42 protein-coding genes, 1 tRNA gene and 3 pseudogenes are annotated in these 57,671 nt (G+C 50.8%); 27 read left to right on the top strand and 19 right to left on the bottom strand.

Annotated elements, in window-relative coordinates; genetic code table 11:
- Positions 1-25 precede the first annotated feature (25 nt).
- From H6G21_RS17130 to H6G21_RS17110, 5 genes are all read right to left on the bottom strand, one after another.
- Positions 26-145: a photosystem II reaction center protein L gene (locus H6G21_RS17130; protein ID WP_190574702.1), complete on the bottom strand. Its 120-nt coding sequence runs from the start codon at positions 143-145 to the stop codon at positions 26-28.
- Positions 146-174: 29 nt separating this feature from the next.
- Complete coding sequence (psbF, locus tag H6G21_RS17125; protein ID WP_190574651.1) at positions 175-297, bottom strand: cytochrome b559 subunit beta; 123 nt, start codon at positions 295-297, stop codon at positions 175-177.
- A gap of 33 nt (positions 298-330) precedes the next feature.
- A complete protein-coding gene (psbE, locus tag H6G21_RS17120; RefSeq protein ID WP_190574650.1) occupies positions 331-600 on the bottom strand; it encodes a cytochrome b559 subunit alpha in 270 nt (89 codons plus the stop codon).
- A gap of 407 nt (positions 601-1,007) precedes the next feature.
- Positions 1,008-2,048 (bottom strand): photosynthesis system II assembly factor Ycf48, encoded by a 1,041-nt coding sequence (locus H6G21_RS17115; protein WP_190574649.1) that lies wholly within the window; start codon positions 2,046-2,048, stop codon positions 1,008-1,010.
- A 29-nt stretch (positions 2,049-2,077) separates the two neighbouring features.
- Positions 2,078-2,500, bottom strand: coding sequence for a rubredoxin (locus H6G21_RS17110; RefSeq protein WP_190574648.1), 423 nt, complete (start codon positions 2,498-2,500; stop codon positions 2,078-2,080).
- A gap of 336 nt (positions 2,501-2,836) precedes the next feature.
- Here H6G21_RS17110 and ndhC point away from each other — a divergent pair, with 336 nt between their 5' ends.
- From ndhC to H6G21_RS17090, 4 genes are all read left to right on the top strand, one after another.
- Positions 2,837-3,199: a photosynthetic/respiratory NAD(P)H-quinone oxidoreductase subunit C gene (gene ndhC / locus H6G21_RS17105; protein WP_190574647.1), complete on the top strand. Its 363-nt coding sequence runs from the start codon at positions 2,837-2,839 to the stop codon at positions 3,197-3,199.
- Positions 3,200-3,231: 32 nt separating this feature from the next.
- Entirely contained in the window at positions 3,232-3,909 is a 678-nt protein-coding gene (ndhK, locus tag H6G21_RS17100; protein WP_242041905.1) for a photosynthetic/respiratory NAD(P)H-quinone oxidoreductase subunit K, read from the top strand.
- A 1-nt stretch (position 3,910) separates the two neighbouring features.
- Positions 3,911-4,432 carry an NAD(P)H-quinone oxidoreductase subunit J gene (locus H6G21_RS17095; RefSeq protein ID WP_190574645.1) on the top strand — a complete coding sequence of 174 codons (522 nt, stop codon included), beginning with the start codon at positions 3,911-3,913 and terminating at the stop codon, positions 4,430-4,432.
- A gap of 437 nt (positions 4,433-4,869) precedes the next feature.
- On the top strand, positions 4,870-7,017 hold the full coding sequence (locus H6G21_RS17090) for a polyribonucleotide nucleotidyltransferase (RefSeq protein WP_190574644.1): 2,148 nt from the start codon (positions 4,870-4,872) through the stop codon (positions 7,015-7,017).
- 189 nt (positions 7,018-7,206) lie between these two features.
- On the opposite strand, the gene H6G21_RS17085 is transcribed toward H6G21_RS17090, so the two are convergent.
- The 3 genes from H6G21_RS17085 to H6G21_RS17075 form a co-directional block, all read right to left on the bottom strand.
- The gene (locus H6G21_RS17085) at positions 7,207-8,688 is read right to left on the bottom strand and encodes a GTP-binding protein (RefSeq protein WP_190574643.1); all 1,482 of its coding nucleotides are present in this window, start codon (positions 8,686-8,688) and stop codon (positions 7,207-7,209) included.
- A gap of 390 nt (positions 8,689-9,078) precedes the next feature.
- Positions 9,079-10,401 (bottom strand): hypothetical protein, encoded by a 1,323-nt coding sequence (locus tag H6G21_RS17080; RefSeq protein ID WP_199307285.1) that lies wholly within the window; start codon positions 10,399-10,401, stop codon positions 9,079-9,081.
- 703 nt (positions 10,402-11,104) lie between these two features.
- Positions 11,105-13,369 carry a bifunctional (p)ppGpp synthetase/guanosine-3',5'-bis(diphosphate) 3'-pyrophosphohydrolase gene (locus H6G21_RS17075; protein WP_190574642.1) on the bottom strand — a complete coding sequence of 755 codons (2,265 nt, stop codon included), beginning with the start codon at positions 13,367-13,369 and terminating at the stop codon, positions 11,105-11,107.
- A 571-nt stretch (positions 13,370-13,940) separates the two neighbouring features.
- On the opposite strand from H6G21_RS17075, the gene patD reads away from it, so the two are divergent.
- The 3 genes and pseudogenes from patD to H6G21_RS26285 form a co-directional block, all read left to right on the top strand.
- Positions 13,941-14,411 (top strand): heterocyst frequency control protein PatD, encoded by a 471-nt coding sequence (gene patD / locus H6G21_RS17070; RefSeq protein ID WP_190574641.1) that lies wholly within the window; start codon positions 13,941-13,943, stop codon positions 14,409-14,411.
- Positions 14,412-14,625: 214 nt separating this feature from the next.
- On the top strand, positions 14,626-16,275 hold the full coding sequence (locus H6G21_RS17065; protein ID WP_190574640.1) for an ABC transporter ATP-binding protein: 1,650 nt from the start codon (positions 14,626-14,628) through the stop codon (positions 16,273-16,275).
- Positions 16,276-16,903: 628 nt separating this feature from the next.
- Positions 16,904-17,449: pseudogene (locus H6G21_RS26285) on the top strand (glycoside hydrolase family protein); the annotation flags it as partial.
- Between the two features lie 275 nt (positions 17,450-17,724).
- Here H6G21_RS26285 and H6G21_RS17055 read toward each other — a convergent pair.
- On the bottom strand, positions 17,725-18,207 hold the full coding sequence (locus H6G21_RS17055) for a hypothetical protein (protein WP_190574639.1): 483 nt from the start codon (positions 18,205-18,207) through the stop codon (positions 17,725-17,727).
- A 310-nt stretch (positions 18,208-18,517) separates the two neighbouring features.
- Between H6G21_RS17055 and aroA the strand changes: the two genes are divergently transcribed.
- Positions 18,518-19,867, top strand: coding sequence for a 3-phosphoshikimate 1-carboxyvinyltransferase (gene aroA / locus H6G21_RS17050; protein ID WP_190574638.1), 1,350 nt, complete (start codon positions 18,518-18,520; stop codon positions 19,865-19,867).
- 156 nt (positions 19,868-20,023) lie between these two features.
- Here the strand turns inward: aroA and H6G21_RS17045 are convergent, their stop codons facing one another.
- The gene (locus H6G21_RS17045) at positions 20,024-24,298 is read right to left on the bottom strand and encodes a response regulator (protein ID WP_190574637.1); all 4,275 of its coding nucleotides are present in this window, start codon (positions 24,296-24,298) and stop codon (positions 20,024-20,026) included.
- Between the two features lie 1,107 nt (positions 24,299-25,405).
- Between H6G21_RS17045 and H6G21_RS17040 the strand changes: the two genes are divergently transcribed.
- Positions 25,406-25,804 (top strand): hypothetical protein, encoded by a 399-nt coding sequence (locus tag H6G21_RS17040; protein WP_190574636.1) that lies wholly within the window; start codon positions 25,406-25,408, stop codon positions 25,802-25,804.
- A 108-nt stretch (positions 25,805-25,912) separates the two neighbouring features.
- Here H6G21_RS17040 and glgA read toward each other — a convergent pair whose 3' ends face one another.
- Positions 25,913-27,388 (bottom strand): glycogen synthase GlgA, encoded by a 1,476-nt coding sequence (gene glgA, locus H6G21_RS17035; protein WP_190574635.1) that lies wholly within the window; start codon positions 27,386-27,388, stop codon positions 25,913-25,915.
- 339 nt (positions 27,389-27,727) lie between these two features.
- Between glgA and H6G21_RS17030 the strand changes: the two genes are divergently transcribed.
- The 6 genes from H6G21_RS17030 to hpsP all read left to right on the top strand — a co-directional run bounded on the left by H6G21_RS17030 (position 27,728) and on the right by hpsP (position 37,215).
- Positions 27,728-29,206 carry a glycosyl hydrolase family 57 gene (locus H6G21_RS17030; RefSeq protein ID WP_190574634.1) on the top strand — a complete coding sequence of 493 codons (1,479 nt, stop codon included), beginning with the start codon at positions 27,728-27,730 and terminating at the stop codon, positions 29,204-29,206.
- Positions 29,207-29,772: 566 nt separating this feature from the next.
- Complete coding sequence (locus H6G21_RS17025; protein WP_190574633.1) at positions 29,773-31,587, top strand: TolC family protein; 1,815 nt, start codon at positions 29,773-29,775, stop codon at positions 31,585-31,587.
- 92 nt (positions 31,588-31,679) lie between these two features.
- Positions 31,680-32,807 carry a M23 family metallopeptidase gene (locus H6G21_RS17020; RefSeq protein WP_190574632.1) on the top strand — a complete coding sequence of 376 codons (1,128 nt, stop codon included), beginning with the start codon at positions 31,680-31,682 and terminating at the stop codon, positions 32,805-32,807.
- Positions 32,808-32,897: 90 nt separating this feature from the next.
- The gene (locus H6G21_RS17015) at positions 32,898-34,901 is read left to right on the top strand and encodes an adenylate/guanylate cyclase domain-containing protein (protein WP_190574631.1); all 2,004 of its coding nucleotides are present in this window, start codon (positions 32,898-32,900) and stop codon (positions 34,899-34,901) included.
- Positions 34,902-35,126: 225 nt separating this feature from the next.
- Positions 35,127-35,987: a DUF928 domain-containing protein gene (locus tag H6G21_RS17010; RefSeq protein WP_190574630.1), complete on the top strand. Its 861-nt coding sequence runs from the start codon at positions 35,127-35,129 to the stop codon at positions 35,985-35,987.
- Positions 35,988-36,045: 58 nt separating this feature from the next.
- Entirely contained in the window at positions 36,046-37,215 is a 1,170-nt protein-coding gene (gene hpsP / locus H6G21_RS17005) for a hormogonium polysaccharide biosynthesis glycosyltransferase HpsP (protein ID WP_190574629.1), read from the top strand.
- Here the strand turns inward: hpsP and rdgB are convergent.
- Together rdgB and H6G21_RS16995 are read right to left on the bottom strand one after the other, a co-directional pair.
- A complete protein-coding gene (rdgB, locus tag H6G21_RS17000; RefSeq protein ID WP_190574699.1) occupies positions 37,212-37,802 on the bottom strand; it encodes an RdgB/HAM1 family non-canonical purine NTP pyrophosphatase in 591 nt (196 codons plus the stop codon). The genes hpsP and rdgB overlap by 4 nt on opposite strands.
- 82 nt (positions 37,803-37,884) lie before the next feature.
- On the bottom strand, positions 37,885-38,562 hold the full coding sequence (locus tag H6G21_RS16995; protein ID WP_347278038.1) for a GDSL-type esterase/lipase family protein: 678 nt from the start codon (positions 38,560-38,562) through the stop codon (positions 37,885-37,887).
- A gap of 482 nt (positions 38,563-39,044) precedes the next feature.
- Here H6G21_RS16995 and H6G21_RS16990 point away from each other — a divergent pair, with 482 nt between their 5' ends.
- From H6G21_RS16990 to H6G21_RS16960, 7 genes are all read left to right on the top strand, one after another.
- Positions 39,045-39,308: a DNA-directed RNA polymerase subunit omega gene (locus H6G21_RS16990; RefSeq protein ID WP_277875304.1), complete on the top strand. Its 264-nt coding sequence runs from the start codon at positions 39,045-39,047 to the stop codon at positions 39,306-39,308.
- 223 nt (positions 39,309-39,531) lie between these two features.
- Positions 39,532-40,086 carry a hypothetical protein gene (locus H6G21_RS16985; RefSeq protein ID WP_190574627.1) on the top strand — a complete coding sequence of 185 codons (555 nt, stop codon included), beginning with the start codon at positions 39,532-39,534 and terminating at the stop codon, positions 40,084-40,086.
- 220 nt (positions 40,087-40,306) lie between these two features.
- Positions 40,307-41,497, top strand: coding sequence for an RNA-guided endonuclease TnpB family protein (locus H6G21_RS16980; protein ID WP_190574626.1), 1,191 nt, complete (start codon positions 40,307-40,309; stop codon positions 41,495-41,497).
- Positions 41,498-41,571: 74 nt separating this feature from the next.
- On the top strand, positions 41,572-41,937 hold the full coding sequence (locus H6G21_RS16975) for a DUF1818 family protein (protein ID WP_190574625.1): 366 nt from the start codon (positions 41,572-41,574) through the stop codon (positions 41,935-41,937).
- Between the two features lie 129 nt (positions 41,938-42,066).
- Positions 42,067-42,140, top strand: a tRNA-Pro gene (locus tag H6G21_RS16970).
- Between the two features lie 223 nt (positions 42,141-42,363).
- Positions 42,364-45,342 (top strand): DUF3352 domain-containing protein, encoded by a 2,979-nt coding sequence (locus tag H6G21_RS16965; RefSeq protein ID WP_190574624.1) that lies wholly within the window; start codon positions 42,364-42,366, stop codon positions 45,340-45,342.
- Positions 45,343-46,187: 845 nt separating this feature from the next.
- Positions 46,188-46,871 carry a PTPA-CTERM sorting domain-containing protein gene (locus H6G21_RS16960; RefSeq protein WP_190574623.1) on the top strand — a complete coding sequence of 228 codons (684 nt, stop codon included), beginning with the start codon at positions 46,188-46,190 and terminating at the stop codon, positions 46,869-46,871.
- Between the two features lie 199 nt (positions 46,872-47,070).
- Here the strand turns inward: H6G21_RS16960 and H6G21_RS16955 are convergent, their stop codons facing one another.
- From H6G21_RS16955 to rpsD, 3 genes and pseudogenes are all read right to left on the bottom strand, one after another.
- Positions 47,071-48,687 carry a VWA domain-containing protein gene (locus H6G21_RS16955; protein ID WP_347278037.1) on the bottom strand — a complete coding sequence of 539 codons (1,617 nt, stop codon included), beginning with the start codon at positions 48,685-48,687 and terminating at the stop codon, positions 47,071-47,073.
- 1,490 nt (positions 48,688-50,177) lie between these two features.
- Positions 50,178-50,516: pseudogene (locus H6G21_RS26280) on the bottom strand (RNA-guided endonuclease TnpB family protein); the annotation flags it as partial.
- A 578-nt stretch (positions 50,517-51,094) separates the two neighbouring features.
- Positions 51,095-51,703 carry a 30S ribosomal protein S4 gene (gene rpsD, locus H6G21_RS16945; protein WP_190574622.1) on the bottom strand — a complete coding sequence of 203 codons (609 nt, stop codon included), beginning with the start codon at positions 51,701-51,703 and terminating at the stop codon, positions 51,095-51,097.
- 272 nt (positions 51,704-51,975) lie between these two features.
- Here rpsD and H6G21_RS16940 point away from each other — a divergent pair, with 272 nt between their 5' ends.
- Complete coding sequence (locus H6G21_RS16940) at positions 51,976-52,233, top strand: chlororespiratory reduction protein 7 (protein ID WP_190574621.1); 258 nt, start codon at positions 51,976-51,978, stop codon at positions 52,231-52,233.
- 70 nt (positions 52,234-52,303) lie between these two features.
- Here the strand turns inward: H6G21_RS16940 and H6G21_RS16935 are convergent, their stop codons facing one another.
- Positions 52,304-52,852 carry a DUF2854 domain-containing protein gene (locus H6G21_RS16935; protein ID WP_190574620.1) on the bottom strand — a complete coding sequence of 183 codons (549 nt, stop codon included), beginning with the start codon at positions 52,850-52,852 and terminating at the stop codon, positions 52,304-52,306.
- Between the two features lie 532 nt (positions 52,853-53,384).
- On the opposite strand from H6G21_RS16935, the gene H6G21_RS16930 reads away from it, so the two are divergent.
- Complete coding sequence (locus H6G21_RS16930; RefSeq protein WP_190574619.1) at positions 53,385-53,645, top strand: hypothetical protein; 261 nt, start codon at positions 53,385-53,387, stop codon at positions 53,643-53,645.
- A gap of 136 nt (positions 53,646-53,781) precedes the next feature.
- Entirely contained in the window at positions 53,782-54,129 is a 348-nt protein-coding gene (locus tag H6G21_RS16925; protein WP_190574618.1) for a thioredoxin family protein, read from the top strand.
- A 117-nt stretch (positions 54,130-54,246) separates the two neighbouring features.
- On the opposite strand, the gene H6G21_RS16920 is transcribed toward H6G21_RS16925, so the two are convergent.
- Entirely contained in the window at positions 54,247-56,445 is a 2,199-nt protein-coding gene (locus H6G21_RS16920) for a S8 family serine peptidase (RefSeq protein WP_190574617.1), read from the bottom strand.
- A 114-nt stretch (positions 56,446-56,559) separates the two neighbouring features.
- Here H6G21_RS16920 and H6G21_RS16915 point away from each other — a divergent pair, with 114 nt between their 5' ends.
- Both H6G21_RS16915 and H6G21_RS16910 read left to right on the top strand, forming a co-directional pair.
- Entirely contained in the window at positions 56,560-56,724 is a 165-nt protein-coding gene (locus tag H6G21_RS16915; RefSeq protein ID WP_190574616.1) for a hypothetical protein, read from the top strand.
- The gene (locus tag H6G21_RS16910) at positions 56,690-57,508 is read left to right on the top strand and encodes a hypothetical protein (RefSeq protein ID WP_190574615.1); all 819 of its coding nucleotides are present in this window, start codon (positions 56,690-56,692) and stop codon (positions 57,506-57,508) included. Before H6G21_RS16915 ends, H6G21_RS16910 begins: the two co-directional genes overlap by 35 nt.
- A 53-nt stretch (positions 57,509-57,561) precedes the next feature.
- Here H6G21_RS16910 and H6G21_RS25755 read toward each other — a convergent pair.
- Positions 57,562-57,671, bottom strand: a pseudogene (locus H6G21_RS25755) (transposase); the annotation flags it as partial.

The following is a 57,671-nucleotide window of genomic DNA, read 5'->3' as shown; positions in this document are numbered from 1 at the left end:
ACCCTAAACTAGCTGAGACAATCACCTAGTTGAAGAAATAGCTGGAGAACAAAATGCCCAGCGTAAAAATTAGGAGCAAACCTAGGTAGAGGGATGTCCGGTTTAGTTCCACCGGTTGCTTGTTGGGGTTAGAACTTCTCTCCATTGCCATATCACTATCCTCGCTTTAATTATCTAGCGTTGAATGAACTGCATTGCAGCGATCGCACCCAGGAAAAAGACGGAGGGTACAGCTAGACCGTGAATGGCCAGCCAACGGAACGTAAAAATCGGATAAACAGTGGGTTGATTAGCCATAGCAACTCTAACCTTGGATAAAAAAGTGGACGACTATTTCTTCTTCGACTTTTGGATGTCTTTCACAAATTGATCCATCTGCTGACGCGCATCTTGGCGATCGCTCAGGATGGGCAATTCTTGACGTGCTGCGGGGAAATACTCGTTAGGACGGGGCGTACCAAACACGTCGTAAGCCAAGCCCGTTGCCACAAACAACCAACCTGCAATAAACAGCATTGGAATGGTAATGCTGTGAATCACCCAGTAACGAATACTTGTCACGATGTCGCCAAATGGGCGCTCACCAGTAGTACCAGCCATCGAAGCCCCTCCACAAACAACAAGTTAATTTTCGATACAAATCATCATAGGACACGACTGAAACGGCCACAAGGGACACCAACAGGGATTTACAACGGAAGCTGGGATCTCCAATGAGAGATACAGGATGAAATGAGATGATGCAAGGATGATAGGAAATATTAAGTTCTATTAACCTGTCTCATCCAAGCGATCGGGCCGGTTGCTCCAACTCCAGCTAAATCTTGGGTTGACGGTGGCTAACGCAGGTTCACAATGACCGCCCGTCCCCCACCGATGGCCGCCATTCAGCAGTTTTCCTGCGTCCAGAGAATCTCCCAGGCTCAGGTTGCTCCCCTTGCAGTCGTGTGCCTCAGCAGGTTCGAGAATGTCTAGGCAGACAAGAATGTCGAGCCCGACAAGAATATCTAGGCTGTAGCACCGCGATAGCGCAGGAAGGTACCCCGCTGCCCCAAGATGTAACCGTCATTCTCGTTGAGGAACTCAATCTTATAGAGGTTGGCCGGTACATCCTGATCCATCTTGGCATCGTGGTACCAGGTTTGACCGTTATCAAAGCTGACTAAGAGAGAACCACTGCCCCCAACAATCCACACTTCATCATTTGTGCGGTAGGCCATATCCAAAAAGCCCCAACTGTTAAAGGATTCGGGGGCCTGAGCCTTTTGCCAATCTTCCGGGTCGGGGGAATTGGTGAATTGAATACTGCCACCCCGCGCAATAATCCACAGGCGATCGTCGGGGGTAAAGCCCATATTTTGCAGACGGCGGGAACTGTTGCGGTTAAACGGCTCCCACTGACGCGAACCGGGCTTCCAAATGGAGAAGAAATTCCCGCGCGAAGAAACAGCAATATACTGGCCATCCGCCGATCGATGCAAACTCCGCACCACCCCGAAGGCATCATCCACCATGGCTTTCCAATTCAGTGCACCATCAGTAGTGTGGTAGATGGCACCCACATCAGTCACCATTTCCAGGTCACCCTGGCCCAAGGCTTCCAAAAATTCCGGTGAACCGGGTAATTTTTCGCTCAAGGGCATCCGTTCCCAGGACTGGCCACCATCGGGGGTATGCAGGAGAATCGCGGGCTGCCCCGCCACCCAACCTTCATCCCCCGCAAAGCTCACCGCACTGAAGCGATATTTCTGCGTGCCTAAATCCAGTTGGCGTTCCTTCCAGGTTTGGCCGCCATCAAAGGTTTCCAACAAGGTCGAATTGGTTCCCACCATCCAGCCATGGTTTGGATTACTGGTAAACGCCAGATCCAACATGCTTTCTTGGGTCGGTAAAGCCACCACTTCCCAAGGCTCATTGGGAAGATCCTGAAGACGGGCTGCGTTAGCTGGTGCCATCAGGGAAACCGTGCTCAGGAGGACGATCGCGCCCACCACAAACAGGCGTTTCCAGCCTAGCAGGCGTTTCCAGCCATTCAAAATCCAATGCATGACTCGTAGCCTCTTGTCTAAACGTCAAACTATTGCAGCCCGTATAGGCTCAGAAAGAAGATGAAAAACAGCAACAAGCTGCCAAAAATGAGCAGGTTTTTCTGGCCCGGTGTCAGGGTATTCACCCCCAATCCATAGCGCAGATTTTCCTTAAACCCTGAGGCTTTGCCCGCTCGACCAATATTTTGAAAACGGCTTTTGGGTGCGCCACAGACAGGACAGCGCCACTTGGGAGACAAATCCTTAAACTCTGTTCCCGGTGGAATTTCACTGCGGCTATCACCTTTGAGAGGCTCATAGGCATAACCACAGGCAGCACATTCGTAACAATCAAAATCTTCAGGAGCAGCAGTGGAGTCTGCTGCCTCTGGGCTGACGAGCTGAATGACTTGTTCCTCAGGCGGCGTCTCCGCAGATTGCGCATTTGGGGTGTCCGGTGTTTCGGTACTCATGGCTGAATCGGGGTAGACGAATAGTCGAGCAAATCTGAAACCTTTGTTACAGAACTTATTATTACATGGCGATTGCAGGGCGACCGATTTCCATCCAGCTTCAGCGAACCGTGTCTCGCAGGGGCACAGGCACTGGCAAGGCCAGAAAGTATAGACTCTAGCCTAGTCATTCCGCTGCGATGGATAGGCTAGAGTGAATTCTTCCGATTAAAACTTTGTCTGGCTAAGCGGTGAAATCAGCAAAATGCAAAGACCTTGGCTGACTATAATGAAAGTTAACTAAGTTATTTTGCTTACTCCACGAAGAGGCAGCGCGGTCAATAGAGAGGCAGAATCGTGTTCGTACTAAGCGGCTATGAGTATCTCCTCGGGTTCTTGCTGGTTTGCAGCCTAGTACCCGTTCTAGCGTTACTGGCGGCAAAGCTAGTGCGCCCAAGTCGGCGTGGCCCTGAACGTCGCACAACCTATGAATCGGGGATGGAACCTGTGGGTGGTGCTTGGATCCAATTCAACATTCGCTACTACATGTTTGCCTTGGTGTTCGTCATTTTTGATGTGGAAACAGTCTTCCTGTATCCCTGGGCGGTGGCGTTCCATAAGTTAGGCTTACTTGCCTTCGTGGAGGCATTGATTTTCATCGCAATTCTGGTAGTCGGTCTGGTATACGCTTGGCGGAAAGGAGCGTTGGAATGGTCATGAATCCCGATCTGAAAGCAGGTCAGCAAAGTCTGATGATGAACCCCGTTGAGCGTCCTACAGTCACAGAAGAACTGTCCGAGAACGTGATTCTGACGACGGTGGATGACCTGTACAACTGGGCTAGGTTATCCAGTCTCTGGCCGTTACTCTATGGAACTGCCTGCTGTTTTATTGAGTTTGCAGCATTGATTGGTTCTCGGTTTGATTTCGATCGCTTTGGCCTAGTGCCCCGATCAACCCCCCGACAAGCGGATCTGATTATTACTGCGGGTACCGTGACCATGAAGATGGCTCCGGCCCTGGTGCGCCTGTACGAACAGATGCCCGAGCCGAAGTACGTCATTGCCATGGGTGCTTGCACGATTACCGGGGGGATGTTCAGCGTGGATTCGCCCACGGCGGTGCGTGGGGTAGACAAGCTGATTCCCGTGGATGTGTATTTGCCCGGTTGCCCACCGCGCCCAGAGGCCATCATTGACGCGATCGTCAAACTGCGGAAAAAAGTGGCCAACGAATCCATCCAAGAGCGGGGCATGCTGCGGCAAACCCACCGCTACTACAGCACCACCCACAACCTGAAGCCCGTGGAGCCGATCGTGGATGGCAAGTACCTGATGGCCGAAACCCGCCAAGCTCCACCGAAGGAGCTGATGGAAGCCTTTGGCATCCCCGTCGCAGGCGAGTTAGAAGCGGCAAAGGAGAAAGCATAGTATGCCAGAAGACAAGAAAGCAGCCGGTGCAGCGGGCGCGATCGCAGAAGCGGGAACGGTTTCCAAGTGGTTGACAGCCCAAGGGTTTGACCATGAATTCCTAGGCGTTGATGCTTCCGGGGTCGAAATGATCCAGGTGGAGGCAGATTTCCTGATTCCCTTTGCCAGTGCCCTCTATGCCTACGGGTTTAATTGTTTGCAGTGCCAAGGAGCCTATGATGCAGGCCCCGGTGCTGCTCTGGTGAGTTTCTATCACTTAATTAAAGTGGTCGATAATGCCACCCAAGCCGAAGAAGTACGCTTAAAGGTGTCGCTGCCTCGGGACAATCCCAAAGTTCCGTCGGTCTACTGGATCTGGAAAGGGGCTGACTGGCAGGAGCGCGAGTCCTACGATATGTACGGCATTGTCTACGAAGGACACCCACAGTTAAAGCGTATTCTCATGCCGGAAGATTGGGTGGGTTGGCCTCTGCGTAAGGACTACGTCTCCCCCGACTTCTACGAACTCCAGGATGCTTATTAGATAGGCTGCTTACTAGACAGGATGCCTCCTAGATAAAGGTCATAGATTCAGCCTGAAAATTCGGCTTAATATTAGGTAAAAGGTGGGAATTCCCACCTTTTTTGATGGAATTTTTTAATGGAAATTTTGCTGAATAGTGCGTTGACTGAAAAGCGTAGTTGCAGTGTTACTCAAAGTGTTACTTAAATTGCCGATCGGCCAGTGTGATCTCACCCGAAGGAATCGTTTAGAATGCCTTATAAAGTGAGCGGCTAAAGAAGAGCAATAACTCCACAGTAACTGTTTTGAGCGAATCAAGAGACCGATCGATGGGCATCATGTATGACTCTGATCCCCTGATCCATGGGGCGATCGAAGTCACCTCTTGACTCAGTTAAATCAGTGTTAGGATTGCGTCAGAATAGATAAAAGAGAAAAAGCAAAGGACAAAGGAATACATGGAAGAAGTGACCAAGTCGATATCTTTCGATGGACGAGAGATTCGACTGAAGATGGGACTGCTGGCTCCCCAGGCTGGTGGTTCTGTACTGATTGAATCAGGGGACACCGCCGTGCTGGTGGCGGTGACACGCTCCACAGCCAGAGAAGGCATTGATTTTCTTCCCCTGACAGTAGATTACGAAGAGCGGATGTATGCTGCAGGCCGGTTCCCAGGGGGATTTCTGCGCCGGGAAGGGCGGCCACCGGAAAAGGCAATTTTGATTGGACGGCTCATCGATCGCCCCATGCGTCCCCTGTTTCCAGGCTGGTTGCGGGATGATATCCAAATTGTGGCCACGACGGTTTCCCTAGATGAAAAAGTGCCGCCGGATGTCCTCGCCGTAACCGGGGCCTCCATGGCGACCTTGCTGGCCGGAATTCCCTTCAATGGTCCGATGGCAGCCGTGCGCGTCGGCTTAGTGGGCGATGACTTTATCCTCAATCCTACCTACGAAGAAATTGAGCAGGGGGATTTAGACCTCGTGGTTGCGGGGTCTCCCGATGGCGTCATCATGGTGGAAGCGGGGGCAAACCAGTTGCCCGAAGCAGACATGATCGAAGCGATCGACTTTGGCTATGAGGCCGTCCGAGAATTGATCGGCACCCAGTTGGAAATTTGTAAGCAACTGGGCATTGAACTGGTGAAAGAAGAAGCACCGGAAGTGGATCAAACCCTGGAAAACTTCATCGCCGATCGGGCGACTGCCCCAGTGAAGGCAATCCTAGGTCGCTTTGAAAAGGATAAAAACATTCGGGATGCGGCGCTAGATGAAGTCAAAGACGCCATCAAAGCAGAAATTGAATTGCTGCCGGACGAGGATCCCGTCAAAGTCGCCGCAACCGCGAACGCCAAAGCATTGCCGGAAACCTTTAAGTCCATCACCAAAAAGCTGATGCGCAAACAGGTGGTGGAAGATGGCGTGCGGGTGGATGGTCGGAAACTGGATGAAGTCCGTCCCATTTCCTGCCGCGTGGGGATTCTGCCCAAGCGGGTACATGGCTCTGGCTTGTTCAATCGCGGCTTGACGCAAGTCATGTCCGTGGCAACCCTGGGCTCTCCTGGGGATGCCCAGGAATTGGACGACCTCCACCCGGATAGCGAAAAGCGCTACATCCACCACTACAACATGCCGCCCTACTCCGTTGGGGAAACCAAGCCGATGCGATCGCCGGGGCGGCGGGAAATTGGTCACGGGGCCTTGGCCGAGCGGGCTTTGATTCCGGTGTTACCGAAGAAGTCCGATTTCCCCTACGTAATTCGGGTTGTTTCAGAAGTCTTATCTTCTAACGGATCCACCTCCATGGGTTCCGTCTCAGGATCCACCTTGGCATTGATGGATGCGGGTGTCCCCATTATCAAGCCCGTGAGCGGAGCTGCCATGGGGCTGATCAAAGAGGGGAGCGAAATCCGAATTTTGACCGATATCCAGGGCATTGAAGACTTCCTGGGTGATATGGACTTTAAGGTCGCCGGTACTGACAGTGGGATTACGGCTCTCCAGCTCGATATGAAAATTGCTGGGCTACCGATGGACGTGATTCGTAAAGCGGTGTTACAGGCCCAACCGGCTCGATTGCACATCTTAAGCAAGATGCTAGAGGCGATCGACACTCCCCGCGCTGAACTGTCGCCCTATGCCCCCCGCTTGATGACGATCAAGATCGATCCAGAACAAATTGGCATGGTGATTGGGCCTGGTGGGAAGACCATCAAGGGCATCACCGAAGAAACGGGAACGAAGATCGACATTGCCGATGATGGAACCGTTACCATTTCTGGTTTGGATGGGGCGAAAGCCACCCGTGCCAAGTCCATTATCGAAGGCATGACCAAACGGGTCAAAGAAGGGGATGTCTATGCCGGTCGGGTGACCCGCACAATCCCGATCGGGGCTTTTGTGGAATTCCTGCCGGGTAAGGAAGGCATGATTCACATTTCCCAACTCGCCGATCACCGCGTCAAGACCGTGGAAGATGAAGTCTCCGTGGGGGATGAAGTGATTGTCAAGATTCGGGAAATCGACAACCGAGGCCGCATTAACCTGACCCGCTTGGGCATTCATCCCGATGAAGCAGCTTCTGCAAAAGCAGGGGCAAAGCGTTAGGGAAACTGCGAAACGTTAGCTGAAACGATGGCTTCTGCAAGGAGTGAGTAATACCTCTACTGCCAGAAGCCTTCTCAACAAAATTAACGAGTGGGCAATTTCGGTTCACTCGTTTTTTTGTGCGTGCTACACAAGGAGGTTTTTTGATTGTGCGACCCAAGGAGGGGCGGGATAATTGCCCCTCTCCCTTTACTGCTGCCGACCGAGTTTCGCTCGCAATTCTTCGCGAATGCGGCTGAGGATCGATCGCTCATCCAGGGATGATAAGATTTGATCCACCACCGCCTTTGGCCCATCGGGTCCCCAGGTTGCGCCGTTGGCCAAATAAGTCCGGGCAATCTGGCCGATGCTATGGGTGGCCACGCCCGCAACGCCCGCTTGGGCGATCGCCACGGATAGATAGGGCAACGCCGATAGGCCCCCTGTTGCCGGCACTGCTAACCCCAGCAAGCCCTTGAGAGAACTCAAGCCCAAATCTGCCAGCAACTCACTCGCACTAATTCCCCCCATGGCGAGGCCGATATTTTTCAGTAACCCGATCGCGCCTTTTTCGGTCATGGGAATGCCATAGAGCTTAGACAGGCTGAGAATCATGGCTACATCGATCGCGGCACTGCTGAGGATATCGATGACGGTGATGGGATTGACCGCCACCGCCACTGCCTTCGCCATCACCCCATTCCAGATCACCCGATCGCCACTGGATTCCCGAATTTGTAGCTTGCGATCGACAATCCGTTCGTTAATCCCATCGGCAAACAGCATGGAGTTCAAGGCCAGCAAGGCTTTGCCTTCCCGATCGAGCACCTCCAAAATTTTCAGCTTGAGATCCTGTACCTGCGGTTCCCCCGCCACCATCTGCACAACAATCCGACCATCGGCCTGCCGAGTACCGATCGGGGTGAGAGGCGCAGCGGAAGCCATGACAATTTCGTCAGGGGACAGTAACGTTTTCACCCGTTCATCCCGAATCTTGGCGTAAATACTCTGGCGATCGACTTCAGGATATTGATCGATCTTGTTGAAGACCAGAATCATCGGCTTACCCACTTCCCGCAGTTGAGCCAGGGCCTGAAATTCCACTTGGGTAATATCCCCAGACACCACAAACAGAAGCAGGTCTGCCTGCTGAGCCACCGCTTTCGCCAGCAGTTCCCGATCCTCTCCCCCTACTTCATCAATCCCCGGGGTATCAATCAATTCAATCTGCGCGCCCATTTGGCTGGTGGCTTTGCGAATCCATTGTTGTGCTGAGGAGAGGGATTGGGCCGAGGGGAGGGGTTCTTGGTTCAGAATCCACGTTGCCTGATGGGTCGTTTGCGTGACTCCATGGATCGCCCCTGCTTGAAACACGGGTTGTCCAATCAAAGCATTCAGCAGTGACGATTTCCCCCGACCCACCATGCCAAAGGCTGCTATGTGCACCACCGATCGCTCCAGCTTCTCTAACATACTGGATAGACTGGCTAATTCCTGCTCCAAGCCCTGCCGTTCCTGGGGTTGTAGATCTAAGCGATCGACCATTTCCTGCAACGCGGACTGGGCATTGCGGTAATTGAGTTCAGCTTGGATTTCATCGAAACTGAGGAGGGTTTCCTCGATCGCGGGATCAAACTCAACAGGAAAAATGGGACGAGAATTTTCTTCGCTGGGGGGGAGAAAGGAGGTCATCGCACCTAGAGGCTACTGTGGCACAACCAGAACAGGCGGAAATCGCTTAACTCATCAATGCCTACCCGTTAAATGGCTATCAAGAGCGTTACCGGTCATGGTTGCGATCGTACCATTCGCTTTTTCGGATTGCAGTCCCGCATTGAAGAGAGCTACGGAATTCAGTTCACAGACTACATATCTCACAGACTACACGTCGATCTCACTCACACAATTGGGGCACAGTTGATGAGGGGGGCTGTTGAAGGAGATGAGTTGCGACAGTCGATGATTGGGAAATGATTGGGGGCATCGAGGGATGATTGGGGGCATTGAGGTGTTTCTGAGCCATTGACACCAGTTTCAACTCCACTCGATTTTGATTAAACCGACTTTTGATTAAACCAGTGATTAAACCAGTTGATTCACCAAGGCCACATTCATTTTGCCAAAATTTGTACTGAGGGCAATATTGAGATGCTCCAGGGATGCCACCAGCCATTGCACAGATTCCTGGGCATGGGTTTCATAGTGGTTGAAGAGAATCGAAAACCGCTTTTCTAGATAGGGTTTAACTTTCCGACAAATCAGTACGATCTTCAACAACAGGCTAGTTGTAAAAATTGGGCCAATATTGGACAACAAATCCACAAACACAAAATGCTTAGGTCGTTGCGGACTCTCAACAATCAGGAAATTCAGTAACTGACTACAAGTCCGCAGCAATAGAAACTCGTTAAAGGGTTGAGCATTATTTTCCGGCAAAACTTTATTTAGGCAGTCATAGAGTTGATTGTTAAACTGCCGACGACCGTACTCTGGATCCACAGTAAATAGTAGATATTCGTAGAGATCATCCTTAAAGGATTTAAACGATCGCACTTCATTGGTATGGGTGATAAACCGTTGTGCGAGGTCACGATGGGTACAATTACCCTGCACCTTCCCTGCAAATTGTCGTAGGGCTGAACAGACTTCCGGTTCTGTCAGCAAAGTCGGATTTTTGACCGGATAGAGGGTACGACCGACCGTCTCCGATCCAGTGCGGTTAAACAGGTGCGATCGCCGGATTTGATAGGTCACAAATTGGGATAGATCCAGTTCATACTGCCGTTGCATGGTGTCCTGCAAGTCCCGAATCGATTGTTGATCTTCTACGGAACTGGATTCGCTGACCAAGCAATGGGAATAGAGATAGGGATACCGACGAATCAGCTTACCTAGCGGAAGTCGGGTTTGGGCGGGATCGTTATTACTTTCCAGAACGTGCGCCAATCGACGCAAGGTTAAAAAGTGCTCGGTTTCCAGGAAATATCGCATGAATTCCCGCAGCCGTTTGATTGCCTTGGCTCGGCTAAATTCATTCACAGGCCGAGACGGAGAACTTTCAAACAGATGGATGAGGTCGGGAATGGCCAATTGGGTTTGGGGCCGACCTTGCCAACGATTGGTCAGGATATGAATGCAGCGATTCAGAATGAATTGAAATTCTTCAATTTCAATATCTGAGAGGAGGAGTCGATCTAAGTTTTTAAGAACATTGTGATCGGGATAGTTGGTGCCTTCGATAAAAAGCAGCCGCATCCGATCGATCAACTCTTGGGGAGTCTCTGACTGAACTGTCTGAAGTAAATGATTGTAGAGCTGTTGTTCTTCAGCACCGATCGATCGAAAATTATGGTTCACCCAATGATTCACGTCCACTGTGCCCCTGCTGTTATAACCTTCACTCATTGTTCTCCTGAGGTCAATCCCTGGGTCTTGAGCATCTTAAGCCGAGTCCTCAGCCCCAAGTGGTTAGACACATCACATCCCGGAAACTTGGAGATTTTTCTAATTTCGAAGAAAATCAACCAAATTCAGGAGATTATACGTCCTGGGTACTGAGTGTTTTTATACTACCTAAACCACCAAGGAACTCCGTGGAATTCCCCTTCCTTCATAGAATCTAAACACCAATTCGGCGATTTTTATGGCAGACACTTCAAGAAGTGTCATAGGGCGAGGTCGATTCAAAGGACAAACCGTTGGGGGATTAGGTGAGCCTACTGCCGTATATATACGACTCGCTTGAATGACTTTATGCAGGAATCAGACGATGATGCAGGGAAAAAGTTCCGCTACAGAGGAAAACTGAGTGCAACCGCCTGTGATCCAAAGAGCTTTAATTCCAGGAAGGGAATTTCCATCTCATTGCGTATTGTCCTAGAGTCCAAGGGATGCGTTTAGATTCATGCATCAAAACTGGAAACAGAGAACTGACCTTGTTCAATTTATACAACTGCTGACTGGAAATCCCGGAAGATTTTGCAATTCTTGAAATGAAATAGACGTATCAACCAAGACATCCCAGTCAGGCATCCCAGCAAGGCTCCCAAGGACAAGTAACACATCCCAATAACGCACCAATCCCTCATTCAACATTAGTTAAGATTAGTCAAGCGAGTAATGACTCATCTACCTGGGTGACACGGCGCAAATTCAAGACATCCGTCATTTTGCGAATTTGGGTAAAGGTATGTTCCAGTTGTCGATGGTCACATATATCGATGCCGAGATCGATCGTGGCTGTCTGATCCGGATAGGTTTTAACTTGGGCGTTGCGCACATTGATATTGTTGTCCGTCAAACGGGAAAGCAGATCTTTGAGCACTCCCACCCGATCGATCACTTCAATTTGAATTTCCACAGGATAGGTCTGCTGTCGGCCACGATCGTTATTCGTAGGATTCCAACTGACGGGGATCAACCGTTCCCCTTCCACTCGTTCTAAGTTGGGACACCCTTGGCGATGGATGGAAATGCCATGGCCTCGGGTCACTACCCCAATAATCGATTCCCCCGGTACTGGGTGACAGCACTTGGCAATGTGATAGAGCAAGCCCTCAACCCCCGCGATCGGTGATTTCGAGGGCATCGGTGTCGGAGCAGGAGGGGTTTTCGGACTGAAGTTGACCGTGGCCGCCGTCGTCTCCGAGGCTGGAGCGGGGGACTGGGCTTTCACGGCATCCCGAATCCGATTGAGCGCATGGTTCAGCGTCACTTCGCCGTATCCCACTGCTGCTAGGAGATCGTCTACGCTCTGGTAGTTACATCGTTCTGCGGCGGTCTGCATTGGCGGAGACTTGAGCAACGCCTCAAAGCCATTTTTGCCCAGGGATTTCTCCAGCATGTCGCGACCTCGGGCAATATTTTCATCCCGGTGCGATCGCTTGTACCACTGCCGAATCCGGTTACGGGCACTGGGCGTGACAACAAAATTCAACCAGTCCAAACTGGGCCGCGAATTCTTCTGATTGAGAATTTCAACAATATCGCCGTTCTCCAAGCGAGTATCTAAGGTCACCATCCGTCCATTCACCCGCGCCCCGGCACAGTGGTTACCCACTTCGCTGTGAATCCGGTAGGCAAAATCGACGGGTGTCGCCTTGGGACTGAGGGGAATGACTTCGCCTTGGGGCGTAAAGACGTAAATTTCACTGTCGAAAAGATTATCTTTGATCGTATCTAAGTATTCCTGCGCATCCTTGAGATCGCTCTGCCAGTCCAAAAGTTGACGTAACCAGGTGAACTTCTCATCGGTCGTATTCATCTGGGTGCTATTCGAGCCCCCGGATTCCTTGTACTTCCAGTGGGCAGCAATCCCATATTCCGCCACATGGTGCATTTCCATGGTGCGAATTTGCACTTCCAAGGGCCGACCACCTAGACCAATCACCCCCGTATGCAGGGATTGGTAACGATTCGGTTTCGGTAAGCCGATGTAGTCCTTAAATCGTCCGGGAATGGGACGAAACATGTCGTGCACCACCGCCAAGGCTCGGTAACATTCATCCTTGTTTTCCACAATGATGCGAATGGCGGCAATGTCATAAATTTGCTCATATTCTTTCTGTTGCCGTTGCATCTTTTGGTAGATGCCATACAAGTGCTTAGGCCGTCCACTGATGTCTAGCCAGTGAATCCCAAGTTCTTCTAAGCGAGGTTTGAGCGTTTCTTTCACTTGAAACAGTTGCTCTTCCCGAACAGTTCGTCGTTCTGCCACCCGTTGACTAATTTCGCGGTAGGCTTCCGGCTCGAGGTATTTAAACGCAAGATCTTCCAGTTCCCACTTGATGTTGCCAATCCCTAGACGGTTGGCCAAGGGTGCAAAAATATCTCGGGTTTCCTGGGAAATGCGCCGCCGCTTTTCGTCCGCCAGATGCTCCAGGGTTTGCATGTTATGCAGCCGATCGGCCAGTTTGACCACAATTACCCGGATATCCTTGGCCATGGCCAAGAACATGCGCCGAAAATTCTCGGCCTGCCGCTCCTTCTTACTAGAGAAATTGAATTTCGAGAGCTTCGTGACGCCCTCCACCAGCACCCGCACTTCCGGGCCAAACCGCTCTTCAATGTCCTCGCAGGACACCTCCGTATCTTCTACGATATCGTGGAGAAACCCAGCGGCAATCATGCTACTGCTGCCCCCGAGATCCCGCAAAATTCCCGCAACGGCCACCGGATGGGCAATATACGGTTCTCCCGAAACGCGCCGTTGCCCTTCATGGAGCTTGTAAGCGAAGTCAAAGGCTCGACAAATCAAGTCATTGCCCCTCCAGGGATCGGGGTCATTGGGCGTGGCTGCACCATCCAAGAGGCAGGCTCGCAACCAAGGAGGAAGGTTGAGATCGGTAGGAAGGGATCGGATGGGGAGATTCATGCTAGCCGCCCGAATGCACTAGATTTGGATAAAGACTTGGCTGGAATTTTGCTAGGACAGTCTATAGATGCTGGTTGCGGAAGGGTACAGGATGCAGACTACAGTGAAGTTCGACAGTGAAGTTCGACAGTGAAGTTCGAAGTTCTTGAAAGTATCGAATCATCCTAGGGTCAGCGTCAGGAGATTGAAACAAAATTCCGTCAAAAAGGGTGAAAAACGCTCCAGGTGCACCATGTGTTTATAACTATGGACTTATAACCATGGGTTTCTAGATTGTTAACTTAATCTTTACCAACCATTGCCCCATGGGATGCAAAATTGCATCTGGGTGGAGGAATTGGCACTCTTGTGAAATTTTCTTTAAAAAACAAAAGCTCTGTTGTTGAAAAATCCGGGGTTGAGGAAAGTTCTAACAACTTTCGCTGTTGCTAAGCACTTTTAGAAGATATCCCCCCATTCTATCAAGATTCTTGATACACTTCTTCATGTTGTTAGAAAAGCCTGAGGACGATCCCCGCAGCAACTATAAGGTTTTCCCCATTGCACCGCCAGCATTGCACCGCCAACCAGGATGAACCAGGATTCCCCCGTACAGCATCAGATTTATGAGGACTTTCGGGATCAACTAATGCAACTGTTGCAGTCTGTGAGAGAGGGGGCCGATCGGCGTCAGGCTGCTGTAACCCATCCTTCCCACGATCGCGATCGTGTTGCCTCTCCTGCCACCAATCTGACGGTTCCCACGATGACCGAAGGAGTCGCCAATCTCCAGCAAATGTTCCGGCAGCAGATCCTAACAATCCCCTTAGAGGATATCCACCCTGCCCATCGGATTAAGGTGCAATCCTATCAAGCTGAAATTAGTAAAGAACTGCGGCTCGTGGGTTTGGATTGCACGTTTTTGACGGCGGCACGGCAAGCACAGACGCAGGGGCAACGCACCCAGCAGGTCATCGATCGGCTAGAAACCCTGATTCGTTACTGCGATGGAATTTTGCATCAGCTAGGGCAAACCGTTGAGAATCCCCAAGAACGCCCCTAGCACGGTGGCCTTGCTCAAGACACGACACTAAAGACGTGACACTAAAGACGCGAGCACCATCAAACTCAGGGTAAGATTGCTGCAAGATTGTATTGATGACATTATCGTTAGCAGCATCCCTAGCAGCATTGTCCCTAGTGAAGGTGCTACCAGTAAAAGTGCTACCAGTAAAAGTGCACTCATTACCTTGCTCTCCCTTAATCTTCCCTTTCCTATGGTTGAAGCATTGCTCACGATCGATCACCTCAAGATTGCCTACAGTTCTCATGCACCTTGGGTTGTGGATGATGTTTCGCTCGTTCTACAACCGGGGGAACGGTTAGGCTTGGTGGGCGAGTCGGGGTGTGGCAAATCCACGATCGGGCGGGCTATTGTGCGGTTGCTCTCCGATGCGGCGATCGTGGAAGGTCAAATTCAATTTGCAGGTCAAAATCTATACCAACTCTCCGATCGTCAACTGCAACGGTTCCGGGGGGAGGAAATTGCGCTCATTTTCCAGGATCCAATGACGCGATTGAATCCATTGTTGACGATCGGCGAGCATTGCCTAGAAACCCTCCAAGCCCACCGTCCTGAGATTTCCACAAAAGAAGCCAAAGCCCGTGCCCTAGAAGTCTTGCAAGCGGTCAAAATTCCAGCCGAGCGCTGGTCGCAGTATCCCCATGAATTCAGTGGGGGAATGCGGCAACGGGTGGCGATCGCCCTAGCACTGCTGTTGAATCCCAAGTTAATCATCGCCGATGAACCGACAACCAGCTTGGATGTCACGGTTGCAGCCCAAATTTTGCAGGAACTCAAACGTCTCTGCGAAGACCGCAATATGGCGTTAATTCTGATTTCCCATGATTTGGCTCTGGTGGGTGAATATTGCGATCGCATTGCCGTCATGTACGACGGCCACTTGGTCGAGTGGGGAGCCACTCCCGAAGTATTTCAAAATCCGCAGCACGACTACACCAAATCCCTGTTGCAGTCAGCGCTCTACCTCCAAGGCAACCACAATCCTGCTGCTGAGCCTGCTGGATCGACTGAGTCTGCTATATCACCATCCCCCCTATTACGTCTACGGAGCTTAAAACAGTACTACACCCTGGAAGCTAATTTTCTGGCCAAGGTCTTTTCCAAAGCCAACGATCGCACGATTCGCGCAGTGGACGGCATCGATTTGGACCTCTATCCAGGGGAAACCTTGGGGCTAGTGGGTGAGTCGGGGTGCGGCAAATCCACGCTGTCCCGCACAATTTTGCAACTGCTCAAGCCTACTGCGGGACAAGTCGAATTTTTAGGCCAGGATTTGGCTCCCCTGAAGCGTCAGGCTATGCTGCGGCAACGGCGAGATATTCAAATGATTTTCCAAGATCCCCATGCTTGTTTAAATCCTCGGATGACGATCGGGGATAGCATTGCCGATCCCTTGTTGATCCATCAAATGGCTACTCCCCAAACCGCAAAACCCCAAGTAGAAGCCATGCTACAGCGGGTCGGCTTGCATCCTAAGGAATTTTACGATCGCTATCCAGGGGAACTCTCGGGAGGCCAACAGCAGCGGGTGGCGATCGCGCGGGCGTTGATTACCCGACCCAAGCTGGTCATTTGTGATGAACCCGTCAGTATGTTGGATGCCACGGTACGCACCCAAGTGCTGGAACTGATGCAGGAACTCAAGGACGAGTTTGAGTTAACTTACCTATTCATTACCCATGATCTTTGGGTCGCGCGGTTTTTCTGCGATCGGATTGCGGTTATGTATCAAGGAAAAATCGTTGAACTTGACCAAACTTCCGCTGTATTCGATAATCCGCAGCATTCTTACACCCAAACACTACTCGCCGCTGCTCCCATGCTGCAAATGAATTGTGCATAGCTGGAGTTTGCAACAGGTTGCTTGTACAGTTGCCCTGGTGTAGTTAATCTGTGGCGGATTACAGTGGATTACAGTTGTCACAGGTTAAAGTTGTCACAGATTGTATTAGTTTCAGGTTGGATTGGTTGCAAGTTGGATTGCTTTCAAGTTGCATTGCTTGCAAATTGCATTGCTTACAGATTGAATTGCCTTCAGGTCGCATCGAACCCATCGTTCCTTCTGGTTAAACTGGAGTACAATGCCCAAGCACCGTCCCCGAAGTTCCCGACGGCGATCGATGCCTCCGTCATGGATGGTGGCTCAGATCGAGGCTGGAATAACGGCGAAAAACAGGTTGTTGACCATCCTTCAAGGCAAGCTTAAGGGCCAGGTGCGATCGCACGTCCGAAGCCAACCAACTGCTCAAGCCAGCCCAGCTCTGCGGCCATCTCGGCTCAGGCTGGTGCCTACCCTAAATCTGCTGCCACTCCTGCCCGGTAGCCTCTTGCGACGTACTTTACTGTTCAAAGCTGATGTCAGTATGGCCGATGCAACTCCTTCCAAAGACTATACCCTTGGCAAATTTCTCGTCCACTGCACCATCATTCTGTGGTTGATCTTTATTGTGCTCAATCTCCGAGAACAACGGATGCCCTGGGGCGGAACCCTAGGGAAAGGAGCCGAAACACCATTGGTCATGCAAGGGGGCGATCCATATATTCGGGCACTAATGCGGACAATCTCGGCCAGTGAGTCCAATGTGCAGAATCCCTACGCCGTGATTTACGGGGGCGAATATACCCAAGACCTCAGCCGTCATCCCGATCGCTGTGTGCCGATCGCCGTAGGCCCTAACGTTGGGCAATGTACAACAGCGGCTGGACGCTATCAGTTCATCACCACTACTTGGCTGGAACAAGCTGAACGCTACCATCCCCACCCTGGCGGGTTTTGGCTATGGCATCGCTATAGTTTCGAGCCGTTATACCAAGATGCGGTTGTCTACCGTTGGTTAAGTGATGCCACCGCGTGGGGCACCGATTTGTCCAGTTTGTTGCGGCAGGGCAAAATTACCCAAGTCTTAGAAATCCTGTCTCCGACTTGGACGAGTCTCGGCTATGGTATTGAGACCAATTCCATGAGTGCCAGCTTGCCTCAAGTGTATCAACGGGTGCTGCGGGAGGAATTGAGCTTAGCCAGTATGCCCGCCACACCCACGATTCAGATTGGTCAGATTGGCACGATTCAGATTGGCACTCCACAGATGCCTACCAATGCTGATCGATCGACCAGTACTGTTAAAGCGACTGGGCGTTAATTCGCAGTACTGTTAACTCGGTCGATTAACTCGGTCGATCGAACCACTTATCCTTAGGACGAGATAGGCAGGGTGGAATTGGACGTTGAAATAAGACGAGGGAATTGGATGCTGGAATTAGAGATTTACAGCTGGATATTGCAACTCAGCGCTTAGTGCTGGATATCAAGTTGAAGCGTATACCGACCTAGACGGCTGTGGGCTGACCATAGTTCATATTCCAGTGCCAAGGCTGTGGGTAGGGGGTTGCCATCGAGGTGTAAACCCACCGTGAAGTTGCGCAGTTGGAGTTGGTGACTTTGCCCTACATCATCCCCTTGCAACCAGTAGCGACTCAATCCATAGGCGTTCCGTTCCCACAGATGGCGATAGCTCAGCTTGCCATTTCCCTGCATCGTCATGGTGACACGGAGGGGCGACATCTCAATCCAAATCAACCGTAGCTGATCCGCAGAGGGAACCCCAGGATGCTCAATAGGTGCGCAGGGTTCACAGACTTTAGGTTCGGTCAGCAGCAGATGGAAGCGTTGGGCATCCCGCTGGTACAAGGTGCCAACGGTTTCAACGTTAGAGCAAATGGCCAAGTCCGCAGACATGACGGACAGGCAAACAGGGCGACGGAAATGAGTCAACATAAGGGGAACCACACAATTGAGAAGTCACAGGATCAAACAGAGAAAAGTCAGATGCAGCCGTTGGATCGAAAATTCAGATTGTCTAGCTCTGCCTAACTGTGGGTCAGCGCTGAACTGAGATCGAGCTACCGCAATCGAGCTATAGCGATCGAACAACACTGATTGAACTCCACTCAACGAGCAACCGAGGGACTTAGACGTAGGCCCCATGGCTTGGGTCTCAAGAAATCCCTTGCGAATTTTCCATCTACGCTTTCAATTCCTTGATAGGATAGACGATCGCAACTTTCGCCAGTCTATCGAATTCCCTATGGCCACAACCACCGTCATAACAGTGAAACCCGTCAGCCATCATCAGGATCTCGTGATACAGGGTGGCTCAGCCTGCCATGGACTCCACGGGCGGATTAAGATTCCTGGCGATAAGTCCATTTCCCATCGATCGCTCATGTTGGGCGCGCTGGCCGAAGGTGAAACGATTATCCATGGGCTACTGCTGGGGGAAGATCCGCGCAGTACGGCTGAGTGCTTTCGGGCCATGGGAGCCGAGATTTCTGACCTGAATACCCAAGAAGTCCGGGTGAAAGGGATTGGGTTAGGTTGCCTACAGGAGCCCTTGGATGTGCTCAACGCAGGCAATTCAGGTACCACACTAAGACTGATGCTAGGTATTCTGGCATCCCATCCGGGAAAATACTTCACCGTGACGGGTGATTCTTCCCTGCGATCGCGCCCGATGTCTCGGGTCGTGAAGCCGTTGCAAATGATGGGAGCCCAGATCTGGGGTCGTCAAGCGGATTCCTTGGCACCGCTGTCCGTTAAGGGGCAAGTGCTTAAGCCCATCCACTATCAATCCCCGATCGCCTCAGCACAGGTCAAATCCTGCATCTTACTCGCCGGATTGATGGCCGACGGCAAAACGACGGTAACAGAACCGGCGCTCTCCCGCGATCACAGCGAGCGAATGCTGCGAGCCTTTGGGGCTGAAGTTGAAGTCGATCCGGAAACCATTAGCGCCACCGTGACAGGGCAAGCAAGGCTGCAAGGGCAAACCGTGGTGGTTCCAGGCGATATCAGTTCAGCGGCCTTTTGGCTGGTAGCGGGTGCGATTGTACCAGGATCCGATCTAACTGTGGAAAATGTGGGCATTAATCCTACCCGCACAGGAATTTTAGAAGCCCTTCAGTCGATGGGTGCGGACATCACCCTGGAAAACGAGCGGGAAGTGGCGGGTGAGCCGGTTGCTGACCTGCGGGTGCGCCACAGTGCCCTCAAAGCGACGCGCATTGCGGGGGACATCATTCCTCGGTTGATTGATGAAATTCCGGTGCTGGCGGTGGCCGCTGCCTTTGCGGAGGGGACAACGGTGATTCAGGATGCGGAAGAACTGCGGGTGAAGGAGAGCGATCGCATCACGGTGATGGCGAACCAATTGAACGCCATGGGAGCTCGGGTTACAGAATTACCCGATGGCATGGAAATCACAGGCGGGACTCCCCTCACAGGCACTGCTGTGGACAGCTATACCGACCACCGCATTGCCATGAGTTTAGCGATCGCAGCTTTGAATGCGGCTGGAACAACCACGATTCATCGGGCAGAGGCCGCTTCCATTTCCTACCCTGACTTTGTGGCAACCCTAGAACAGATTGTCGGCTAGCCGCAGAACAGTGGGCTAGCCCCAGCTTGGGGATCAGCGGACTGTTTAGGCTTGAGTGGACTGGATAATTTGAAGCAGACTGGATAGGTTGGAGCAGACGATCGGGCGCGGGTCAGCCCGCCTAAATTGGCATAGAGACCTAAACTGGCATGGCACCTAAACTGGTGTAGTAAAGGGACGAAGGCGAAGGTGTAACTCTGCCTCCACCCGATCGTACTCCTGCTGAGCTTGCTGAAGTAGGGGCATAATCGGCATCTGGGCTGGGTCAACATTGCCCTGCCGTCCAAACAGTTCCAGTTCCTTACAGATTTCACTCAAGGGCAAAGCTCCGATCGCGGCACTGATTCCTTTGAGGGTATGGGCTGCGGCTCTGAGCCCATTGGCATCCTGTTGGGCGATCGCCTGCTCCATCTGACGAAGACAGGTGGGTGCATCTTCAAAATAATTGTGAATAATTTCTACAAAGACGCTGGTTCCCTCTTCTCCCAACATGTCAATGAGTTCACTGATGGCTTCCTCATCGATCGCAGGCGGTTGCTGGTTTTGGGCGGGTGATGCTGGGGCTGTAGAGGACGATTCCGGAGAGACCGCCGGAGTAGCTGGGGTCTCAGACGTGAGGGTGAGCGCTGCAAGGCTACGATTATTCAGCATGGCGGAGTCCTCCAACGGGGTCGTGGTTAGTCGGGGTTGGGTATTTTTGAGGGCTTGGACTAGGTTTTTAATGCGCACGGGTTTACTGACATAGTCATCCATCCCAGCATTGAGGCATTTTTCGCGATCGCCCGCCATCGCATTGGCCGTCATCGCAACAATTCGAGGCCGTTGATGGGCGGCATAACGCTTGCAGAGTTCCTGCGTCGCTGTCAAACCATCCATTTCCGGCATTTGTACGTCCATGAAAATGAGATCGTAGGTTTGGCGCTGCACCGCATCCAAAGCTTCTAGGCCGTTGCTCGCAATATCGGCACGGTATCCCAAGCGCTTCAACAGTTGAATAGCTAGTTTTTGATTCACAGCATTATCTTCGACGAGCAAAATCCGTAGGGGATGCTGCTCGGCCAGTTGGCTGTCAATTTGATTGGAGGCGTCGCTACTCGACACGGCCCCAGGCTGAGGTTGACGATCGAAGATTTCCACCAAGGTATCAAACAGTTGCGATCGCTTCGGCGGCTTGGATAAAATGCCTGCAAAATGCTCGCTAGTTTGAGCGGATCCCAATTCACTCCGATCGAGGGAGCTCATCAGGACTAAGGGTAGCTTGGAGCATTGGGGCAACTGATGAATCGTCTGGGCGAGTTCCAAACCATTCATCTGCGGCATTCGCATATCAATAATGGCCAAATCGAAGGGCGTATTTTGCTGGAGACAAGCGAGGGCCGCTTTGCCAGAATCGACGATCTGGGAGACTATGCCCAAGTTATTCAATTGCTGGTGCAAAATTTTGCCGTGGACAGGGTTGTCATCTACCACTAGAACCCGTTTACCATCCATGACATGGGAGGACGGGGGTTGGGGCTGGGGAAACTCCTTGAGGGGCTGGGCAGCGATCGTGAAGTAAAAGGTAGTTCCGCGATCGACTTCACTTTCAACCCAAATATGGCCTCCCATAATCTCAATGAGCTGTTTGCAGATAACTAACCCCAACCCAGTACCGCCGTATTTACGGGTCGTTGACGAATCAACTTGACTAAAGGGTTTAAACAAGCGATCCATGCGTTCGGGGGGAATCCCAATCCCAGAATCCTGAACGGCAAAACAGATCTCTATCTGCTCAGGAGGGGAAACAGGATGCTCCAGGTCTTCTGCGGAACTGGGTGGAACATAGGGGGTCACGGACACCATAACTTCCCCCCGTTCTGTAAATTTAACCGCGTTACTTAACAAATTGACCAACACTTGGCGGAGCCGGGTCACATCCCCCAGGATGCAATGGGGTACCGTTGCTTCGATCTGATGGGCGATCTCCAGTCGTTTTTCCTGCGCCTGGGGCATCACTAAATCAACAGCTTCTTCTAGGCAAAGTTGCAAATCAAAGGGTTGCTCTTCGAGTTCCAACTTACCAGATTCAATTTTGGAAAAATCGAGAATGTCATTAATGACCGTCAGTAGGGTATCCCCTCCATTGCGAATCGTTTCAACAAAATCCGCCTGTTCCGGGGTGAGGGGGGTATCTAGGAGCAAGCCCGTCATCCCGATGACCGCATTCATGGGGGTGCGAATTTCATGGCTCATCGTGGCCAGAAATTCACTTTTGGCGCGGGTGGCTGCGAGGGCTTCATCGCGGGCTTGGGCTAATTCTTGGGCAGCTTTTTGGCGCTCGATTTCACTCCCGATCCATTGCGCCATGAGATGCAGAATTTCCTGTTCGATCGATCGAAAAGGCTGACTCCGATGGGAGAAGCCGTAAAAAGCCAAGGTTCCATAGAGTTGCCCATGCACCCAGATAGGGGTGCCTAGGTAAGACTGAATGTTGAGTTCGCGGTGGCAGGTGCGATGAGGCCACTCGGAACCCGTGACTGAGAGAATGCTGACAGTTTTCTGACGCTGTAAGACTTCCTGGCAGTAGGTTTCTTCTAAGGGGATCGTCACTTGCTTACAGACAGCCCCACTGGAACACCAGGAATATAAAACTTCCACCTGATCATCCACGACCTGAGATAGCATTCCCATGTTCATGCCTAGTTTGAGGCAGCCCATTTTTAGAAGTTCGCGGATCGCGTTCTCAAAGTCCCGATCGGACTGGGAAATAATTTGATACAGCTCGCGCATGGCCGCTTCACTTTCCCGAAGCTCCTGCTCCATCCGTTCCCGTTCCTGGAGTTCAGCTTGGGTTTGCTGATAGAGCTGAGACTGTTGCAGCGCAATCCCAATTTGGGTTGTTAACTGTTGCAGCAGGTCAATTTCCAAATCTTCCCAGTGGTGCGGAGCCTGACAATGGTGGGCAATGAGTAAGCCCCAAAGTTGATCACCTTGCAAAATGGGTACGCTGGCGATCGCCTGTACATTTAATGCGCTCAGCCAGTTCACATAATCCATTGAGAGATTGGATTGGTAAATATTGGCGTGGGTTTCGGTAACTTGATCTTGAAAGATAATCGTTTGCTGTAGTTGCAGTGAATGATCAGCAGTGAAATGTGCTTGAGGTAACAACCAATCGGGATCACTAGATTCAACCAGAATGCCGCCGCTCAAATGCTCGGCAAAGCAGTAGAAAAGAACCCGATCGACATTCAGAAACTTCCGTACTTCGGCAGCGGCGGTTGTGAGAATTTGCTGCACATCAAAGGAACGCGAAATTTCTAAGGTAATGCGCCGCAGAACCCGCTCCTTATCAATCTGCTGGCATAAATCAGCTTCTGCAAGCTTCCGTTGGGTGATGTTACTGACTGATCCTTCATAGTAAAGAATCTGACCATCCTCATTCCGTACCGCTCGCATATTCTCCGAAATCCAGAGAATGTTGCCAAAGCGATCGTAAACTTGGCACTCATGACCAATTACGGAGCCATTCGCATTGACTTGATTGAGTAATTCTTGGCGCAGACCGGGCTTGAGATAAATTTCTGTCTCAATATCGTTAACGTTAGTAATTAATTCCTCGGGAGATTCATACCGATACAGTTTTGCTAAAGCCGGATTAACGCTGAGATATCGTCCTTCGATCGTCGATTGATAAATTCCTTCCGATGCGTTTTCAAAAATGCTGCGATACTTTTCTTCGGCACTGCGCAACGCCAATTCTGCATCATAGCGGCGGCGTTCATTGCGATAGGCCGCGATGATACCACTACAAGTTGCCAAAAATGGTTTAAATTCTTCCAGAATCTCTGGTTGATAGCCATTGGGACGATTAGCAAGCCCAATCATCCCGACAAGAACCCCTTCGTTGTAGAGGGGAATGCCTAGAAATGCATTGAGGGGAGGATGTCCCTTGGGTAGGCCACCGCGCCGTGGATCGGTGCTGGGTTCGTTGGAAATGAGGGGCTTGCCCGTCACCAACACTGTCCCAAATAGGGTGTTGAGGTTCCGGAACTCCATCCCTTTGGGCTCATACTCGTCATAGAGTTGGCGGGTGGCCTCGTCCCAGGCAATATTCGTAATGGAATGGGTCTTCAAATAAGGACAGCCCCGAATTTTCATGTGGGCTTCGGGGAAATAGGGTTCCTGGGTAGAACTGTAAAGAACCTCTCCAATAAATCCATAGGCGCTATTGGTGAGGATCAGCAGGTTCTCCAGCAAACCGTTAAAGAGGGCTTTTGGCGCTTCCGCATTGATAAACTGGGATTGCGCCGCCATGATGGCCTGAAGTAAATCATTCGGATCATACCGTCGTGCCGTGTCCTGAGGATTTGCTACGGGGGGGATGGGAGGATGGGCAATGACATCTTGGGAGAAGAGTGAGTGGGGATGGGCGATCGGCAAGTCTTCCACGGGAACCTCGGGACAATTTACTCCAAGCTGAACAAAAAATAGTCTCCAATCCTATTGGCCATTGAGACGGGTGCTACCCACTGATAGACACCCCCTAGTTAAAGAATGCCCTCCCAATCGCAAAAGTCATGATGGTTATAGATAGTTTTTTTGTGCAATTCCGATGGTTGAACACTCAGAAAAACTAATTCTTTTTTATCCGGATCACACCGAAAATTAATGAAAAGTATAATTTTAATTGCGTATCTTTAGGCGTTTCAAGTACAGTATTTTTAAATACAAAAATCACAGGACAACCTTTAACACTCCCTAGCAAACTTTGTATTGAATACATGCCAAGCATTTCTTGGTTAAGTATTTCGCAGTTAAGCATTGCCTGATTAAGCGTTACCGGATAAGCGTTCTCAATGTGCTGAAGAGCAAGGACATTTCATCTTTTGTGGGTTGTGATGAACCCTTATTTTATTGTAACGCAATTCATTAAGGAATCAAAAGAATCCCCCGATACCAGAACCGACAAATATTCCGCCATTAGCAATGGGGAAGGGACTCGAAGAGAGGCAAAAGGAGATGTAAGTTGATTGTGATTTTGAATCGATCATGTTAAACCCCCAAGTATTCAACTGAGATAAGCATATGGGAAGATGTAGAATTCAGCTACTTTGCACGAGTCAAATTACTGAATCTTCCAGCTTGTCCAACCTTAGAGTAGACACATTAGCCCGACTGCACCGGCTGCAAATTGCAAAAATCTCAAAAAGCCTTCTAGTCAATAATTTCAACATCTTGTAAAACATCGATTGAATATTGAATAGAAGCACATTAAAGAAAGGATTAAATATTTAAATTAATCTATTTGATTCAAATTAGTAGTTGTCAATTTTTAGATTTAAATAACGCAAAATTAAACGCTTATAAAACATAAAAAACACAATAAATCAATCAAGGAGAGAATTGATTATCAACTATTAGTGACTATAAGTGAAGTTTGAATGCGATTGCTTTATTCATCTCAACCAACCCATAGAGACCCTTTCCCCATTTTCCGCCCAGCTTTATGCGATACTAAACTTAACAATTGTTTAATTAACCTTCAACCCATTACCCATGAGCCAGTACGATCGTCTAATTATGATGGCAGAGGATGAGCTGACTCAGTACAGCACCGACGCCCGCAAACTGGAGAAACTCCGCCGCAAAGTTGGCATTTCTACCACTTTGGCCGATCGCCAACAGGTCAAGGAGCAACTCAACCAAGAGTTACCTACGGATCCGATTGGGAAACTGGTGATGAACCAACGGCAAACCGTTGCGCTACCGTTTTGGGGCATTGCGGGGTTGGGGCTGCTGTTTGGCATTTCCTTTATGCAACCGGTGGATTTGCTGGCTACGATCGCGGGGGGGGGACTGGCGATCGCGATCCAACGCTGGGGCTGGAAACTCCAGGCCAAACGGCTGATTTGGCAAACCCTCGATGACCTTGAAAACCCTAAGCCGGACGCCTAAGCCCGTGGGGGACAATAGCAGTGTAAAAAAAACTCTCCCAAGCTTAGCGATGGGAGAGTTTGAAATGAATCCTTCTTATTCTGTTAGTCTCAATTAGGCGCGAAGATATTAGGCACGAATGTGCTCATACACACTCATGTATTGTTCGCCAGGGAGATTCCAGGAATTATCACACTCCATCCCCTGAATTGCTAACTTGCGGAATAGATCCGGATTGTTGTACCACAGGTCAAAGGAACGCCCCATTGCCGATTCCAAGGCATGGGGGTCGGTTTGATAGAACACAAACCCGTTACGTTCTTCCGGTGTGCGTTCTTGGTCATAATCCCAGTCGAACACCGTATTCACCAAACCGCCCACACCCCGCACGATCGGCACCACACCATACTTCAGTCCGATCACCTGGGTGAGCCCACAGGGTTCATAGTTACTGGGGACTACAATCATATCCGCCCCGGCATAGATCAGGTGGGATAGTTCCTCGTTAAACCCAAGCTCTAAATGACAATCGGAATTGTCATTCAAGTAGTATTTCTCATGCTGGAAGTAGGCATTAATTCCCGGTTCCGTCGCCGAACCGAGCAGCACAAACTGTCCACCGCGATGCAGTGTGTAGTAGATCGCATGGTGGACTAAATGCACACCCTTTTGATCATCCAAGCGCCCAATGTAAGCCACGATCGGTTTATCATGATCGTCACTCAACATTAGGCGATCGCGCAGGGCTTGTTTATTTTTCTGCTTCTCCGCAAAGGTGGTTGAGGAGTAGTGATGGGGCAAGTAGCGATCGACTTCCGGATTCCAAACATCGTAGTCAATGCCATTCAAAATTCCGCCAAACTTGCCTTGGTGAAGTTCCAACGTGTGACCTAAGCCATAGCTAATCCCCGAGAATCTTGCTTCCCAAGCATGGTGTGGCGAAACCGTATTCACATAGTTGGAATAAACAATTCCACCCTTCATGTAATTAATGGCGAAGGGATTGAAATTATCCCGTAGCTTATCGTATTGGAAATAGTAATCTTCGCGGTTTAATCCTGTTGCATGTAATACATCCGCGCCAGCGATTCCCTGGTGCTTAAAGTTATGAATGGTGTAGCAAATCCGCTGCCTATCCATGCCGTGGTATGCATACATTTCATACAGCATCACTGGAATCAATCCCGTTTGCCAATCGTGGCAATGGATAATATCAGGCCGTTTATTTGCTACCAGTAAGAATTCCAGCGCCGCCTTACTAAAGAAGGCAAACCGCATGTGATCATCGGTAGAACCGTAGTAAATACCCCGATCGAAGAAGTTTTGGTCAGAATGGGGCCGAATGAAGAAGCAAAGACGCCCATGCACCCAGCCACAAAAAACTGAGCAGTGTACTTGACCATTATCCCAAGGCACCCACAGATCTCGATAGGCTTCGTGCAACCCCCAGATGTGGTCGTACCGCATGCAGTCGTACATCGGCAGAATAATTTCCACACAGTGTCCCCGATTTTCCAACTCTCGGCTGAGGCCGTAAATCACATCACCCAAGCCACCAGCTTTGATTACCGGAGCGCACTCAGAGGCAATCTGCACGATATACATCCAACACACCTCTTCTTTTAATAAATGTCAATTTTTACGAACCCATTGAAACAGAATACCCTATTACATTTCGTAGTGTGGCAAACGAAATTAAGGAAAAAATATCAGATAAGTATCTCTGATACGAAACATAGATTTTTGTAGGGTAATCGGAATCTTGAGCAATCACCGCTACGCTGGGAACTATTGACCAGTGCCCATCCTATGGATTGGGTGATGGGTTTTACTGTCGGAATTCTGATGATTTCGGCAAAATTCGATAGGTTAATTTAACTTCCTGGAAATCGGGATCTTCTACGATCGAACAGGCCACACAAGCACCCACAGAAAGGAGCTTTCATGATTGCTGTTGCCACCTCTCCGCTAGAGGAAATTCGGGCAGGGCTGCCGAGCATTTGCGGCCTGGAGTCGGAAATCAGTGCCGTTACCAATCATTCCGATCCCGTCTTCCTCCCCGTTTCCAATTTGCGTTTGGAAGAGATTCATTCCGGCTTTGCCTGCGCTCTCCATATGCATCAGCCGACGATTCCCGCTGGCGCGAATGGGGAACTGATTTGTAATTTGCAACACATGTTTGAACACCAAGGCGAAGGCGACAACCACAACGCCAGTGTCTTTGCTTGGTGCTATTCCCGCATGGGAGATTTTATTCCTGAACTCGTCGATAGCGGCTGTAACCCTCGCATTATGCTGGATTATTCCGGTAATTTGCTCTGGGGCTTGCGTCAGATGGGGCGAGATGACATTCTCGACAAGCTGAAAACGATTACTTGCAACGCGAAATATTGGCCCCATGTCGAGTGGCTGGGCACTATGTGGAGCCATGCAGTCGTGCCGTCCACGCCCATCCCCGATATCAAACTGCACATCCAAGCTTGGCAACACCACTTTGCTGCGATGTTCGGCTTTGATGCGCTGAGACGGGTGAAAGGCTTTTCACCTCCCGAAATGCATCTGCCCAACCACCCCGATACCTTGTATGAGTACATCAAGGCATTGAAGGACTGCGGTTATAAGTGGTTGCTGGTACAGGAACATTCGATCGAAAATCTTGACGGATCCGGCGTCCCTCAGGATCAAAAGTACCTTCCGAACCAACTGGTCGCCCGCAACTCCCACGGTGAAACGGTCAGCATTACTGCATTGATCAAAACCCAGGGATCCGACACCAAACTGGTGGCCCAAATGCAGCCCTACCACGAAGCTAAGGGCCGGGGTAGACAGCGGATTGGTTCGATCGAAGTGCCGTCCCTGGTCTCGCAGATTGCCGATGGCGAGAACGGCGGCGTCATGATGAATGAGTTCCCCCGCGATTTCCAACCCGTTTGGCATAACATTCGCGATGCCGGTAGCCGCACCGTTGGATTTAATGGCACGGAATATTTGGAACTCATCGAAGCAGCAGGCGTCAGCCCCGACGACTATCCCAAGGTGCAAGCCGTCCAGCAGCATAAAATCTGGCAGCGGGTGGATCCGGCTACGGCAACCCCCGAGAAAGTGGAACAGGCGATCGCAACCCTAAAGCAGGAAGATCACCGATTCAGCATGGATGGAGCCTCCTGGACCAATGATTTGAGTTGGGTGCGGGGCTATGACAACGTCCTGGAGCCGATGAATCAACTCAGTGCGAAGTTCCACGCCAAGTTCGATCGGCCGGTGGCAGAAAATCCTAGCTTCACCCAAAATCCCACTTACCAGGCCGCACTACTTTATGTATTGCTGACGGAAACCAGTTGCTTCCGCTATTGGGGCCAAGGGGCTTGGACAGACTACGCGCGGGAACTGTACCGCCGAGGTGTTGCCCTGATCGAGTCGTAATGAATTGAGCGAGACTCTGGATCCTTTACTCTCTTTAAACTAGAGATTGTATAGATGAAGGGGGATTGGATTAAATTCCCTACAAACCGTAGAACTGGCCTGTCATAGAACTGTCTCCAGGAAACTGTCCACAGAGATTCGGTTCACCATGACGCCAGTTCTTTTGCTTGGGTTACTGCTTGGAGCTGACCGGCGATCGCTGGAGTGGTGAGATAGGATAAGGAGACGAACTTTGGTCCCTGGCAATTTGCACCGGCAATTTGCATCGACAACTTTTTACAGCAGCCATTCACAGAAGCAGTTTACATAGGTGATTTACATAGGTGATTCAGCCTCCGATTGAGAAGGGTGTAGAAGCACTTGAGAGGGATGACAACGGGAAAACTGGACAATAGCTATTGCGTGATCTAGTGATTGCGCGATCGTTATAGGGTCGGGCACCGATCGCCCCCATCCTACGAAGATTTTTGCCGATCCTCCGTTTCAAGCGCTATCCTGCTTAAGGTTGTGTTTGCTGCAATCTATCCGCTATTTGCTGTTGACGCTTTGGGTTTAACCAGGTTCGTATGAAGACATTGCATCTTTTCTTTCTTGCAGGGGTCGGTGCATTAATCACCGTAGGTCATGCAGGTTCCAGTTCTGCCCAGTCGGTCGCGCCGCAAAAGCCTTTGAGCCAGCCATCATTTGAGCTACAGTCACCTCATTTAGGGAAACTCCTGGCTGCGGTAAATGCCCCCGAGGAATTTTCTCCCCAAACCATGCCGCTGCCCAGTTCTCTCCAGCAAACCCAACCGGCAAGTTCCCCTAACCCTGCCCCCAACAATTCCAATCTCGTCCCGGCAACCCCATCCAAGTCGTCTGTCCCCAAATCCAGCACCCCCTTACCCCCCAGCCAGGATCAACCCACCCAGGCCCAACCAAACCTGTCAACGCCATCCGTTAAACCGGCTACACCGGGTATGCTTCAGGAACGGAAATCCTTGCTCACTGAAGACCAGCGGAAGGCTCCTGCACCAGAATTGCTGAATCCCCACGCCAACCCGTTGCTGTTTCCCACCAAGACCGAGGAAGTCAAACTAGCGGGTGCCCAACCGATTACGCTGAACCAAGCGCTGGAATTAGCAGAACGGAATAATCGGGACATTCAAGTCAGCAAATTGGAGTTGGAACGCAGCAAAGCAGTCCTGCGTCAGGCGCAAGCCAGCCTCTTTCCCACGCTGGAGCTACAAGGAACTTTTACCCGATCGGAAAATGCCAGCACTGAAATCTCCCTACGCTCCCAGCGGATTGCCTTCGATCGCTTAGATCCCTTTCAAAAAGCCTTTCAGCAAGCACCACCAGAAGGGGATGATCAGCCCATTACCAGCCTCAATACCCAAATTCAACTGAACTACGATATCTATACCTCCGGGCGGCGACCGGCCCAAATTCGCGCCGCGGAAAAACAGGTACGCACTGCTGAACTGGCGCTGGAACAGGCCCAGGAAAAAATCCAGTTTGATGTGGCCAGTGCCTATTACGACCTACAGGATGCGGAAGAACAGGTACGGATTAACCGAGCTGCCGTGGAAAATGCCCAACAAAGTTTGAGCGATAGTGAAAAACTGCTGCGGGCGGGATTGGGTACCAGCTTTGATGTGTTGCGATCGCAGGTGCAACTGGCCAATAACCAACAACAATTAACTAACTCCCAAGCCAACTGGACAATTCGCCGCCGCCAACTAGCACAGTTACTCAGCCTGCCGGAATTTGCTGAAATTCTCGCCGCCGATCCGGTTGAGAAAGCCGGGGAATGGAAACTATCCCTCGAAGAGAGCATTATTACTGCCTACAAAAACCGGGCAGAAATGGAAACCCAACTGGTACAACGAGAGATCAGCGAAGCCCAACGCAAAGCGGCACTGGCGACCCTGGGGCCAACCCTGAGTGTGCAAGCCGACTATAATCTCCTGAAGATTTTTGAGCAGCCGGTACCCGGTTTTTCCGATGGTTATAGCCTGTCTGCCGTCGCGCGTTGGTCGCTCTTTGATGGGGGCAGTGCCCGCGCCCAAGCCAAGCAACAGGAAATTAATAAGCAAATCGCGGAAACTCGCTTTGCCCAAACCCGTAATGTGGTTCGCTTTGAAGTTGAGCAAGCCTACGCCAGCCTACAAGCCAACGCAGCCAGTATCGAAACCACGACCCTGGCTGTCACACAAGCAGAACGGGCGCTGTATCTGGCCAGAATTCGTTTCCGGGAAGGGGTGGGAACCCAGACTGATGTGATCAATGCCCAGACCGATCTGACCCGCGCCCAGGGCAACCGCCTCAGCGCCATCATTGGCTACAACCGATCGCTAGCGCAATTACGACGAGCGATCAGCAATATCGCCCGGGAATAATAGCTCGGAAATAATCGCTCGGAAATCAGAGTTCAGTGATCCGGCTCCAGACTGCTAGTTTTTTGACTCCCATTGCCTAACCCTTTCTAGCCATGACTTCCAAGCCTCAGATTCAGTTACATCAACTTCTCCCCTTGGGCAAATTGTCCTATCGCCGATTATCCTATCGTCGATCGATCGGGCTCAGTCTCGGTTGCTTGCTCAGTTTCGTGCCTTTGACTGCGATCGCCCTCGCCCAAACCAGTGTCCTAGCTCAAACCAGTGACCTAGACAGTGCTGGCGCAGTCACCAGTCCCGCTCCGACTGGTGCAGAACCAACAGAAGCAAGCTTAGGTAGCACCAGTGTGCCCGATGCGGATCCGGTTATCCAGATCGAGGCCATGCCCCAGGAGGCTGCCCCCCCAACCCGTGAGGGCGCAGGGGATGCACCGCTGCAAGTAGAATCGGCGGATGTGTTCATCGATCGCACGGATTATAGCCTCGGAGCCACCCAACGAGAAGCGCCCGTCGCTGAGGGGAAACCCTCCTCCAGTACTACGATCGCGGCGGGGTCTAGCCCGAGTGCGGCTCCCGTGCGCGTCGGGTCTCTCAATTTCTCGGCCAGTGGCCCCAGTTGGACGCCAGCCACTGTCAATCCCAATGCGATCGCCAGTGCACCTAGTTATTTCAGCAAAAAGCTGATCCGTCCCTTTGGTCGCATGGGCAATGGCAATCTGAAATTGATGTTCCCCTTGGCGATCCCAGCTCCGATTACCTCGCTGTTTGGTTGGCGCATCCACCCGATTACCGGGGATCAACGGATGCATACTGGCACGGACATCGGTGCACCCATGGGAACACCTGTGTTAGCCGCGTTAGCGGGGCGGGTCTTGCTAGCCGATTTCCTGGGAGGCTATGGCTTGACGATCGCCCTGGAACATAGCGACGGCACCCAACAAACACTCTACGCCCACCTATCGGAAATTTTCGTCAAGCCGGGGGAACTGATCCAGCAGGGTTCCGCGATCGGTCGGGTGGGCAGCACCGGGAATTCCACCGGCCCCCACTTGCACTTTGAATTGCGGCAACTGACCGACGAAGGTTGGGTCGCCCTGGATGCCGGACTCCAGTTAGAAACCGCCATGGCCGATCTGGTGAAATCCCTGCAAGTTGCGAAAAATCCAGCCAACCCTCAAGCCAATTCCCCAGGAACGCCTCAAGGCACTCAACCCCGATCGTAATTTTCCCTGCCGGATTTTGTTTCCTGGTGGGCACCCTTAGGGGTGGGATCTAATGAATGGAACCCATTAACGAGATCCCACTTTTTTCCTATGGTGAACCGCCTTGGTAAACAACTTTGGCAGTGGCGCGGCCTTTGGATGATTATTCCAGCGGTCACAGGGGCGATCGTGCTGCTGCGGGCTTTGGGCTGGCTGCAACCCTTGGAGTGGATGGCACTGGATCAATATTTTCGGCTGCGGCCCCAGGAACCCACGGACGATCGCATTGTCATTGTGGGGGTGGACGAGGCCGATATTCAGGCGATCGGTCGCTGGCCCATGGACGACAATACCCTGGCCCAGGTGATCGAAACCATCCAGCAGCAACAACCCCGCGCGATCGGGCTGGACTTTTTCCGGGATGTGCCCGTGGAACCGGGTTCCAAGCGATTGACCCAGGTTTTGGCAAAGCTGCCCAACTTAATCGGCATTGAAAAGCGCCTTGGCAGCCAGGATGCTTCGGCGGTTAATCCTGCCAACTTGCTCAAACAAAAGGGCCAAACCGCGTCTAATAACATCGTGGCCGATGGCGATGGTAAACTGCGCCGCGCCCTGCTCTACTGGACAACCCCCGACGGTCGTGAATCCCTGGAAAGTTTGGGGTTGCGGCTGGCTCTGATGTATTTAGATAAGCAAGGCATTCAACCGGAAGCGGAAAGTGAAACATCCCCTGCCCTGCGTCTCAGGAATGCCGTGTTTCCCATCTTTGAACCCAATGACGGTAGCTATGTGGGGGCAGATGCGGGCGGCTACCAAATTCTGCTGAACTACCGAGGCCCGTCTCGCACCTTTCAGACGATTCCGATGCGGGAGGTCTTGCAGGGCAAAATTGCTGGGAATGCTTTCCGCGATCGCATTGTCTTGATTGGCCCGACCGCAGAGAGCCTCAAGGATTTTTTCTACACTCCCTACAGCGGCAACACCATCACCACCCCCGAAAAAACCCACGGCGTGGAAATTCAAGCCAATGTCGCAAGTCAAGTTATCAGTGCGGCGTTGGATGGCCGATCGAATTTGCGCGTCTGGGCCGATCCCCCGCTCCAACTCTTTCTCAAGGGCTTTCCTCTGCAATGGCAAATTTCTGAACCGAGGGAAGCCACCTGGATTTTGCTCTGGGCGACGATCGGAGGGCTGTTAGCCTGGATCTATCGCAATCCGCGCTATGGCATTTTGGCCTTATCAGTGGCGGAGGGGTGTTTGTTTGGCATTACCTATGGGGTGTTTCTAGCAGGCTGGTGGATTCCTGTGGTGCCGCCTGCCTTGGCCTTGGGACTCTCGGCGATCGCGCTAACCGGCTACGTCAGTAGTTTAGAACGTAACGATCGCAAGCTCGTTATGAACCTATTTGGCCGTTATGTCACCCCGCAAATTGCCGAAGCCATCTGGCGCGATCGGGAGCAATTACTCGGTAACGGCAGATTGAAAGGCCGCAAGATGACCGTAACAATACTGTTCACGGATATTAAGGATTTCAGTACGATTTCGGAGCGCACCGATCCCGAGATTTTAATGGATTGGTTGAACGACTATATGGCAGCCATGACTCAGATTGTCTTGGATCACGGTGCCGTCGTCGATAAGTTCATCGGAGACGCCATTATGGCTGTATTTGGAGTACCGATCGCCCGCACGACTCCCCAAGAGATTCGGCAAGATGCCCTGAATGCGGTGGATTGCGCTGTCAAAATGGGTTTAGCGCTAGACAGCTTAAACCAAAAATGGGTCAGGGAAGGGTTGCCCACAATCCAAATGCGGGTAGGGATTTCCACGGGAACCGCTGTGACCGGAAGTCTCGGGGGCCAACAACGCATGGATTACACCGCGATCGGCGATACGGTCAACATTGCTGCTCGATTAGAAAGCTTCGATAAAAGTATTGATGGGGGGCTATGTCGAGTGCTGGTCAGTGATGCAACTTACCAGTTTGTGCAGTCGCAATTTGCAGCGCGATCGATCGGTTCGGTTCAACTCAAAGGGCGGGAACAACCCACGCAGGTCTATCAGATTGTAGCGACCAGTGAATCGGGCCTAGTTCCCTCCACTGCGCCAGAATAGAGCTCTGGCCAATACTCCAGCCCGTGCTTCGGCTAATTCTCCGGTCAGTGCGCCAGTGATCCAGTCGCATAAGCATATCGTGAGTGAATCCTATGTGTGAGTGAATAATCTGTGAAATCTATCGAATCAGGGATACAGTCACCATATTTCTCGTCCAAGTTAAATCATTCGTCACTCAGTTTCGCGAACTACTGATTCTCAATCTGTCTATTAGGAGTCCTGAATATGCCTAGATTGCACCCTTTGCGGTTTTCCACGAGTACCTTCTTAACCAGCGTAGCGGCGCTCATTGCCCTCCAGAGTTTTGTCAATTCTGGAACGGGACGGCAATCACTTCTGCTGGAATGGAGTCAACCGGCGATCGCGGCTCAACGGACTAAATATAATCCCCCCAACCGACCTACTCCGATTCGAACCGATGGCACAGGGGTGCGGAGCAGCCCCAGTGTGAAATGCGCTAACACGAGTGAGTCGATGTTTCTTTCGATGCTGGCTCCGGTGAGTCATGGGGGAGAAACGGTGAATCCTCGTCCAACCCTGTATGTTTACTTCACAGGCAAACGTCCGATCGAAATGCGTTTGGGTGAAGTGGGCAAAAAGCCTTTATTTATCCAGCGAGTGGAATCTAGCGAACCGGGATTTATGCCGCTGCCCTATCCCAGCGATCAACCGGAACTCCAAACTGGAAAAACCTACCAATGGTCGGTGGAAGTCGTTTGTAACCCTAAGAAATCCTTTGAAAATGTGGGGTTAATCAAAGCCAACTTGCAACGGGTCGAGTCTCCCAAAAAACTCAATGAAGCGATCGCAAAAGTAGACGCCATCCCCGATCGATCGGCTATCTACGCGGAGGCGGGACTGTGGTATGACGCAGTGGATAGCTTGGCTGGCCCCTTGCTGGATCAACCGCAAAACAAAGCGCTCAAAACCGCTTTACTCGATCTCCTAGAACAGGGGGGGTTGAAGAAAACGGTAGAACAAGAGCGTAAAATGAAACGGGCTGCCGGGTGCCATAGTGAAACACCGTTCGGGAGCCAGCGCGCTGACGAGAAAGTCCGTTGCCCTCAATCCCAAGTGCGCTATTAAGGGTTTGGGAGATTAAGCACCTGGGATATTAAGCATCTGCGATATTAAATTAACCTGCATGAAAATCCTGCAAATCATTCCTTCAATTTCGCTGGTGTACGGTGGCCCCAGTCAGATGGTGCTGGGTTTGTCGTCAGCGCTGGCCCGATCGGGCGTACAAGTGACGATTCTCACCACCGACGCCAACGGAGATGCAGGACAGGCACCGCTCCCAGTCCCGTTGGGAATTCCTGTGGAACAGGATGGTTATGAGATTCTCTATTTCCGGTGTGCGCCCTTTCGGCGGTATAAATTTTCGATCGACCTATTAACCTGGCTTTGGGAAAATGCCGATCGCTATGATGTCGCTCACATTCACGCCCTATTTTCTCCCGTCACGTCCCTAGCGGCGACGATCGCGCGAATGAGGGGATTGCCCTATATCCTGCGCCCCCTGGGAACCCTTGATCCAGCGGATTTACAGAAAAAACGAACCATCAAACAACTTTACGCACAGGTTTTAGAACGCCCGAATTTAGCAGGGGCGGCGGCGCTGCATTTCACCAGTGAGCAAGAAGCCAAAGTTTCAGAACGGTTTGGGACGCAGTCCCTAGACTGGGTGTATCCCTTGGGGGTGCAGTTACCCGCTGCTGAACGATCGATCGCTGAAACGAAGGCTGCCTTAAACTTACCGAACGATCGACCGATTCTACTCTTCATGTCCCGCATCGATCCGAAAAAGGGGCTAGACTTACTGATTCCAGCCTTGGAAAAACTCAGTCAAACAACGCCCTTTCACTTCATTCTAGCGGGGGGGAATCCCCAGGATTCAGGCTATGAAACCCAGATTAAGCAGAAAATCCAGCAATCTCAACTGCACGATCGCACCACTCTGACGGGCTTTGTATCCGGTAGTCTCAAAACTGAGCTACTACAGGTCGCAGATTTATTTGTTTTACCATCCTATTATGAAAACTTTGGCATTGCCGTTGCTGAAGCCATGTCTGTTGGAACGCCGGTTGTAATTTCCAATCAAGTTCATATCTATCATCAAATTGAACAGTCCGAATCCGGCTGGATTTGTGAATGTACCTCCGAAAGCGTTTACAACACCCTGAAGACAGCGCTCAAAGATCACCATGATTTGCGTTATCGAGGACTCCATGCCCAAGATTACGCAAAACAGCATTACAGTTGGGACGCGATCGCTAGCCAAATTGGTCAACGTTACCAAGCCATTATTCGCTAATCATTCGCATTGGTCAGCAGCGCCTCTAACTGTGGCATCACCCGTTGAAAGGCTCGCCCTCGATGGCTTAACTCATGCTTCATTTCCGGCGACATTTCCGCAAAGGTTAGATTCTTTTCTGGGACAAAAAAGATGGGATCGTAACCGAAGCCACCCTCACCTCGCCGAGTCTGCAAAATTTCCCCCGGGCAGATGCCCTCTTCCTGAACCACGATCGTGCCATCCGGACGGGCCACCGCGATCGCACAGATAAACTGTGCCCGTCGCTCGGTGGTATCCCCTAACTCCCGCAGCACCCGATCGATGCGATCGTCGTCACTGGTACCATACCGCGCCGAAAAGACCCCCGGCGCACCATCCAACCCATCTACCGCTAGCCCGGAATCATCGGCGATCGCCCAGCACCCTGTCGCCAGCGCTACCTGTGATGCCTTCAAGCAAGCATTTTCCAAAAACGTTACGCCCGTTTCCTCCACATCCAATTCCGGTGGCTTTAGTTCTAATTCCCAGCCCGAACCTTCGCTGAAATAGGCTTGAATTTCCTTCAACTTCCCAGGATTGCCAGTGGCGACCACCAACACCGTCATGTTTTTTCCTTCCCGCACACAATTCAACGAACAGCCGGATTGAACGTTATACAACGCCCATCCCCAGAATAGCCCCAATCGCTTACGGTGCGATCGCGGCCTGCGGATGACTGAGTGCCGCCAGGGCATCCCAGGCCAGCACATCCGCCAACATCGTTTCGTAGCCCAAGGCATTGGGATGCAGACCATCCTGCGTCAACCGCTGGTGACACCAGGTCGTTCCCTTGGCCATCCACCGCTCAAATAAATCTAAGTAGGGGATGCCTCGTTGCTCGCAGGCTTTGCGGGTGGCCTCTTTGTAGCGGAACTGGTCAGCATGGTTGTAATACAGACAATCCAAAAAGGGCATCGCGGCTTCATTCACCGGCACCATGCCCACAAAATACACCGGACAGAGCCCTTGCGCCTGATCCAGCAATTGCCCGATCGCCCCTTGAAAGGCTGCAAAATCCAGAAAATTGCGGCCATCCGATCGGCCCAGTCGCGGTGAGTCATTCGTGCCCACGGACAAAATCAGTGCATCCGGCAGGCGATTGCGCACCTCTCCCCGCAGCCGAAATTCCGTCTCCAAGCGCTGCAACACTTGGTTGATGCCATCTCCCCGCACCCCCAGGTTGTAGAGCACATGGTCGGTGCAGTCTGGACTCATCCATTGGCGGCGCAACCGTTCTACCCAGCCGCCCCCGATCGGATCCCCAAACCCATAAACTAGGCTATCCCCCATCACAATCCAGCGCTGGGTTGGCTGTTTTAGCCGCATGGGATGAGCGATCGTGGCAGTCGAAAAATGCATAGTTCAGACGTTTAAATACAGCGATAAATACAGGGATTCAGTCAATCCAGCAAGATCAGCGATCGATCCCAGGACGGGAATTGACAACAGGAGACTACAAGATAGGAAGAAAGTGAAGTCTGTCCCCAAGGGCGAGTCACGAGATTACTAAAACCGATCTCCGCGATCGTTCCGGTAAACTACCCAACCTTCCTGGCTTGGAATCTAGCATTATTAAGAAAAATTTTCAAATCTTCATATCTAGAGGTCTAACTTTATCTTTGCTATGGTCGGGACTTCACTGGAGGCGATCGTAGGCTGTATCCCCCAAAAGTGTGCTAGGGTATCCTGTCAATCTGGGGAAAATTGATCTACGCTGGATATCTAAGCGGTTTGATCTGCCTTAGTGTTGACTGATTTGTCTTGATCGATTTCAGTTTTTGTTGTCTTACCTTTTGAGAGAGGCTGCTTTGCGTAAGTCCAAGACTACATCCAAGTCCGGATCCCTTTACAAACGCTCAACCCTGGATACTGAGCAGCTCATGCGGCGGGCGGATGACCTGATTAGTGCCGCATCTAATCGCTACCGCATCACCGTGCAGGTGGCGAACCGGGCGAAGCGTCGTCGTTTCGAAGAGTTTGATGCCGTGGAAGACCCCATGATGAAGCCCGTCATGCGAGCCATTATCGAAATGTCCGATGAGCTGACCCAGCCAGAAATCATCGGAGAATAAGTTCCCAGCAAACCTGCTGTGAGGAGATGGGCCAAGGGTCACGGAAACCCCTTAGCTCATCTCTTTGTCGTTTCTGTCGCTGCACAGCAGAGCGATGCCTACAAACCACGAAGCCTGACCAGCAAAAAGGCTCCAAGGCTCCCAGCGATCTACGCTTGAGATTTACCCTGGAGATCCACCTTTGAGTTGGAGATTGATTTTGAGATCACCTGGGAAATCACCTATGTTCAAACGCTTTTGGGGACTTTCACTCACGATCGCGACGATCCTCATTGCCCAACCGCTCTTCCTCACCCAACCGCTCTTCGTCACTCAGCCCCTGTCGGCCCAAACCGTGGGAGCCAACGAAGCAAGCCAGCAAATCTATCAGAAGATTTCCTTCTTGCCCTTGGAAAATCAGTACGTGAGCCGAATCACAGGCAAGCAAGATACCAAAAGCACGTTAGTGAATCGGCTGATTCGTTACCACCTCTACACCAAAGGGCGGCCTGCCAACTATCGCCTAGACTGGAAGCTCACTCTGGCGGATTACCTAGGGGTCAACGAAATCATGGATCCAGCGACCTATCCCGGTGCAGGGACGCTGAAGAGTAATCCCATGGATGCCGATCGGGTGGCAATTCAAAAGCTCGATCGCAACCAACGTAATGCCCTAGTGCAGGCTCTTGTGGATACGTTAATGGCGACTAAAGTGCGTCCTGGGCAGGCAGGCACTGCACCCTCCGATCTCCCCTTACCCACTGCTCCTCGCACAGGGGGCGCATCTCTGCTGAAGTAGGATGCGAATTTTTAACGTATTTTTTTAACGCATTAGCTCAGTGACTTAAGACAGTCCACTTACCGAAAAGCAGGCGTAAAGCCCCCGGCTTCAGACGCGGGGATATAAGCCGAGTGACCGACCAACGGGAGGAAGCAACCCAGATCTGGCGCAACAAGCTGATAACTTATCCGCCGCTCTTATGATAAACCTGCTATCATAAGAGTAGGAGGAAACACTCATGCTAGTGCTTGAGTTCAAAACCTACGGCAAGCCTGCACAGTTCAGAGCAGTGGATGAAGCGATCCGCGTGACTCAGTTCATTCGGAACAAGTCAATTCGACTGTGGATGGATGGACAGGCTAAATCCTGGGTTGAACTCTCCCGCCACTGCTCACTACTGGCGAAAGAATTTGACTTCGCAAATAAGTTGAATTCAATGGCTCGACAAGCAGCAGCAGAACGAGCATGGGCAAGTATTTCAAGGTTCTACGACAACTGCAAAAAGAAGGTTCCTGGTAAGAAAGGATTTCCAACTTTTCAGAAAAATTGTCGCAGTGTGGAATACAAAACCTCCGGCTGGAAACTCTCGGATGACCGCAAGTCAATCACGTTTACCGATAAATGTGGCATTGGTCGATTGAAAATGAAAGGGACTCGTGACCTGCATTTCTATCCAATCGACCAAATTAAACGGGTGAGACTGGTCAAACGGGCTGATGGCTACTATGTGCAATTTTGTGTATCTGCTGACCGTCTTGAAACCGTTGAACCAACAGGAAAAGCTGTCGGTTTGGATGTGGGCTTGCAAGAGTTCTACGCTGATTCGACGGGCGTGACGATTGAAAATCCCCGCTTTCTGCGCAAGGCCGAAAAAGTCTTGAAGCGTAGTCAGCGTAGAGTTTCCAAGAAAGTTAAAGGTTCAAGCAATCGGAGAAAAGCAAGGCAGATTTTAGGCAAGCGTCATCTCAAAATAAGCAGGCAGCGTAAAGACCACGCCGTGAAGCTGGCAAGGTGCGTAATCACATCTAACGATGTTGTGGCCTACGAAGATTTGAGAATCAAAAATATGGTGCGGAATCATTGCCTTGCCAAATCGATTAACGATGCATCTTGGTATCAGTTCAGGTGCTGGGTGGAGTACTACGGCAAAGTGTTTTCTAAGATCACGATTGCTGTTCCACCAGCCTATACCAGCCAAGAATGCTCTAACTGCGGCGTGATTGTGAAAAAGTCTCTATCCCAAAGAACCCACTCTTGCCAGTGTGGGTGTGAAATGGATAGAGACCACAACGCAGCTAGAAACATCCTGAGTCGGGGATTAGCTACCGTAGGGCATACGGGAAGCCTCATGCTAGACGTGGGAAACGCTTGGGGAGATGGAGCCTCTACTGTGGTTGGCGAAAGCCTGCTACAGCAAGCACTGTCGTAGAACCAAGAATCCCCTGGCTTTTAGCCACGGGGAGTGTCAAAGTAGTCCACAGAAGCGGTAGAGCCAAGAAAAGTATGTCGCGGGTGATGAAGTCGGGATCGGGGTGGCGCGTGGGTTGGGATCCAGCAGCCCTAGAATTTCCGGCATTGGTCGGTACTGAGGATTGGGCGATCGAACTGACCGCCGCGGAATTTGAAGACCTGTGTCAATTAGCGGGGCAACTGGATGGAGCGATGCAAGCGATCGCGGCGGAACTGATGGACGAAGAAACGATCGCCTGTGAGTTGGAAACCGATCGCCTGTGGCTAGAAGCGGAAGGGTTTCCCCATAGCTACAGCCTTCGCTGCATCCTGAATACAGGCCGACGGGTGGAAGGCTTTTGGCCCTGTGGGGTCGTTGCAGAATTCTTGCAGGCGTTACAAACCCTTCGCGTATTTTGATGACCACCCAAGGCTTGCCCAAATCCTTTCACAAACTTTTTCACAAGTTTCTTCAGAAAAGAGTTGCATAAATTAATTTGGTAGTGTTAGTATAGCTGAGCGCTGGACGCGAGTTCAGGCGAACGGTTACGGGGCGTAGCGCAGCTTGGTAGCGCACCACTTTGGGGTAGTGGGGGTCGTGGGTTCAAATCCCGCCGCTCCGATTTGAATTTAATAAAGCCGGATTGATAAACACTATCAGTCCGGCTTTATTATTATGTAGTTTAGGAAGAACGCAGGAAAAACGCAGGAAAAATACAGAAAGAACGCAGAAAGATTGACTGCTAAGTAATGGGATTCCACTTCCAGCAAAATCAACGCTCCACATCAGAAACCTCAGGTTAACCTATTGAGAGAGCATTCATTCGGTTCCATTGGGGCAAATTCATGGCTATGCGTCAATTTTTGATTCCTGCACTGTCTGCACTGACCCTGAGCTCAGCCGGGATGTTCCCACAGCCAGGAATCGCGCAATCCCTGTCTCCCGCTTCAACCCCAACCCCGATCGAACCACCCGCCATTAGTAAAATTCTCCCCGCCGATACCGCAGGCATTTTTCTGATCAATCCCGATGATGCCCTATGGGAGGATCTGGCTAAATTTGGCCTATTTCCCCGAGATTTTACAACCCCTGGTTTTTTATTTAGCCCGATCGTAGGGAATGTCAATTTCTACACGGATGTGCAACCGTGGTTAGGCGGTTCTGTTGGCATTGCTTTACTGACGGGTTCTGGCGCTTCAGACACTCGCGTCGTGATGTTGGCTCCGGTGAAAGATGCCACCCCCATTCCCAAATTTCTCGATCGGGTGAGACAGGAAAAGGGCAAAAAACCGATCGAACAAACCTATAAAGGGATTAACTTGCTGGTGTGGGAACCGGAAACCTTAGGAGAACCCGAAGTGTCTCCAACCCCTTTACCAGAAAATGAGCCTGGTGATTCTCCGAATAACATTGATGCATTAGCGCCCCAGTTTTTGAAACCATCCATTAGTTTTGTGGATTCGGGGTCTTCTACTAATCCCGCTTCTGTTTCTCGTTCTCGATCTCTCGGTAATTCGATCGCCATTACCACCGCTCCCACGCCCCAACCCCTGCCCCTGCCTGCTCCCCAGGAAACGCCGACACCTCGGAAACCCTTCAAATTGCCGGGATACGCGATCGCCTATCTGCCCAGTGGCTACGTTGTCAGCGCCACAACACCCGACGCCATTCGTAAATTGATTGATGCCCAAGATCACCCCGATCGGCTGAGTGAAACGCCAGGATTCCGGAAAACCTTAAGCGATCCGCGTTTTCCCAAATCACTGTTTATGGGATTTGGCAGCTACAGCAAAATTGTTGCCTCCACCCTGGAAGACAGCAGCCAAACCTTGCAAGATTTCCCCTTTGCTTTGCCGTTCCCTGTGCCCAAAGCTTCCCCAGAACTGACCCAAAAAATTGAATCCTACTATGGCGACATTTTTGGCTTTGCTTGGGCACAACCAGAAGGACTGCGGATGCAAGCTTCAGTCACCTTTAATCAGCCAATCCCCCCAGAAACGTTGCAAGCGCTGAATAGTCCCAATCTCTTGCCCGATCGTATGCCGCAAGTGACCTATGGCATGACCAATAGCGCGAATTTGGCGTTTTACTGGAAAGCCTTCAACCAAGGCATTGAACTGAATCCTAGGTTTAAAACGGGTGTGGAAAATTTCCGCAAGCTCTCCCAAAGTCTAGTTGGCATTGACGATCGGGATATTTTCCCTTGGATGGATAAGGAATATGCCGGATTTGTTTTTCCGACCCAAGGGGGCTTTTTCCCCACCATGGATCCCAAGCTAGCAATTGGGGTGGGTGCGTTGATTCAAACGAGCGATCGGGCCGCAGCGGAGAGAACGTTGGCGAAGGTGGATAATTTGATGACCACGCGCTTTGGCACAGGTTTAACGATTAAGCCTAGGGAGATCAAAGGCCAAAGGTTCACCAGTTGGGAAGTTCCTGCCCCCACCAGCGCATCCACCAGTGCCCCCACCAACGCACCTCGGAAAAAGGCCAATCGCCCCGATCGTCCCACGGCAAAAGCACCTAGCAAAACTCCCAGCAAAACTCCCAGCAAAACTCCCAGCAAAGCCTCAACCCCAAAACTCCCGACTCCACTCGTGAGTGTGCTCTCCCATGGCTGGGTTACGCCGGATACGCTGATGATTTTAAGCGGGGTGGATAGTGCCACTAACTTGGTTCCGACCCCTTGGACAAAGCTATCCGACTCTGCTAATTTCCAAGCAGCGATCGCTCCCTTACCTAAACCCAATATGGGCTATTTCTATCTCAATCCCAGTGCCCTGATTTCCCTTGCTAACGGGTTTGGGTTTGGGGACGTGTTGAAAACGCCGATCGACAATGAACCCAATCGCACGATCGGGGATGTGGTTGGCAGCATTCGTAGTTTAAGCGGCACCAGTAACTTTGAAGGCAATGCCCTCTCTTCCGACGGCTTTTTAGCCTTGGCCTCTCGCCCGCTCAAACCCTTAACAGCCCAGGAATTGATTGAACTGGGTGATAAGAAAGGTTTGGGAGATAGCGATGGCGCGATCGCCAATTACAACCGAGCGCTACGGCTCGATCCCAACCAGCATGCAGCCTATTTCAAACGCGCTGTTGTCCGACAGAAAACTCGCGATTTTGTGGGCGCGATCGCCGATTTGGATACGACCTTGCAGAAAGATAGCCAAAATTCCACTGCTTACCTATTACGCAGTTTAGCCAAGGGCAACCTCTACGACTTTCCTGGGGCAATTGCCGACAGCACCGCTGCCCTCAAATTGGATCAAAATCAATCGGCCAAAGCCTACGAATTGCGTGCCTACGCCAAAGTTGAGCTAGAAGACTATCCCGGCGCGATCGAGGATGCAACCCAAGCCATTAATCTCTACCAAGCAGATGTGCCCTCAGCAGACCTCAAGCGTGCCGGAGCAAACTTTACGCTCAGCCTGATGCTGGGAGGGGATAGTCATACATCGTTAGGCAATCGTTGCTACGCACGGGCGCAGCTAGGCGAATTTGCCAAGGCGGTGGAGGACTGTAACCAGGCGATCGAACAGGATATGGCCGAAGTGGAAGCAGAACTGTTTGCAGCTCGCTGCTACGCGCGGGTAGGTCTGGGTGAAAAGGCCGCACTAACCGAAGATTGTGGTTGGGCGCTGGAATTGGATCCCAACAGTCCTGATGTCCATGAGGCCCATGGCTTAGCCCGTAAACGTCTTGGCGATCTGAAAGGGGCTGAGTTTTCCCTCAAAAAAGCCAAGGAGTTATATCAAGAACGGGGAAATTTAACCGCTGTGCAACGGGTGGAACGGGCGATCGTGGCGTTGGGTAAATCATCCTAGAAGCATCACGGAGCACCGATCGATGAGTATTTCCCAAACAGGTGAAACCGAGCTGAGCGACTGACTGCTCAGCTTTGATCAGCAAGCAGTCAATCAGTAGCCAATCAGTAGCTAATCAGCAGTTAATCAGCGATCAACAAGCTGCGCTGAGGATTTGCCGGGGATTTACAGATTTGTGTTAAAAATACTTAGCACTAGCATAATTATCCAGATGTAGTTTAAAGCCAAGATATATTTTGCCGAGTTTATCCTTCAAGCTTTAGTAAAGCCTACGAGAAATCTCCAAGTTTTTGTCAAGATGATTACATTCAACTCCACGAAATTAGATTTTTTAGATTTTGTGGTTCGCCACTCACCCCCGTATACTTGATTTCTCTACAGATATTCTTCAAGGGAGTTCAGATATAGGATTTAAATCTAGGAGTATCAGATACCATTCACTCCTTAATTCAATCCCATGGTTTCAATCTCATCGTCAATTTTGAAGTTGAACTATGTGATTAGAGATTTGAGATGGCGTAATGAATAACCCTACCATTCAAGGCTGAATTAATCTAATCAGGGATTTACCAGAATCATATGAATCGATAGTACCGAAGGTTATGTGTATTATCTGATTCATGTCAGTTTGCTGACTTGATTGACCAGAGTTTTTGTTTGCTTCTTTCGACTTCTGTGCAGATTACCATCACACGATTAGATGTGATGTTGTAGGTGAATATTTTCTTCAAATTACGTTTTGATGATTGCTTGAGGCCATTTTTTACATTTCTGTAATGGCACAGTCACATTCAGCATCTACCTTCGAAACCCGTACTTCACGATTCTCGAAGGAGAATAGTTCTATGATTCGCATTCAACCATTAGCAATTGCTTCCGCTACAGTTACATTAGTAACCCTGAGCGTTGGCAATGCTGCTCAGGCTGCTAGCATCGTCACCAATGGTGGCTTTGAAAATCCAGCACTCGCCGCTGACGGTTCATTCTTGATTCAGAATCCGATTCCTGGATGGTTTCAAACAGGAGGAGTATCCGGTGCTGGAATTGAAATTCAGCGCCGTGCCGCAGGTGACCCTTATGAGGGAAACCAATTTACCGAGTTAGACGGTAACAGTGTCACTGAAATTTCCCAAGATTTGGCGACAGTGATTGGTCAGGTTTATAAACTCACGTTTGCGTTTTCTGCACGTCCTCAGAACTCATCTTCTAGTGCAACGCCTCCTAGTGCATCTACGCTAAGTAGAATGAATATTTCCTGGGGCGGAACGCCGGTAGATACCCTCATCAAGAATGGTACAGGTCTCACCAATACCAATTGGAGTGTTTACTCTTACCTGTTAACAGCAACTTCCACCACTACACGTCTTAGCTTTGGTAACTTAACAGAACCTTCTGACACCTATGGTTCTTACTTGGATGACGTCAGTGTGACCGCAGTGCCAACGCCTGCATTGCTGCCGGGATTGATTGGCATGGGTATTGGGCTATTCCGCAAACGGAAAAGCTCGCTAAATACCATAGCGGAGTAATCTTGATTCCATCACCTGACTGTTGAAGTGGATTGAGCGATCGTGCATTTTTCGATTGTTGATCGCTCACTTGACTCATTACCCTTGAGATTCCCTAATAGTTGCGTTTAGAGAAGCTCAAGGGTTTCCGATCGTAACCTAAGACCCATCATTTATTTTACGGAGTTTCAGGAGGATTAGGTGTTCTAGAGTCTGATAACTAGCGATCGTTGGTTGCTGGTTTCGAAGTTGCTAAACTGCGGTATTGCTCCACCAGTTGTACAAATTCTTGGCGATAGCCTTCGGGATCATCTCCCTGTGATCGCTTCGCCAGAGCCAAGACATCTTGAATCGAGGCTTTCCCTTTAAACTCCGAATCCCGCAGGACTAAACCGAACATTGCCACAGAGGTTGCAAACTGCATATCTAATGACGTTGCTTCGATCGAGGTCGATTGGGCCAGCACAGGTTGGCTGATCAGTTGGCTAGTGGAATCTGTAGGCTGTTTATAGCGTAACTTCACCTGCATCAATTCCGGTGAATTTGTAGCGGTGCTATCTCCTTTAGGCATTTGGTATTTCAAGTCATCGATCGAGGGTAATTTCACATCCATTTCCACCCCCGTAGGAATCACTTCATAGAGGGCGGTTACCGTATGACCTGCACCAATTTCACCTGCATCTTTACGATCGTCGTTGAAATCCTGATCCCGTAAAGCCCGGTTTTCATAGCCAATTAAGCGGTAGGCTTGCACTTTGCTAGGATTAAACTCCACTTGGATTTTCACATCCTTGGCGATCGTGAAGAGTGTTCCGCGCAGATCGGTTCCGAGAACTTTCTTGGCTTCATTATAGGTGTCAATGTAGGCGTAATTGCCATTGCCTTTGTCGGCCAGTTGCTCCATTTTGGAATCTTTGTAATTGCCAGTGCCAAAACCGAGAACAGTTAAGAAAATTCCTTTATCCCGCTTCTGTTCAATCAAGCGAACCAATTCGGCATCACTAGAAGCACCGACATTAAAATCCCCATCCGTTGCTAAGATGACGCGATTATTGCCCCCTTTGATGAAGCTTTCCTGGGCTTTTTTGTAGGCGAGTTCAATGCCTTGGCCACCGGCTGTGGAACCACCTGCTTCCAGTTGTTCGATCGCAGCCATGATTTTCTGCTTTTGATCCCCTGGGGTCGGTGGCAGTACCAATCCGGCGTTGCCTGCATAGACAACCAGCGTGACGCGATCGCGCCCCGTCAACTGTCGCGTTAATAAGCATAGCGATCGTTGCACCAACGGTAATTTATTAGGTGCACCCATGGAACCGGAAACATCAATTAAAAAGACTAAATTACTGGGTGGCACTTCCTGTAATTGCTTGCCTTTCAAACCAATGCGCACCAGTTGATGCTTGGGATTCCAGGGGGCTTGACTGACCTCTGTTGTGACGGAAAAAGGACGATTGCCCTCTGGTTGCGGGTAGCGGTAAGGGAAATAGTTAATCAATTCCTCAATTCGCACCGCATCCTTGGGAGGCACCTGACCACTGGCAATAAAGCGGCGGGTATTACTGTAGGATGCCGTATCTACATCAATGGAGAAGGTGGACAGGGGGGCTGTGATCGACCGTTGGAAGGGATTTTCTTCGATCGGGTTGTAGTTTTCCGTATTACCCGTTCCCGGTTTATGAATGCGATCGCGATCGCTAAAGCGACCGGGTTCTGGGGCAGGCATTCCCGTAGGGGGTGGGGCGGACAAAGGCGCAAGAACGGTTTGAGGTGCACTCAGTTTTGGGGCGTTGGGTTTTGAGGCAGTGGCGCTCCCCGGTCGCACGCGGACGTTGGCCATACCGCCATTCAATCGAGTATGCAGTTGATCCTTGCCAGCAAACAGAACTTCCCCAGAAAGCTTGGTTGTTGTGGAAAATTGCTGGGACTGGAGGGTGGCGACTCTGGCCTCTAGACGTTCATCCTGGTTAGGTTGCTGGGCCAATTCGGGGGAATAGTTACTTTCCAGTTGTTGAATAATGGCTAGGTCTGGATTGCTGGGGCGGGTCGCTTTCTTATCCGCGGCCAGTTTCTTATACAACTGGGTCAGAAAATCTCCTAAAGCTTTCGCAAAAACCGGGCGGGTGGGGCTGTTGGGGAGCGCAGCTTCCGGGGTTTGAGGCGCGTATTTTTGCAGTAACGATCGCAACTGGGCGACTTCCTGGGCCGTGGGAGCCCGGAAAAATCGTGCTTCGATCGGATAGCGACCGGCAGCTTGTAATTCGCGGCCAAAGGCTTGCTGGAGTTGATCGATCGTGGTGATGTCTGTACTGGTAACGGCAATGGAACCGTTCAGGGATTTTTGAAAGAGTTCGTTAACGATACGTCCCAGTTCTTGCCCAAATTCAATGCGCTCTAGGGTTTTGGATTGGAGCATAGGTGCTGCAATCCCATAGCGTTGGGCCAGTCGCCGCAGGGCTTGTACGTTGGCATCGGTTTGGGTGAGGGGTTCGATGTTGGTACAAATGCCGCGAGGAGGTTCAGGACGAAGATCGGCGTAGGCAGGCGCGATCGATAATGCAGGAAGTAGGGTTGCCAACACGATCGCACTCACTCGATGCAATAGATTGAGTTTCAGGAACATCACGAATTCTCCTCACAACAACAAATCAAAACAATCCACGAGTACTCACCCAAGAGTACCCATCCAGTGGTACAAATTCAGCGAAGGCAACCCTGGGCATGGTTCGCATCTCGTAATCCCTATATCTCTGCACCGGATGACTTATGCAATGTGACTGCAATGTAACTGCATGTAACTGCAATGTAACTATCCTCGATTCAGCAATCTCCCATGATAAATATTTGTAACCTTGCGGGTTTGGGTAGACTGAGGATTAAAACTACGGATCTCGATCGCCAGGGATGCTGCCATTGTAGTCAAACATTGTAGTCACAATTTTCTGGCCAGGAAGTCTGGTTACAGATTTAGTAACTTGCTTCAGAAAGGACATTGTCTGGGACTAGGAGATGCAGCAGCAGGCGATCTCGTGTTCCTCTTCAAAGACAGGTCAATCTCAGTTGTGCAGAGGTTCGATCGCTAGCCTCAAGAGTCGATCGTCTACAACTTCGTGGTGGAAGATTGCAATGCAGTCTCTCACCTGGGGGTTCTTGTTCATAACAGAGCACAATATCGACCGCCCACTGGATTTAGTGATGAAGCAAAAAGAGCATTAGACAAGCTACGTAATATTCGGAAAAATACAACTGGAGCTAATGAACTACCCCACTCCATAGGTGGATGGGGTTTCTAAGCCCCCAGTTTCCGCCATAGCAGAGGATTTTTGTTTCTTTGTACGAGATCATCTTGTTCAGAGTCCCGAATCCAACGGAGAGAATGGAGCGGTTTAGACCTGCTTTCTGAGCTTTACGCTAACTTCCTTTTTTCGCTTTGCGAGTCATCCCTTTCGTATTCAGCTTTTCAGTTACTCCGATGTCATAACGACTTGCAATATCTGAAGTAACCTTGTGTTGCCAGTCTTTGCGCTGACGTATAACTTTAGCCTTTAGATTAGATTCTCGCTTGTTGACTTTCTTCCAACGGCGTGACGCTCTGACTCCTTTTTTAGGGGCACGTTTGCGCCGTTTTTGTTTAGCAACCTTGCGAACTTTCTCATCATTTTTCTGGGTGAGATGAGGATTTTCGATGAGTTCAGTTAACACACGGAGCCGTTCAACGATGCCCTCTCAAACCCTTGTGGTTAATTCGGGGTGGACTGGAGATCCCGGCCCTGGCGATGATTTGGCAGCACTACTTGCGTTGCTTTGAGATCGATCATTGGTATCGCTTTGCCAAACAGCACTTACACTGAACGTTCTTATTATCATGGGGGGCGCATTGCCCAATTAATTATTGGGGTAGCAGGCGCGCAGGTCGTCGCCCCCCTCAAACATTTGCCGCCCTAGTCGCTAGATTTGAATCGCATTGAAAAGTGTTGGGCTTGGTTGAAAAGTTGGATTCGTCGCCAGTTAGAGTCGGGAGCTGACTTTGCACGAGGCGATGGAAGCTGTTCTCAATCAAGCCGCGTCCTAATCAAATTGGCTACAGCTAGACTTGTTGTCTTGAGGGTCTTTAATGCTCAAGGTGACAGTTTAAAGTGCACAATGTGGGCTAAAAAGATGCAAAAAACCCCTTGGCTGACGGACCAAGAGGTGGAAACAATCTTCGAGTTTTTTGCCGCGGAAAGTTCTCGATAAAACGTGAAATTTTAGACCAGTCGAGAGTAGTACTCAACCACCAGGAGTTCATTGACTTGTAGTGCAACCCACTCCCGCTCAATCACCCCATTCACCTTACCGGTCAGTTTGTTCTTATCAAACTCCAGGTGGCTGGGAAGGTTAGCAAGACCAGGATATTGCAGGTTTGCTTCCACCAACTTCCGGGAAGCAGCTCTGTCACGTACCGCAATCACCTCACCGGGACGGCATTGGTAGGAAGCGATGTCCACCACTTTGCCATTCACAGTCACGTGACCATGGTTCACCAATTGGCGTGCCCCTGGAATCGTCGGAGCCATGCCCATCCGGAACACGGTGTTGTCCAGACGCATTTCCAGCAGTTGCAGCAGCACCAAACCGGTCGAACCCGCTGCACGACGAGCCTTTTGGACGTAACGACGCAATTGCTTTTCGCTCAAACCGTAGTTAAAACGCAGCTTTTGCTTTTCTTCCAGACGAATCGCATATTCAGACTTTTTCTTACGCGCCTGACCATGCTGACCGGGTGGGTAAGCCCGACGAGCTTGTTTACGGGTCAAGCCGGGTAGCTCACCCAAACGGCGTGCAATTCTTAAACGTGGCCCACGATAACGCGACATGGAACTTCCTTGTTACTCGAAAATAATCACAGTCTCTCATTATAGCTGAGTTTTTCTAAAAAGCACGATCGCGGAAAATTTTGCTACAAGTACAAGCTCTGGGAGGCCCGATCACGGTCGCGATCTCCGCTCCGTCATCATTGTGATCAGCTTGGGATCAGCCTTTTGCGCCGCCACTTGATCCACTACAGGTTCAGATTGCAGCTTCAGATTACAGGTTCAGTTTTCGTTTTGCGTTAAGGTCTTGTTAGTCCCTACGCAACCTAATAACCATGTCTCAATCTTTGATGTACCAGCAGGATCACTATGTTGTGCTGGAAACCAATCAGCCAGAACAATTTTTGACTGCCGTAGACATGAAAGAAAAACTGAAACAGGTGATCCAAACCTATCCCGATGTTTTGGATCCAGATGTACAAGCCATCGCTTCGATCGACGATCAAGCCCAATACTTGCTGGACAACGTCTGCGAACTGAAGCCTGAACCCGGAGAGTATTTGCAGTGGTACGCGATTCGGTTAGAGAAGTAACGCGATCGTCGAGTGCCGCGATCGGTTGGGGATCATTGGCCGGCGTAAAACCGCGACAGCTGCTATCGCATTATCCAGGAACCGCAATCAGAGAAAGCAGCACCTTATTCTCCGAAGGGTTTTCCAGATGTACGCGGATGCCTGGGCCAAAATACGCGGTCATTTTGTCCTGTTTCTCCTGCCAGGTGGCCAAGGGCACCATCGGGGAATCAAATTCCAGCCCTAGGGCATAGGCCCCTTCTACAACGGTTTCGTTAATTCCCGTCAGCACTGGACGCTCTTCATCCGTCGGGCTCAGCCCAAGGTAGGTCAACGAGCTATCCAAATGGGCTTTTTGCCCGTAGCGATACCGAGTCACATCTTTCAGGATGGTGGATTGCGTCGGGGTTGCTTGTTGTTTGCGTAGGCGCAATACATCCGCGACAGTCGGTTGAGTCAAGGGGACGGGCTTTAGCTCCGCAGCTTTGAGCGCTAATCCCCCTAACAGCCCTGGAATACCATAGAAAAAGCCAGCCAAATTCAGGGTGGCGTTATCGGTTGCATAGGCATAAAATCCAACAACGGTGAGCAAACCACCGATTACCAATAACAGAAGGGCTAGGGGAACTTGCCGAAACATAGTAAGTAGAGCTATCAATGTAGTATCACGCTTCTACTATTATCTGTGGGATCGGTCTATCTGGGGGATTGATAACCGTGACATTGCAAATTTAGCCCGCTATAACAGCACGATGTAACAGCACGATCGGGTTCCTTCAACGGGATCCCTCGCCATTGGCATCTCCAGCAATTTGCATAGGTGCTGAAAATCAGGGGTATGGCTAACCATCGTTCTGGTCTATATGACTCTGATCCGCTGACTCTGATCCGCAAAATAGACGGATCGAAGCAACTTGCCATTGAATCTGTCATTGAAGAATATGAGAGAATACGATCGTTATCTGGCTTGAAACCCCTATTTTTAGTTTGTTTCAGGACAATTTTCAGATTCTTTGCATCGATCGTGTTCCCAACTCTGATTTTTTGAATCTGTGCTGGGTTGTCAGAGGATTGGCGATTGTTTAGAGAGCCTGTCCTTTGTAATCAATTCATCTGTAACCCATTCATCACCAGAGTCTTTCATCCAAAGCCATCACATTGGAGCTTGAGATATGTTATTTAATCACGATCGTCGCCGACCCACTGATGATGATGACGTTTTAGAACAGATTGACTCCCTACGGCGTGAGGATGAAACGCTCTATAACATCTTGGCCGTGGATGTTTGGGCCTTAGCTAAGACGATGGATGAATTTCAGCCCGGTTTTTGGTCAGAATTCATGAAAAACCGTGAGCAAGCCCTGCGCCGATTTATGAGCGAAATTGTCAAAGCTAAACCGCTGGATCTGCGCCGTCCACCGTTTTTGCGATAACTGGCTGGGATAGCTGATTACGGTAACTGGTTGCGATAACGCAATCTGAATCGTTGTGTAAAACGTTTTTTCAGACGGTATAACCCCTCGGAGAATCTGCGGTAGTATCGATGGCAGTGTGATGGGAGATAAAGTTATGGCTGACGATCGAGCCGTCATTAAGTTTTCTTCGGAAGATTGCGGCATTTGTCACAAAATGGCCTTTTACGACCAGAAAGTTGCCGAAGAACTGGGACTCCGGTTTATCGATGTCAAAATGCAGGACACGGCCACCTATCGGAAATATCGCAAGGTATTGCTAGCCCAATATCCCGATAAGTCGGAGATGGGTTGGCCTACTTATCTGGTGTGTGACGCGCCTGAGGGCGAATTTCAAATTCTGGGAGAGGTTAAAGGGGGCCATCCCAAGGGGGAATTTCGCAGTCGGCTCCAGGCCATTCTAGCGATCGATGCGGATGGCGCGAATGCCGAAACCAATTCCTAGAACATTTTGAGTTAATGATTTTTGAGTTGATAATTTTTGAGTCAATGATTTTGAACCTATTACGGTAAATCACGGCTCTCAATCACGGCCCTCGAGCACATCCCAATCTAGTTCCGCCTAATTTTTGCGGGGAGGTTTGGGTTTTGCGAGGGCTTTTTCACGGGCGTTCTTGTCACGGGCGTTCTTGTCACGGGCATTCTTGTCACGAGTCGCTTTTGCGCGGGCACTGGTTTCACGGTTGCTTTTTGGCAGGAGCTGTCTGCGTCGATCGCTGGAGGGTCGATCGCTAGATCGGCGGAACCGGAAGAACCCTTGGATGGGAGCCCATAGTTCGCGAACGCGCTGCCAGCGCCGCTGGAGGCTAACCCGAGGGTCTAATTCCTGGACAAACTGATCCCAGGGCAATTGCAGAAAGCGAGCCAAGTTGTAGCACAGAAGCGCATTGACCACTAAGTACCCCTGGGCTAGCAGACGATCGGACAGGCCCATGAGGTCTGGAGCCACCACTGCATTGACCAACAGGGCTGCGGTCATACCAAGACTGATGCCAATTCCTAAATTCCGCCAGCCCGAGCCTGCGTTGCTGGGTTGCCCAGGGATAGACTCTGGAGGAGACACGATCGCCGAGGCAGGGATGGGATCTGGGCGAAATCTTGTGCTGATCAGCGTGACGATCGCTGGAACAAGGCAACTCGCGGTGAGGGGATTGAGCACGAGGGCATCTTGGAGCAGGGTGCCCCATTCCGAGACCGAACTGCCCAGAATGCGCAGTGGCAGTTGAGCCCAATCAAACACGTACACATTCCGCAGCAGAAACAGTCCACAACTCCCAAAGAACAACCCAGGCAGCAACCCCCAATGGAAACTTCTCGATCGCCAATGGCCGAGCCACAGGGTCAAACCGATCGCAAGACCCAACATAGTCAATTTCGGTGGGATGGCAATGGTTTTTTCATCCAACCAGAATTGGGCTGGAATCCGACCCTGATCTCGCCAGCGATCGAACACATTGGCTTCAGGGACAACATTGGACTGCGCCAGTTTGAGGGCAGCGACGGCGTCTAACTTACCGGCTCCGTAGTAATTTTTGGGATCACTGGGCAGGGGCTGGGCCGATCGGCTCAGGAGGGTCGTGAGGCGATCGGGATCGATGACGCCAGCGGTATGCAGTAACGCCGCTACGCCGGAGACATGGGCTGCGGCCAAACTTGTGCCCTGGTAGGGAGCAAAAATGGACACCTGCATCCGGCGATCGAAGGTGTTTTGGATAATGCCGCCGCTGGGATCTTCCCCGCGAATGAAGCCACCGGGCGCGGCCAGATCCACGCCTGCCCCGTAGTTGGAGTAGGGAGCATGGTTCATTGCCGCATCCAGTGCGGAGACCCCAATCACATGGCGATAACGGGCTGGGAACGAAACATAGTCTTGGCTGTTATTTCCGGCAGCGGCAATAATCACGGCTCCTTTGCGATGGGCATAGTCGATCGCCTTTTGCAGCAGCCGACTGTCGCCATCCCCGACCATACTCAGATTAATCACACTGGCGCTCTTGTCTGCGGCAAAGCGAACCGCTTCGGCAATGTCGGCTACGGTGCCACTGCCCCCCACGCTCAGCACTTTAATTGGGAGGAGGGTGGCTTCAGGGGCAATGCCCGCTGCACCGTAGCCATTGTTCGTCGATTGGGCGATCGTGCCTGCCAGATGGGTCCCGTGGCCGTGGTCGTCGGTGGCGTCGGTATTGTCGTTAATGAAGTCGTAGCCAGAGAGAAAGTCGGTTTGGGCAAAGTCAGAGACGCGACTAATGCCGGTGTCGATGACAGCGACGATCGTGCCTTTGCCTTTGTTAATTTGCCATGCGGCCTCTACGTTGATGCGTTGCAGGTTCCACTGGCGGGGATAGAGGGGATCGTTCGGAATGCGACCTTTTTCCGGTTTCTCGGCGGGCAACGGCAGTCGGACTTGGCTGGCTTCTGGGATGCTGTAGAGGTAGTTAGGTTCGATCGCTTCGGTGTAGTTGGCGAGTTCTGACTTGCGGAGCTGTTTCAGAAGCTTTTTGCCACCTTGCACAATGTAGATATGATCGGCTTCTGAAAATTCGCTGTTCAGGCGCGGATTGAGGTTGAACTGTTTGGCAGCCGCTTCCAACTGGGTCAAAATGGCACCATCGCCAGCATCCTCCCGGAAGTCGAGAATGATACTTTGGTAGGTACCCCGTGGGCTAATTCCCAGGGTATGCAGCAGGGAAGAGGGCCAATGGAAGGCGATCGCTGCGCCGAGGCCCATCAGAAAACAAATCAGTAGGATCCACCGTTTCATCGCCAGCCATCCAGGTCACGATAGCCTAACACCTTACCAGGGGAATTGAAAATTGAGAATGGGAAAGGAAGAATAATAGCAAGTTAAGAGTAGTGGCTCAGGAGTTTGCGCAAGATGGCCTATCGAACCCAGGCGGTGGATCTGTCCCCGGAGGCCGATCGTTACCAAATGGCATTACTGCGACAGAGAAATTTTGCTGATAATGGTAATTTGAAAAAGTTGTTAGACATAGTGGAGATGTCCAGTGATTATCAAGGACAAAGACTGGCGCTTGGCTGACGATGGAATTATCGAAGTGCATTGGAAGGGAGAGTGGCTTAGTCCGTTTCAAGTAGCATATCTAGAGAAAACTCTTAATAGTGGATCAACTATTAATAATCGGATACACAGGGCTGCTTCTGGCGATCCAAAGTACCAAAAATATAGCCTTCACGATTTGATATACATCTCAGCAAACGGCAAAAAAGCCATGCTGAGTGATATTAATCGTTGCCCTCGATTGATTGTGTTGCTCATTTTCTGGGTGATGGTAGTGAAAGAGTTTGGGGAAAACCTGTACCTCAAATATTGGGTTCATTCAATGGTTTCTGGTAACTGCGGAGGCGAGGGGTTCACCAAGGGCGTCTGCAGTAACTGCTACAAAGCAGGAAAGAAGCCACGTACAAATAGTGAAAGATTTGAAGGACTTTCACTAGAGGCCAAGAAAGCAGAACGGGCCAGGGAAAGTTCACCGGAGCGCAAACGGGCAAAATGCATGTCCAAACGGCGCTACGACTTCATACCAGTGCTCCTAGGGTTACAAGATGAGCCTTTATCCTATGATGCTGTAAAGTTAGCAGCTACATGCAAATGGGATGACTTTGAGGATGACACCGAGTTGGAGGAATTTTGCCAAATTCTCTACAAAGGCTACAAAGAAAAATGGCTTCTATCCACATCGCATCAAAAACCAATCGCTGCACTTCACTATGCTGAGACCCAACCATTGAATCCATCAATAGAGCATCTGATACGAACTAGCGTAAAATTTACGGTTAAACGAAGACGAGACTTCAACAAATAGAGAGATAGTCCTTTCTCAATATTGGGTGAAATACATCAATGGTCCGGACAGATTTATGGAGCCAAAGCCCCGTAGTGGAGCAGGCTAGGGTAGTTGGGGTGTGATTTAATCAAAGTTGGGTCAAGGTCTAACCTTGCAATAAAGCGCTCCAGGCAATGCTGAT

The sequence above is a fragment of the Alkalinema sp. FACHB-956 genome (assembly GCF_014697025.1).
Classification (GTDB): Bacteria; Cyanobacteriota; Cyanobacteriia; order Leptolyngbyales; family Leptolyngbyaceae; genus Alkalinema.
Note: the sequence above shows the minus strand (reverse complement) of the source record. Positions and strands in the feature narration are given on the sequence as shown.

What these genes read in the sequence shown, in the direction of transcription:
- H6G21_RS17130 (WP_190574702.1), bottom strand. Translation starts at nt 145, where the DNA reads ATGGAGAGAAGTTCTAACCCCAACAAGCAACCGGTGGAACTAAACCGG.
- psbF (WP_190574651.1), bottom strand. Translation starts at nt 297, where the DNA reads ATGGCTAATCAACCCACTGTTTATCCGATTTTTACGTTCCGTTGGCTG.
- psbE (WP_190574650.1), bottom strand. Translation starts at nt 600, where the DNA reads ATGGCTGGTACTACTGGTGAGCGCCCATTTGGCGACATCGTGACAAGT.
- H6G21_RS17115 (WP_190574649.1), bottom strand. Translation starts at nt 2,048, where the DNA reads ATGCATTGGATTTTGAATGGCTGGAAACGCCTGCTAGGCTGGAAACGC.
- H6G21_RS17110 (WP_190574648.1), bottom strand. Translation starts at nt 2,500, where the DNA reads ATGAGTACCGAAACACCGGACACCCCAAATGCGCAATCTGCGGAGACG.
- ndhK (WP_242041905.1), top strand. Translation starts at nt 3,232, where the DNA reads ATGATGAACCCCGTTGAGCGTCCTACAGTCACAGAAGAACTGTCCGAG.
- H6G21_RS17095 (WP_190574645.1), top strand. Translation starts at nt 3,911, where the DNA reads ATGCCAGAAGACAAGAAAGCAGCCGGTGCAGCGGGCGCGATCGCAGAA.
- H6G21_RS17090 (WP_190574644.1), top strand. Translation starts at nt 4,870, where the DNA reads ATGGAAGAAGTGACCAAGTCGATATCTTTCGATGGACGAGAGATTCGA.
- H6G21_RS17085 (WP_190574643.1), bottom strand. Translation starts at nt 8,688, where the DNA reads ATGACCTCCTTTCTCCCCCCCAGCGAAGAAAATTCTCGTCCCATTTTT.
- H6G21_RS17080 (WP_199307285.1), bottom strand. Translation starts at nt 10,401, where the DNA reads ATGAGTGAAGGTTATAACAGCAGGGGCACAGTGGACGTGAATCATTGG.
- H6G21_RS17075 (WP_190574642.1), bottom strand. Translation starts at nt 13,369, where the DNA reads ATGAATCTCCCCATCCGATCCCTTCCTACCGATCTCAACCTTCCTCCT.
- patD (WP_190574641.1), top strand. Translation starts at nt 13,941, where the DNA reads ATGAACCAGGATTCCCCCGTACAGCATCAGATTTATGAGGACTTTCGG.
- H6G21_RS17065 (WP_190574640.1), top strand. Translation starts at nt 14,626, where the DNA reads ATGGTTGAAGCATTGCTCACGATCGATCACCTCAAGATTGCCTACAGT.
- H6G21_RS17055 (WP_190574639.1), bottom strand. Translation starts at nt 18,207, where the DNA reads ATGTTGACTCATTTCCGTCGCCCTGTTTGCCTGTCCGTCATGTCTGCG.
- aroA (WP_190574638.1), top strand. Translation starts at nt 18,518, where the DNA reads ATGGCCACAACCACCGTCATAACAGTGAAACCCGTCAGCCATCATCAG.
- H6G21_RS17040 (WP_190574636.1), top strand. Translation starts at nt 25,406, where the DNA reads ATGAGCCAGTACGATCGTCTAATTATGATGGCAGAGGATGAGCTGACT.
- glgA (WP_190574635.1), bottom strand. Translation starts at nt 27,388, where the DNA reads ATGTATATCGTGCAGATTGCCTCTGAGTGCGCTCCGGTAATCAAAGCT.
- H6G21_RS17030 (WP_190574634.1), top strand. Translation starts at nt 27,728, where the DNA reads ATGATTGCTGTTGCCACCTCTCCGCTAGAGGAAATTCGGGCAGGGCTG.
- H6G21_RS17025 (WP_190574633.1), top strand. Translation starts at nt 29,773, where the DNA reads ATGAAGACATTGCATCTTTTCTTTCTTGCAGGGGTCGGTGCATTAATC.
- H6G21_RS17020 (WP_190574632.1), top strand. Translation starts at nt 31,680, where the DNA reads ATGACTTCCAAGCCTCAGATTCAGTTACATCAACTTCTCCCCTTGGGC.
- H6G21_RS17015 (WP_190574631.1), top strand. Translation starts at nt 32,898, where the DNA reads ATGGTGAACCGCCTTGGTAAACAACTTTGGCAGTGGCGCGGCCTTTGG.
- H6G21_RS17010 (WP_190574630.1), top strand. Translation starts at nt 35,127, where the DNA reads ATGCCTAGATTGCACCCTTTGCGGTTTTCCACGAGTACCTTCTTAACC.
- hpsP (WP_190574629.1), top strand. Translation starts at nt 36,046, where the DNA reads ATGAAAATCCTGCAAATCATTCCTTCAATTTCGCTGGTGTACGGTGGC.
- rdgB (WP_190574699.1), bottom strand. Translation starts at nt 37,802, where the DNA reads ATGACGGTGTTGGTGGTCGCCACTGGCAATCCTGGGAAGTTGAAGGAA.
- H6G21_RS16995 (WP_347278038.1), bottom strand. Translation starts at nt 38,562, where the DNA reads ATGCGGCTAAAACAGCCAACCCAGCGCTGGATTGTGATGGGGGATAGC.
- H6G21_RS16985 (WP_190574627.1), top strand. Translation starts at nt 39,532, where the DNA reads ATGTTCAAACGCTTTTGGGGACTTTCACTCACGATCGCGACGATCCTC.
- H6G21_RS16980 (WP_190574626.1), top strand. Translation starts at nt 40,307, where the DNA reads ATGCTAGTGCTTGAGTTCAAAACCTACGGCAAGCCTGCACAGTTCAGA.
- H6G21_RS16975 (WP_190574625.1), top strand. Translation starts at nt 41,572, where the DNA reads ATGTCGCGGGTGATGAAGTCGGGATCGGGGTGGCGCGTGGGTTGGGAT.
- H6G21_RS16965 (WP_190574624.1), top strand. Translation starts at nt 42,364, where the DNA reads ATGGCTATGCGTCAATTTTTGATTCCTGCACTGTCTGCACTGACCCTG.
- H6G21_RS16960 (WP_190574623.1), top strand. Translation starts at nt 46,188, where the DNA reads ATGATTCGCATTCAACCATTAGCAATTGCTTCCGCTACAGTTACATTA.
- H6G21_RS16955 (WP_347278037.1), bottom strand. Translation starts at nt 48,687, where the DNA reads ATGGCCAACGTCCGCGTGCGACCGGGGAGCGCCACTGCCTCAAAACCC.
- rpsD (WP_190574622.1), bottom strand. Translation starts at nt 51,703, where the DNA reads ATGTCGCGTTATCGTGGGCCACGTTTAAGAATTGCACGCCGTTTGGGT.
- H6G21_RS16940 (WP_190574621.1), top strand. Translation starts at nt 51,976, where the DNA reads ATGTCTCAATCTTTGATGTACCAGCAGGATCACTATGTTGTGCTGGAA.
- H6G21_RS16935 (WP_190574620.1), bottom strand. Translation starts at nt 52,852, where the DNA reads ATGTTTCGGCAAGTTCCCCTAGCCCTTCTGTTATTGGTAATCGGTGGT.
- H6G21_RS16930 (WP_190574619.1), top strand. Translation starts at nt 53,385, where the DNA reads ATGTTATTTAATCACGATCGTCGCCGACCCACTGATGATGATGACGTT.
- H6G21_RS16925 (WP_190574618.1), top strand. Translation starts at nt 53,782, where the DNA reads ATGGCTGACGATCGAGCCGTCATTAAGTTTTCTTCGGAAGATTGCGGC.
- H6G21_RS16920 (WP_190574617.1), bottom strand. Translation starts at nt 56,445, where the DNA reads ATGAAACGGTGGATCCTACTGATTTGTTTTCTGATGGGCCTCGGCGCA.
- H6G21_RS16915 (WP_190574616.1), top strand. Translation starts at nt 56,560, where the DNA reads ATGGCCTATCGAACCCAGGCGGTGGATCTGTCCCCGGAGGCCGATCGT.